Genomic DNA, 56621 nt, shown 5'->3' with positions numbered 1-56621 from the left:
ACAAGGGCGCCCGCTACGCCTCGGACAACTTCTGGCAGATGGCGGACACGGGCCCGTGCGGCCCCTGCTCGGAGATCTTCTACGATCATGGTCCCGAAGTCTGGGGCGGCCCGCCCGGATCGCCCGAGGAAGACGGCGACCGCTACATCGAGATATGGAACCTCGTGTTCATGCAGTTCAACCGCGACGCTCAGGGCAACATGACGCCGCTGCCCAAGCCCTGTGTCGACACGGGCATGGGCCTCGAACGCATTGCGGCGGTGCTGCAGCACGTCCACAGCAACTACGAGATCGACCTCTTCGAGGCGCTCATCAAGGCGGCCGCGCGCGAAACGGGCGTGGCGGATCTCGGCAACAATTCGCTGAAGGTTATCGCCGACCATATTCGCGCGTGTTCGTTCCTGATCGTCGACGGCGTGATTCCGGGCAACGAGGGCCGCGGCTACGTGCTGCGTCGGATCGTGCGCCGCGCCATCCGCCATGGCTACAAGCTCGGCTGCAAGCGGCCGTTCTTCCACAAGCTCGTAGCCGATCTCGTCAAAGAGATGGGAGCCGCCTATCCCGAGCTCGCCGATGCGCAAGCACGCGTGACGGACGTGCTGCGCCAGGAAGAAGAGCGCTTTTTCGAGACGATCGAGCACGGCATGTCGATCCTCGAATCGGCGCTGGCCGATCTCGCGTCCAAGGGCGGGAAGACGCTCGATGGCGAAGTCGCTTTCAAGCTCCACGATACCTATGGCTTTCCGCTCGATCTGACGGCCGATGTCTGCCGCGAGCGCGACGTGACGGTGGACGAACCCGCGTTCGACGAAGCGATGTCGCGCCAGCGCGAGCAGGCTCGCGCGGCCGGCAAGTTCAAGATGGCGCAAGGTCTCGAATACTCGGGCGCCAAGACGACGTTCCACGGCTACGAGGAACAGATCTTCGACGACGCCAAAGTCGTCGCGCTCTATGTCGACGGCTCGGCCGTCACGCAGGTCGCCCCTGGGCAGCAGGCCGTCGTCGTGCTCGATCACACGCCGTTTTATGCGGAATCGGGCGGTCAAGTGGGCGATACGGGCGTCATTGCCAACGCCAGCGTGCGCTTCGCAGTGCTCGATACGCTCAAGGTCCAGGCCGACGTGATCGGCCATCATGGCACGCTCGAGCAGGGCACGCTGAAGGTGGGCGACGTCGTCAAGGCCGAGATCGACGCGATCCGCCGCGCACGCACCGCGCGCAACCATTCGGCGACGCACCTGATGCACAAGGCGTTGCGTGAAGTGCTCGGCGCGCACGTGCAACAAAAAGGCTCCCTCGTCGATCCCGACAAAACGCGTTTCGACTTCGTTCATAACGCGCCGTTGACGGACGACCAAATCCGCCGTGTCGAAGACATCGTCAATGCGGAAATTCTCGCCAACGCGCCCGGCGTCGTACGCGTCATGCCATTCGACGAAGCGGTGAAGGGCGGCGCCATGGCGCTTTTCGGCGAAAAATACGGTGACGAGGTGCGGGTGCTCGATCTCGGTTTTTCGCGCGAGCTTTGCGGCGGCACGCACGTGCATCGCACAGGCGATATCGGTTTCTTCAAGATCGTCGCGGAGACCGGCGTCGCGGCCGGTGTACGCCGCGTCGAGGCGCTGACGGGCGATAACGCCGTGCGCTACACGCAGACGCTCGAGGCGCAGGTGGCGGCCGCGGCCGCGGCGCTCAAGGCGCAGCCTTCGGAGCTCACGCAGCGCATCGGGCAAGTGCAGGAGCAGGTCAAATCGCTCGAGAAGGAACTCGCGGCGCTGAAGTCCAAGCTCGCGTCGAGCCAGGGCGACGAACTGGTGGCGAAGGCCGTCGATGTCGCCGGCGTGCAGGTTCTCGCCGCGACGCTCGACGGCGCCGACGTCAAAACGCTTCGCGAGACCGTGGACAAGCTCAAGGACAAGCTCAAGCACGCGGCCGTCGTGCTTGCCGCCGTCGACGGCGGCAAGGTCAGCCTCATCGCAGGCGTGACGCCGGAGGCGAGCAAGAAGGTCAAGGCCGGCGAGCTCGTCAACTTCGTTGCCCAGCAAGTCGGCGGCAAGGGCGGCGGCCGCCCCGACATGGCGCAGGCCGGCGGTACCGAGCCCGCTGGGCTGCCCGCCGCACTGGCCGCCGTTACCGGGTGGGTGCGCGCTCAGCTTTGATCGCCGCGGCGCTCGATCGCGCGGCGAGCAGCAGCTCGCGCAGCGCCTTGAGCGCCGCCGAGCACTGCCCTCGGCGCCAGACGAGCAGCGTGTCGATCGCGTCCAGTTCGTCGAGCGCATGGACCGCCACGTCGTCCGCACCGCGCGGCAGCAGTTCGAGCACCGAGCGTGGGGCGACGGCCACACCCGCGCCCGCGGCCACGCAGGCCACGATCGCATGATATGAGCCGAGTTCGAGCACACGGGCCGGGCGAATGCCGTGACCGGCGTACCATCGCTCGATATATTCGCGATACGAGCAGCCGCGCTCGAACGCGACGAGTGTCGACAGCGCAATATCGGACGCTTGCCGAATCGGCCGATGGCCGCGCGGCGTCAGCATGACGAGCGACTCCTGAAAGACGGGGACGCTGTCGAGCGATTCGTCGAGCATGCCCGGCTCGGGTGGCCGCGCCATCAATGCCGCATCGATTTCGAATTTCACGAGCCGTTCGTGCAGACAGCCCGTCGTGGCCGTCGTCAGTTCGAGCGCTACGTCGGGCCACCGCTGGTGATAGCTCGCGAGCAAGCTCGGCAGCCGCGTTGCCGCGGTGCTTTCCATCGTACCCAGTGACAATCGCCCACGAGGCTTATCGTCGACGAGCGCCTGACGGGCTTCGTCGGCCAGCGCGAGCAACCGTTCGGCGTACGGCAGCAGCGTTTCGCCGGCCGGCGTCAGGACGAGCCTGCGCCCATCGCGCACGAACAGCGGTGTGCCGAGCTCCGCCTCCAATTGCTTGACCCGCGTCGTGACGTTCGACTGCACGCGGTTGAGCTTCATCGCGGCGCGCGTGACGCCGTTTTCCCGGACGACCGCGCGAAAGACGGTCAGCGCAGCGAGATCCATAGTTCTCTCTCGAAGATGATAGCGTTCGTAATTATTCATTTTTCGAGAACGAACGGTCAAGCTATGATTTTCCTGTCCGAACCGCCGCGCGCCACCCCTATCGCCATGAGCCATTCCGTGCCACGAACCTACACTCCGTCGGTTGCCGCTCAGCCCAGCCCCGCGCGGGTGGCGCTCGCCTGTATGGTCGTCCTGGCTGTCGCGTTGGGGGTGGGACGTTTCGCTTTCACGCCGCTTTTACCGCTGATGCTGCATGGCGGCGCGCTCGATCTGCGCGGAGGCGGCTGGTTGGCATCGGCGAATTACGCCGGCTATTTCGTCGGCGCGCTCACTTGCGCGGCGCTGCGCGTCGAGCCGGGGCGGGTGGTCCGCGCGGGGCTCGCGGCGACTGTCGTTCTCACGTGCGCGATGGGCCTCGTCGACGCGTTCTGGGTCTGGGCAGCGATTCGTTTCGCGGCCGGGGCGGTGAGCGCCTGGACGTTCGTGTTCGCCTCGCAGTGGGGGCTGGCGCGCCTGGCGCGGCGCGGTGCGCACGCGTGGGGCGGGCTGATCTATACGGGGCCGGGCATCGGCATTGTCGTCACGGGGCTTTTTGCGGGCCTGCTCGCCCGCTATGGGGCGGCGGCCGGGTGGATCGGTTTCGGGGTGCTCTGCGCCGTGTTCGCGGTTCCGATCTGGCGCACGTTTGCCGACGACGGCGCGGCCCACGCCTCCTCGGCGAAGGCAGGCGCCGCACCGGCTGCGAGGGGGGCGGCCGATGCGCATGTTCCATCCGAGCCGCGCGCCCGTGCGCAAGGCGCGTGGCTCGTGCTGCTCTATGGGTTGCCGGGCTTCGGCTACATCATCACCGCGACGTTTTTGCCCGTTATCGCCCGTCACGCGTTGCCCGGCTCGGCGTGGCCCGACCTGTTCTGGCCGATGTTCGGCGCCGCATTGATTCCGGGCGCGCTGCTCGCCGCGCGGGTGCCGCCCGCGTGGGACAACCGGAGCCTGCTCGCCGTCTGTTATCTGCTGCAAGCGGCCGGTATTGCGCTTGGCATCGTGTTTCCGAACGTCGCGGGCTTTGCGCTCGGCAGCATCCTGATCGGATTCCCGTTCACGGCCATCACGCTTTTTGCGATGCGCGAGGCGCGCCGGCTGAAGGGGGAGCGCGCCGCGGGACTGATGGGTTATGCGACGGCGGCCTACGGCCTTGGACAGATCGTCGGGCCGCTCGTGGCCGCGCCGATTGCGGCGCGCGTCGGCTCGTTCTCGCCGGCGCTTTGGCTGGCTGCCGGCCTGCTCGTTGCCGGCGCCGTGGGGCTCGCGGTATTGGCGATGTGGAGCACGGGCGCCGCGCGCGAAAAGCAAAGCCGTTAGAATGTGCGCGTTCCGGCCCTGGCCGGCAGTCACATTCCGCGCCATCCATGAACGTTTCCAGCGATTATCGATACTGCCCGCATTGCACGAAGCCGCTCGTCGAGCGCGACGATGCTGCCGAGGAGGGTGGCCGCACGCGCCGCGTCTGTCCCGATGGGGACTGCGGGTTCGTTCACTGGCACAACCCGGTGCCTGTCGTCGCGGCAATCGTCGAGTACGAAGGCAAAATTCTGCTCGCCCGCAATGCGGCCTGGGCGGAGGGCGTGTTTGCCTTGATCACTGGTTTTCTCGAAAACGGCGAGACGCCTGAAGCCGGAATTGCGCGGGAAGTGCGCGAAGAAACGTCGCTGCATGCCGAGACGACCGAGCTGATCGGCGTCTATGAATTCATTCGAAAGAACGAGCTCATCATCGCGTATCACGTGCAGGCCCACGGAACGATTTCGCTGTCGCCGGAGCTGCTCGAATATCGGCTCGTCGAGCCCGCGAAGCTGCGTCCATGGCGTGCGGGGACCGGTCAGGCCCTGGCCGAATGGATGCGCCGGCGGGGCCTGCCGTTCGAGTTCGTGGACAGGCCGGGGCAGTGACGTCCGCGGCATCATGAGCACATTCATCGTCGATGCCATGAACGGCATCAGCTACGGGCTGCTGCTTTTCATGCTTTCGTCGGGCTTGACGCTGATCTTCAGTTTTCTCGGCGTCCTCAACGTCGCGCATGCAAGCTTTTACATGCTCGGCGCGTATGTCGGCGCGGCAATCGGTGCCCATTGGAGCTTCTGGGTTGCGATCGTTGCGGCACCCGCCGTCGTGGGCGCGGCCGGTGCGCTCGTCGAGCGGCTATTGCTGCGTCACGTGCGCGCTCAAGGCGCGTTGCACGAATTGCTGCTGACGTTCGGGCTCGCCTATCTTCTTGGGGAAGCCGTCAAATTCATTTGGGGACCCGGCACGCTCGCGGCCCCGGTGCCCGCGGTACTCGATGCGCCGTTGTTCGTATTCGACTCGGCCGCTTTCCCTCGCTATCGCGCGTTCGTGATGGCGACGGCGCTCGTCATGCTCGCGCTGCTTTACGCCGTCCTGCATCTTTCGCGGACCGGCCTCGTCCTGCGCGCCGCGCTTGGCGCGCGGCAGGCCGTGGAAGCACTGGGCCACGATGTGCCGCGTATCGGCACGCTCGTTTTTGCACTGGGCACGGGCCTCGCCGCGCTGGCCGGCGTCGTCGGTGCACCGCTTTTCGTCGTCGAGCCGGGGATGGCCGAGTCGATGGGATCGATCGTCTTCGTCGTCGTCATCGTTGGGGGGCTCGGCTCGATCGGCGGCGCCCTCGCGGCCTCTGTCCTGATCGGTTGTCTTCAGACTTTCGCGGCTGCCAGCCCGTGGCGGCTCGCCGCGCTCGCCGATGCGGCCGGGCTCGCTTTGCCTTCACGGTGGGGGGCGCTGACGCTCGCCCAGCTTGCGCCGCTCGTGCCGTACCTGCTGCTCGTGGCGATGCTCGTATGCCGCCCGCGAGGGATCGCCGGAACGCGCGGCGATGCCGCATGAGCCGATGAGTGCCCCGCAGCGTCCCGCATCGCGCGCCCTACGCGCGCTCGCCCCGTGGGTCGTGCTTGTCGCCTTTCTCGCCGCGCCGCTGGCGCTCACGGCCGAGTATCGAGGGCTCCTTGCCTATCTCGCGCAAACCGCGGCGATGATCGTCCTCGCGCTGTCCTACAACCTGCTGCTCGGTGAGACGGGCTTGCTCTCGTTTGGTCACGCGGCCTATTCAGGGCTCGCGGCATTCGTGGCCGCGCAGGCCTTCAACCGTTACGGGATCGCCTTGCCCTACCTGCCGCTCGTCGGCGGCATGGCCGGTGCCGCACTGGCCGTGCCATTCGGCTTCATCGCGACACGCCGGGCCGGCACCGCGTTTGCCATGATCACGCTCGGGATCGGCGAGCTGGCGCTCGCTGTCGTCTGGGCGGCGCCGACCGGTTTCGGCGACGCCGCCGGCGTTGTCATCGATCGTGCGGCCGGACCGGCCTGGGGCCACTGGACGTTCGGACCGGCGCGCGAAGCCTACGCGGTGGTAGCGGCATGGTGCATGCTGGCCTGCGCAGCGATGGCGGCGCTGGTGCGCACACCGTTCGCGCGGCTGGCCAACGCGGTGCGGGACAACGAACGGCGCGTGTCCGCACTCGGTACCGACCCGCGCCGTGTTCGCTATGCAATGGTCGTCGTCTCCGCGTTTTTTGCGGGCGTGGCGGGAACGCTGACCCTCATCGACATCGAAGTCGCATCGTCCGAAGGCCTGAGTATGGCCCGCTCGGGCGACGTGCTGATCGCAACGGTGATGGGCGGCAGCGCGTCGTTTTTCGGACCGGTGCTCGGCGCGGCCGTGCTGACCGGCTTCAGCGTCGGGCTGGCGTCGGTGACGCGCGCATGGCCGCTCTATCTCGGGCTCATTTTCGTGGCGATCGTAATGCGCGCACCCAACGGTATCGTCGGTATCGTCGGCCATGGCTTCGCGGCGATCGGGCGGCTCCCCACGCTCGGCCGGTCCGAACGGCTCGCCATGGTGCGCGCGGCGCTCTCGAGTGCCGTGGCGTGGCTGGCTGCGCTCGCAGCTTGCGTGCTCGCTGTCGAGACGCTCTATGCGCGTCAATTCGCAGCCGATGCGGGAGGGCAATGGCACGTCGGCGCGTACCGGTTCGATGCGGCCTCGCCGATGACCTGGGCGGTCGTGGCCGCGCTCGCGTGCGTCGGTGCGATCGCGGCGCTTCATGCGCGGCGCGCGCGAACGAGCGGGCACGGCGGGGCGGCGCATCGAGGAGCGCGGTCATGATGCGCGCGGCGCTCGCGCTGACAGGCATCGAGCAGCGCTTCGGCGCGACCGAGGTGTTGCGCGGTATCGATCTTTCGATCGAGGCCGGGGAGCGCCACGCCCTGATCGGGCCGAACGGTGCGGGCAAGTCGACGCTATTCGACGTCATTGCCGGCATCCGTCGCCCGCACAGAGGGCGCGTCGTGCTCGACGGTACCGATATCACCGGGCGCGCGGCGCACGCGATCGCGCGACGGGGCCTTGCGCGGAGCTTCCAGACGACGAGTGTGTTCGAGCGGATGACCGTGCTCGAAAACCTGCGCTGCGCGGTGCGCTGCGGCAGCGCCTGCTCGCTGGGTTGGCGGCGCTATCTTGCCGGCTCGCGCGAGGTCGACCGGCGTGCGTGGGAAGTGCTCGAGGCGCTCGCGTTGAGCGGCCATGCCGATGCGCCTGCGGCGGCGCTCAGCTATGGCGACGCGCGCGCGCTCGATCTCGGCATTGCGCTGGCGAGCGGCGCGACGACACTGCTCGTCGACGAGCCGACTGCGGGCTTGAACCGCGAGGAAGCGCGCCGGGCCATTGCGCTGCTGCGCACGGCGAGCGCGGGCAAAACCCTCCTCATGATCGAGCACGATATGGAGGCCGTGTTCGGCCTGGCCGATCGCATCTCGGTACTCGTGCAGGGGCGCATCGTGGCGAGCGGCACGCCGGACGAGATTCGTGCCGATGCGCGCGTGCGTGCCGCTTATCTCGGCGACAGGCCACTCTCATGAGCACGCTGCTCACCGTGCGCGGGTTGCGCGCTTTTTACGGCGAAATGCAGGTGCTTCGCGACGTCGATCTGTCCATCGACGCCGGTGAAATCGTCGCGCTCGTCGGACGCAACGGCGCGGGCAGATCGACGTTCGCGAAAGCGCTGGTCGGGCTGGTCGCGCGTGAGGGATCGGTTTGCTTCGACGGTGACGAACTGATCGCGCAACCGACCTTCGAGATCGCCCGGCGCGGGATCGGTTATGTGGCCGAACGGCGCGATGTCTTTGCCGAACTCTCCGTCGATGAGAATCTGCAGCTCGGCGTCAAACCCGGCAAGCGGCGACAGGCCATACGCGCCGCGCTCGAGCGCGCCTATGACCGGTTTCCGATGCTCGCGGCCCGGCGCCGCACGCAAGCGGGCAGGCTCTCGGGCGGCGAGCAGCAGATGCTGGCGCTTGCGCGGGCATGGCTTGGCGAGCCGCGCCTCATGATCGTCGACGAACCTACCGAAGGCCTGGCGCCGCAGGCAGTGGCCGACGTGCTGCGCTGCCTGTGCGAACTTGGCGAGGAGGGCGGCGCGGTGCTGCTGATCGAGCAGCGCTTCACTATCGCGCGAGACATTGCCCGACGCGTTGCCGTCATGGGGCATGGGCGCCTCGTATTCGACGGCCCGATGCAAGCGCTGGGCTCGCATATCGTCGATGAATGGATCGCGGTTGGACAGTGAGTCGACGGCCGCTTTCCCTGCTTTTACTTCGAGATAGCCGGTCTCGATTGCGATGACGCGCCTCGTGCTTCCGAGCGTCCGATAGTCGGTGCGCGTCGAGCCCGGTCCGATACCGGCCCGGATAGGATCATCCCGCTTCTGCAGATGCGGCTTCAGCCCGGAGCACGCGTGCAGTGGCGTCAGTCCAGTCCAGTCTGAGGAGAGCACGCAATGGCTTATCCAATCAATACGGTCAGTAGTCCCGAGTTCCCCGAGCCGACGCTCGTTTATGAGTCGATCGCGCAAAGCGGTAGCAGATTCGTGGCAGGCGAACCTTATCCGCCACCGATGAACGGATTTGCACAGATGGCCAATCAATGCGCGCTGTTTCGTAGCGAAGCTCCGCCGTTCTCGTTTTGAGGTTCGGCGCTTTCAAAGGAGAGTCGAACCTTGAGCGATGCCATCGTACGAGTGAGCAACCAATCGAGCCGCGACATTTTCATTTCCGGCGACCCGAACTGGGACGACCAGGTTCTGATACTTGATGGTCGCCCGAAGGCGAAGCCCTACCGGTTGCCGCCGGGGCGCTCGGCCGAGCTTTTCGTGCCGGCCGAAGACAGCGGCGAGATCGACGCCCACGCAGTGGGACTGATCGTTGCCGACGGGCTCGACGTCGACTATGGCTCGGCCGGCGGCTACCAGACCACTATTGGGCGAGAGCAGGAAACGGGATGGCTCGGCGTAACGGACGAGAGCGTCCTCAACGCGCCCGCGGTCCGTTATTCGACCACGAGCGAAGGACCGCTCTCGATGAAGATGGAATTCGTCGATATCGAGCCGCAGGCATCCGCGGAAAATCGCTCGCGGGTCTTTTGAGCCTCCACCCGTCGCGCGTATCGCCGCGCCGTCACCTGTAGCGGCGCGGCGATCGTCTGGCGATGCATCAGCGGGTGCACTCGGCATTGAAACAATGCCGGACCTTCTCAAACGTCGCGCGTCATGATCCACTCGTGCGCGGGATCGTTCTTGAAGTGCCAGACGCGCTGCGGCCCGGCCATGACGTTGAGGTAGTAGGAGTCGTATCCGTACGGCACGACGACAGGATGATAGCCGCGCGGCACCATCACGACATCGTGATTTTCGACTGCCATCGATTCGTCGATATCGCGGCTGTCCGTATAGACGCGCTGGAACGCGAACCCTTGCGGCGGATCGAGCCGATGGTAATACGTCTCTTCGAGCGAACTTTCGAGCGGAATGTTGTCGGCATCATGCTTGTGCGGCGGATAGCTCGATGCGTGCCCGCCCGGCGTGCGCACTTCGACGACGAGCAGTGATTCGGCGGGCTCGGTTTGCGGCAGGATGTCGCAAACATAGCGCGTATTGAGTCCTTTGCCGCGAACGGAACGCTTCATCTGCGACGGCTCGATCAAACGCATGGGGTAGCGGCCCGTACCCGGCGCGCTTGCGACGCCGATTTCCGCGCTGCGTTCGGCGCGCACCGTCGCGCGCTTGCCGGGCGGGAGGTACAGCGCGTAGGGGGAGGCGTCCTCGAAAACACTGGCGCGCGTACCGATGCTCGAGAACCGCTGACCGTCGGCCTCGATCGTTACGGTGCCGGTCAGCACGACGATGCAGACTTCGCGCGCCGCTTCATGAACGTCGAGTGCCTCGCCCTCGCTCAATCTGTGGGCGGCAAAGCCGACATAACGCCAGCCGGCCGATTCGGGGGTTACGCGTGCGATCGTCGAGCCCTCGCGTTGGGCTTTCACGAGCAGGCTCATCAGGCGATCTCCCTGGTAGTGGGGGCGTTCGGTGCGATCGATGGCGCATCGACGAGCGCGCGCAGCGTCCGGTATCCTTTTTCGGCGTACGCATAGCTGGGCGCGATGACGGGATCCTGCTCGGCTTCGACGACGAGCCAGCCGCGATAGCCGATCTCCCTGAGCTTGCCGATCACCGACGCGAAATCGACCGCGCCATCTCCCGGCACCGTGAACGCGCCGTTGATGACCGCTTCGAGGAAGCTCCAGTCGCGATTGCGGGCGAGCTTGACGACGTCGGGGCGGACATCCTTGCAGTGCACGTGGCAAACGCGCGCGGCGTACCGTTCCAGCAGCGCGAGCGGGTCGCCTCCCGCGAACGTGATATGGCCCGTGTCGAGCAGCAAGCCGACGGCATCCGTCGTGCGCTTCATCAGTTCATCGACATCGGCCGGCGTTTCGACATAGGCCCCCATGTGATGGTGATAAGCGACGCGCACGCCTTGCGAAAGGGTGTAACGCGCGAAGCGCTCGAGCCGTTCGGCGTAGGTGCTCCATTGCGCCTCGGTGAAGAACCGCGGCCGCTGAAAAAGCGGTAGCGGCGAGCCTTGGATCGTGTCGGCGACTTCGCCGTAGACCATCACCGTCGCGCCGTTTTTCGCGAGCAGTTCGAGGTGCGGTCCGACGGCGGCAATTTCTTCTTCCGCGCTGCGTTGCGCGAGCCGGCCCGAATACCACCCCGAGACGAGCGAGAGGTCGTATTGCGCAAGCAGTGCCTTCAGGGCCTGCGGTTCGCGCGGAAATTTGTTGCCGAGTTCGAACCCCTCGTAGCCGATCTGCCGGCCTTCCGTCAGGGCGACTTCGAGCGGCGTTTCGCCCCCCAGCGAGGGGAGGTCGTCGTTCATCCACGACAGCGGATTGATGCCGATGCGGACTTCGAAAGCACTCATGCTGATCCTCGATGTGTAATCTGTCTTTGCGCCTGGCTGCCGCCAGTCGCAACTCAACTTTTAGCGCGTGCCGCGTGCCGCGAGCTGCGCTTCGTAGTCGGCGCGCGCTGCGCGTACCGCCTCGCGCTCGGATACGGCCGGCACGGCGACTTCCCACCACCAGCCCCCATCGTCGGTCGTGCGGGACGGATCGGTGTCGATGACGAGCACCGTCGTTCGATCGGCCGCACGTGCGCGCGCGAGCGCCGCTTCGAGGCCGGCCACGTCGGCCACGTGTTCGGCATGCGCGCCCAGTGACCGCGCGTGAGCGGCGAAGTCGATCGCAGGTGCGCCCAGCGGGCCTTGCAGGCAATCGTCGAATAGGTTGTTGAACGGCGCGCCGCCGCAGGCTTGCTGCAGCCGGTTGATGCAGCCGTAGCCACGATTGTCGAGCACGACGACGATGAGCTTGGCCCCCAGCATCACGGACGTGGCGATCTCGCTGTTCATCATCAGATAGCTGCCATCGCCCACGAGAACGATCACTTCGCGCTGCGGCCTGGCCAGCTTCACCCCGAGGCCACCGGCGATTTCGTAGCCCATGCACGAATAGCCATACTCGACGTGATAGCCGCCCGGGCGTGCGGCCCGCCAAAGCTTATGCAATTCGGCCGGCAGCGTTCCCGCCGCGCATACCGCGATATCCTCGGCTGCCGAGCGGGCGGACGAGCGCTGGACAGCGCCGATGACGTCGGCGTCGTACGGCAGTTTGCCCGCTACGGGCTCCGCATGGGTGCGCTGCGTAACCGTGTCTCGCCATTGGCCGGCCAGTTGGCGTGCGCGTTCGGTCCAGGCCGTGCTCGCCCGCCATGACCCGAGACAAGCCGCGAGCGCGTCGATTGCCGCGCAGGCGTCGGCGATGACAGGCGCCGCGCGATGCTTGATCCCATCGAACATATTCGCGTTGACACAGACCACTTCGGCTTGCGTGAAGAGCGTGTTCGAGCCCGTCGTGAAGTCCTGCAGGCGCGTGCCGATGGCCAGCACGCAATCGGCTTCGTGCGCGAGCGCGTTGGCGGCGCTCGAGCCCGTGACGCCGATCGCACCGACATTGAGCGGATGATCCCAAGGCAGCGTGCTTTTGCCGGCTTGCGTCTCCGCAACCGGGATGCCGTGCCGTTCGGCCAGCGCCGCGAGCGCGGCGGCGGCACCGCGGCTGTAGAGCACACCGCCGCCGGCGATGATCATCGGGTTCGTGGCGCGTTGCAAGGCTGCGAGCGCGGCATCCAGTTCCGCGGCGCTCGGGGCCGGCGAGTGGAACGTGACCAGCCGCGTCGCGAAGAAATCGACCGGGAAATCGTATGCCATAGCCTGGACGTCTTGCGGCATCGCGAGCGTGACGGGGCCGCACAGCGCGGCGTCGGTCAGCACGCGCAGCGCACGCGGCAGAGCGGTCAGCAGTTGCGCCGGATGGACGATGCGATCGAAGTATCGCGATACCGGTTTGAGCGTGTCATTGGCGGAGACGCCGCCGTCGTGGAAGTCCTCGACCTGCTGCAGCACCGGGTCCGGTGCGCGCGAGACGAAGATATCGCCGGGCAGCAGCAGGACGGGCAATCGATTGACATGAGCGAGCGCCGCCGCCGTGACGAGATTCGTCGCGCCCGGTCCGATCGAGGTCGTCACGGCCATCATGCGGCGGCGAAAATGCGCTTTCGCATAGGCGATGGCCGCATGCGCCATCGCTTGCTCGTTGTGTGCGCGATAGGTGGGCAGTACTTCGCGGTGCTGATAGAGCGCCTCACCGACGCCGGCTACATTGCCGTGGCCGAAGATGGCGAATACGCCGCCGAAAAGCGGCACGGTCTCGGTCTGGCCGTCGTCGGCGTCGATCGACACGCGCTGCGCAGCGAGAAACCTGACGAGTGCCTGCGCGGCGGTGAGACGGACGGTAGCACCCGTACCGGCGTGCCGAGCGAGGTTCGGGTCGGGAGCGTTTTCGGGTGCATTCATCACGCGGCCTCCGAGTTTGCGGTCGACGCATGCGGCGTGGCATTCGCACGCGCCGCGCGCCATGCGCCGATCAATGTTTCGAATCTTTCGCGTACGTTCGCGATCAAGGCGTCGTCGCCGATCTCCCCTGCGAGCCAGGCGCGACTCGGCTCGTGGAAAATCGTGCGCCCGACCGTGAAGCCTTTGCAGGCCGTCGACGCGGCAGCGGCGCGAAAGCCCTCCGCCAACTGCTCGACGCCAGCCGACAAGCCGAGCAGCACGACACCGCGGCAGTAAGGATCGCGCTCGGCGATGAGCGCGTCGATCGCTTGCCATTGCACGGCCGTCATGGGCGCGAGCTTCCACCATTCGGGTTGAATGCCTAGGTTGTAGAGACGCTTGAGCGCGCGGTAGACCGTGTCGGGCGCGTCGGGGAGCGCGGCGCGCTTCGGCGGGATGACTTCGAGCAATAGCTCGTGTCCGCTGGCCTGAGCCGCGTCATAAAGCGCGCGCAGCTGCGCTTCCTGCTCGATGCGTTCGTCCATCGGCGCGTCGGGGTGGTACTGGACGAGGCACTTGACGACGTGCTCGCGCGGCCAGCTTGCGAGCGTCGTGCCGATGGAACGGCCGTGCTCGAAGACAAGCGGGAGCGACCCCGGCAGCTCGACCGGACGACCGATCCACCAGCCGCGGCCCGTTGCCGCGTTCAGCGCATCCTGCCCGTAGCGATCGTCGATGAGCACGCCGATGCGTCCCTCGAGCGCGAGGCTTTTCTCGGTGAGCGCGACGGCTTGCACGAAAAGCTGCTTGAGCGCGGCGATGCGCGTCTCGTCGGCACCGGTTTGCTGCGCCAGCTCGAAGAACTGATTTCGATGATCGAAGGCAAAGCCCAGGACTTCATCGCGCGGCGTGCGCTTGACGCTGACGCGATGCAGCCGCGAGAGGGCGGCATCGCGATCGGGGCGGCGCATGCGGGCCGGGTCCTGCGCGGCGGCTTCGCGGAAGTAGGCGATCTCGGCTGGCGTGGGCATCGCCGGGGCGCACGCGTGGCGCGCCACCACGAGCGCACCGCAGATGTTGGCGGTCTGCGCGCAGCGCTCGAACGGCGCGTCGCGCAGCCATTCGGACAGAAAGCCCGAGGCGAACGCATCCCCCGCGCCGAGCACGTTGAGGACTTCCACTTCTACACCGCGATAAGTCGGCGCATCGTCGATCGATGCGGGCACGGCCCCATCGACGATCGTGCAGCCGAGCGGCCCGCGCTTGACGACCAGCGTGGCGCTCGTGACCGCGCGCACCATCGCCAGCGCATCGACGAGTTCATGCTTGCCCCCGGCGATGCGGAACTCCTCCTCCGTGCCGATGACGAGATCGAAAAGCGGCAGGATGCGCTGCAAGTGCGCGGTCACGCTCTCGTTCGCGATGAAGCGCGTTTCTCCGTCCGCTTTGCCCGTGAGGCCCCAAAGCACCGGCCGATAGTCGATATCGAGCACCGTGCGGACTTGATTGCGGCGCGCGTAATCGAGCGCGCGGCGGCTCGCGCGATTGACGCGCTCGGTCGAGAAATGCGTGCCCGTGATTAGGAGCGCCTTGCTGGAGGCGATGAATGCCTCGTCGAAGTCGCTTTCGTCGATCGCCATATCGGCGCAGTTTTCGCGATAAAAGATGAGCGGAAACGTATCGCGGTCCTTCAGACCGAGCAGCACGAGCGCGGTGAGCCGATCCGTGTCGACGCGCGTGTGGCTGACGTCGCAGCCTTCGAGCGCGAGCGTTTCGGTCAGAAAACGGCCCATATGGTCGTTGCCGACGCGTGCGAGCATCGCCGAGGCGAGGCCGAGCCGGGCGCAGCCGAAGGCAATGTTGGCCGAGGAGCCGCCGAGATATTTGGCGAAGCTCGACACGTCTTCCAGTCGCGCGCCGATCTGTTGAGCGTAGAGATCGACCGCGAGCCGGCCGAGGCAGATGATGTCGCGGGTGCGGCCCGGCGCGAAGCGACTCGGCGTGGCCGTGGCGAGGGTAGGTTGGTTCGCTGCCATGGAAAGTTCGGGATCGTTGTGAAAGGGCGTGTCAGATCGTGGCGCCATCGAGTTCGGCGATCATCTTTTGCATCTCGGCGCCGCCCGCCATCATGTCGAGAACGGCTTCCTTGCTGATCGTTTCCTTCGTGAACGTGCCCATCGAGCGGCCTCGATTGAGCAGCGTGAACGAGTCGCCGATCGGATAGGCGTGATGGACGTTGTGAGTGATGAAGATAACGGAAATGCCGCGCTCGCGTGCCTTGTGAATCAGCCTGAGGACATTGAAGCTTTGCTTGACGCCGAGCGCCGCGGTCGGCTCGTCGAGAATCAGGACTCGCGCGCCGAAGTGAATGGCGCGTGCGATGGCGAGGCACTGGCGCTCGCCGCCCGACATCGTGCCGATCGGCTGGTTCGCATCGCGCACGTGGATGCCCATTTCGGCCAGTTTGTCATGAGCCGTCTGCGCCGCCGTTTCGATATCCATGACGTTCACGAGCCCGAAAAGCTTTTTCTGCGGCTCGCGGCCCATGAAGAAATTGCGCGCAACGGACATGAGCGGCACGAGCGCGAGATCCTGATAGACGGTCGCGATGCCCAGGTCGAGCGCGTCTTTCGGCGAAGCGAAATGCACGGGTTTGCCGTCGACGCGATAAGTGCCTTCGCTCGGCGCATGCACGCCCGCGAGCGTCTTGATGAGCGTCGACTTGCCGGCGCCGTTGTCGCCGAGCAGGCAGTGGACCTCGCCGCGCCGCAGCTTGATCGTGACATCCTTGAGTGCAATGACATTGCCGAAGTAGCGGCTCACGTTTTCGAGCGCGAGGATGAAATCGTCGTCGTTCGTCGTGGGGTGTTCGAGGGTAGACATCGTTCAGTCTCCTGTCGTTCGGAGTTCGCGCTTAGCGCGACGTCGCGACGCGGCTGCGGACGTAGTGATTGAAGAGCACGGCGAAAAGCAGCATCAGGCCGAGGAATACGCGGAACCAGTCCGAATCGATATTCGTGTAGCTGATGCCGATCTGCACGACACCGAAGATGAGTGCGCCGAACGAGGCGCCGACGACGGAGCCATAGCCGCCCGTGAGCAGCGTGCCGCCGATCACCGCGGCGATGATGGCCTCGAACTCCTTTTGCAGGCCGCGGTCGGCCGCGGCCGAGCCGATGTCGCAGACTTGCAGCACAGCAAAGAGGCACGAGCAAAACGCGGTCAGCACGAAAAGCCGGATCTTGACGCGCCGAACGGGCACGCCGACATTCTTGGCCGCGCTGGCGTCGCCGCCGACGGCGAAGATCCAGTTGCCGAAGCGAGTCTTGGCAAGCGTGAAGGCGCCGACGGCGGCGAGCGCGATCCACCAGACGATTACCTTCGGCACGCCGGGCACGAGCGGCTCGCCGTTATCGAGCAGCCGCACGATGCCGATATGCGCGAGCCAGCGGAAAAAATCGTGGAACGCGACGCCCTGGAAGAGCGTATGCGCGATTGCGCTGTGGGTGGCCACGTCGCCGACGCCCGAGATGATCGTTCGATCCGCGAACATGACGGACAGCGCGAGCGTCAGGCCGCGCAGAATGAAGAGAAAAGCAAGCGTGACGATGAACGACGGCAGCCTCGTGCGCATGACGAGATAGCCATTGAGCGCGCCGAGCGCCATCGAGCCCACGAAGGCGAACAGAATCGAGAGTTCGATCGGCCAATGGAAGTACATCGTCGGCAGGGCGACCATCATGCCCGCGAACCCGATCATCGAACCGATCGATAGATCGAACTCGCCGGCGATCATGAGCAGACATGCGCCGACGGACAGGATGCCGAGATAGGCGGCAACCTGCGACCAGTTCATGATGCCGTCGAGGTTGAACATGCCCGAATCGCGCGCACCTAGCGCGAAGACGAGAAACACCATGACCGTGCCGGCGAGCGCGGCGAATTCGGGACGGTTGAGCAGATGTTTGAACCACGACTCGCGGCGCACGCGTTCGTCGGCGGCCGCCGCGGAAGCGGCGCTTGGGGAGGAACCCGGCTGCTCGGGGTGGCTCGGGTTGCCGTGGATTTGATCGGTGACGCTCATCGAATGTCTCCAAGCTGAATCGCGCGGGCGAACCGGACCGGGCATCCCCGGGCCAAGCCCGTTCGTGCCGCGCAAGAAAAGTGGAATCGGAGGTCGAGCCGCGCTTATGCGCCTGGGCTAAGCGCGGCTGCGTTCAGCGGTACTGGCCCGCGAACTTGACGACCTTATCGACGTTCTCCTTGGTGATGAAGCCGGGGCCGGAGCGGATCGTGGTCGCCTCATAGACGGGGTCCAGACCGTAGTCGGCCAGACGCTTCTTGAACTTCTCGTTGCTTTGCAGGATCTTCTCGATCTTGACCGGATCGGTCGTGTGGTCCTTCTTTACGATAGCCAGCACGGCAACCGGGATATAGCCTTGCAAGTAGGGCTGCTGGTCGATCGCGAACTGGATCGTGCCGTCCTTGATGCCGTTCGCGATATCTTGCGAGAAGTCGAACGTCGCGAACCAGATCTTCCCGGCCTTGCCCATTTGCTGCAGTGCCTTGATCGTCGGCTCAGCCGAATTGGGGCCGAGCGCGAGCACGCCGCCGGTGTCCGGATGGTTGCGCAGGTATGCCTGAACCTTCGTCTGAATGCCCGTCGGATCGGTGCCCGCATCGAGCGTCGAGGTCTTGAAATTGACGCCGAGCGCCTCGGCGAAACCGCGGCAGCGCTCGAACGAGGCAGGGTTCGTTGCGTAGTGATTGACGCAGAGGAACGACTTGACGCCCGCCGCCTTCGCCTTCAGGCCGGCGGCATGACCTGCCGCGTATTCGGGCTGGCCGATATGCATGATCGCGCCCAGTTCCTTGCTCTGCTGTTCCGTGCCCGAGTTGATCGTCACGAGCGGAATGTGCTTGTCCGTCACCTTCTTGATCGAACCCTTCAGCACGTCGTAATCGGCGATCGTCGCAATGACGCCGTCATAGTTGCGTGCCGCCGCCTGCTCGATGAGACGCGCCATGTCCGACAAGTCGCCGTTGGGCGGATTGCGGTAATCGGTCTGAACGTTGAAGTCCTCGTCGGCCTGCTTGATCGCATTCTTGATCGTGTTCCACCAGGAATCGGAATCGGGCGCGTGGCTGATCAGCACGAATTTCGCATCGGCCGCCTGGGCGGCCGGCGCGGCGAACGCCGTGAATGCGATGGCGAGCCCCGATGCGAGCGTTGCCGCGATCGTCTTCAAAGCGGCCTTGCGGTTGCCTTGTCTCATTTGTCTCCACCTGTTCGAAGTTATGTTGTGACGAGCGCGGCGCAGAACCCGCCATATCGCTCACGGAAAAGAGTAGGCGAACTCGCGTGAGATTGCAAAGAAAATTTCATCCATGTGAGAAATGGAAAATTCATTCCATTTCGACGGGCCAACGCCTATAATCCGCATCCATCGCCTGCTGCGCTAAGCGTTGTGCAGTGCGGGAGAACAGAGGGGACATCAGTCATGCAGGAAGACAGCACAGATCAGCTTCCGAGCGTCGAAGAGTTGATGCAGCGTGTCGCGGATGCGTACGACTCGCTGCCGCGGCAACTGAAAAGCGTGGCCACGTATCTCGAGCAGCACCGCTCGAGTGTCATGGTGGACCGCACGAGCGACATCGCGGCGAGTTGCGGCGTGCACCCGTCGGCCGTCGTCCGTTTCGCGCAGCGCTTCGGGTTTTCCGGGTTTTCCGATCTGCAGGAAGTGTTCAAGCAGGCCTACACGGGCCACAACCCTTCGGGGCAGACCTACAAGCAGCGTATCCGCAAGCTGATCGACGACAAGCCGGGACGCCTGTCGGGCCGGACGATGGCGCGCGAATTCATCACGGCCTGCCGCAACGGATTGGACGAGCTCGATGCCTCGCTCGACGACGAGCAGTTCGACGCGGCCGTGACGATGCTTGAACGCGCGGAAAACATCTACGTGGTGGGCGTGCGCCGCTCTTTCGCCGTGGCGAGCTACATCGTCTATGCGCTCCAGCACACAGCCAAGCGCGTGCATCTGGTTTCCGGCTTCGGCGGTATGTACCGGGAGCAGATCCGCAGCGTGAAAAAGGGCGACGTCGTCGTCGCCATCAGCTTCGAACCCTATGGCCGCGAAACGCAGTATTGCCTGCGCGTCGCGCATCACCACCAGGCACAAACGCTCGTCATTACCGATAGCCGCCTGTCTCCGCTCGCACGGTATGCGAGCGCGCAACTGTTTGTGAAGGAAGGCAGCGCGTTTGCATTTCGCGCGCTGACAAGCACGATCTGCCTGTGTCAGGCGCTTTTCGTCGCGCTGGCCTACAGGCTCGAACTCAAAGTTGAAGAATCCAAAGACACTGGAGGATACGATGACTGACAAGACCCACGGCACCATGAACGTCGCCGTGTTCGGGGCGGGCCGCATTGGCCGCATTCACGCAGGCAATCTCGCGCGGCAGCCGGGTGTTCGGCTCAAGTATGTGGTCGATGTGAACCGTGAAGCGGCCGAAGCATTGGCGCGCGAGCATGGTGCGGAAGTCGTCGAGGCCGATGTCGCGCTCGGCGACCGCTCGATCGGTGCGACGGTCATCTGCTCGAGCACGGACACGCACGCGGATCTGATCGAGCGCTCGGCCGCACAGGGCAAACATGTGTTTTGCGAAAAGCCCGTCGATCTCGCGCTCGAACGCGCGCGTGCCTGCGCGCAAGCGGTCGAGCGTGCCGGCGTGGTTTGCATGATCGGGTTTCAGCGCCGCTTCGATCCGACGTTCGCCGCCGTCAAGGCACGGCTCGATGCGGGGGAGATCGGTACGCCCGAGATGCTCGTCGTGACGAGCCGGGATCCGGGCGCACCGCCCGTCGAATACATCAAGCGCTCGGGCGGCATCTTCAAGGACATGCTCATTCACGACTTCGACATTTTCCGCTGGATACTCGGCGATGAAGCCGAGTCGCTGCATGCGACGGGCAGCTGCCTGACCGATCCGGCGATCGAACAGGCGGGGGATGCGGATTCGACCGCGGTCACGATCCGCACGAAGGGTGGGCGGCTTTGCCAGATCAATACGACACGGCGTGCCGCCTATGGCTACGATCAGCGTTTCGAAGTGCTCGGCAGCGGCGGCATGCTGCAGGCGGGCAATGTACGGCCGACGGAGGTGACGGCATTCAGCGCGCGGGCCGTATCGACCGACGTTCCCGAGGCGTTTTTTCTCGAGCGCTACCGTACCGCGTACGCGAATGAAATTGCCCATTTTTTCGATGCGGTGACGCGCGGCACAGCCGTACGCACGACCATTGCCGACGGCGTGAAGGCGCTCGAGCTGGCCGAGGCGGCGACGCGTTCGTGGCGCGAAGGGCGCGCGGTGCGCATCGACGAAACGGCGGCTTGATCGAACCGGGTGGAGTGTGGAGATGACGACTATTGCCAACCACGCGCCGATCAGGATCGGCGTAGCAGGGCTTGGCCGCCTCGGCGCCCGGCACGCCATGAATCTGGCCTACCGGGTTCCGGGAGCGGTACTGACAGCCGTTTGCAGTCCCGTCGAGGCGGAGCGCGCTTGGGCGCGCGAGGCGCTGCCCGGGCCGCGGCTTCATGCCGATTACGCAGCCCTCCTTGCCGACAGCGAAATCGATGCGGTGTGGCTCGTGACGCCTTCGTCGCTGCACGCCGAGCAGATCGTGGCCGCGCTGCGAGCGGGCAAGCATGTGTTTTGCGAGAAGCCGTTGTCGCTCGATGTGGCCGAGTGCGAGCGCGTGCTGGCCGTGGCGCGCGAGCATCCGTCGCTCATTGCGACGATCGGGTTCATGCGCCGCTTCGATCCCAGCTACCGCGATGCATACGACAAAGTGGCCGCGGGCCAGATAGGGCGGCCGTTCATGATCCGCTCGCAGACGACGGACAAGAACGATCCGGAAGGGTTCTTCGTCCGCTTCGCGCCGACATCGGGCGGCATTTTTCTAGACTGCACCGTGCACGATATCGATATCGCGCGTTGGTTCTTCGGCAACGCGCGCGCCACGCGTGCTTATGCGACGGGCACGATCGCGCTGCACGAGGGCTTGCGCGAGTGCGGCGATGTCGACAATGGCGTGGGGGTCGTCGAATTCGAGGGCGGCCGGCTTGCGGTTTTTTACGCTTCGCGAACGATGGCGCATGGAAACGATACGCACAGCGAGGTGATCGGTACGTCGGGTGCGCTCACCATCGGTCAGAATCCGCGCGCCAATCGCGTCGAGATCTACGATGAACGCGGTGTGCGAAACGAATGCACGCCGACGTTCTTCGATCGTTTCGAAGAGGCGTTTTTGTGCGAAGCGCAGGCTTTTGTCGCGTCGGTCGCATCGGCTGCGTCCGGTGGCCCGGGCGACGGTGTGGCGTCCGGAGCCTCGCTTGCCGACGCGCTCGAAGCGACGCGTATCGGACAGGCGCTGCGTCGGGCGCTCGAAAGCGGACAACCTGTCGCGCTATAGCTGTGGCGCAGTGGCATATCGCTCGCCACTGCGTGGAACCGATCCCTTGCGACGGGCCTGTTGAGCAGGCCCGTCTTGTTCTTTCGGGCGTTCGTCCGAGAAACCCGAGCATCGATTTCGCCGATCTTTTCCGTCGGTAGTTTATCGCTCAGTTCTGCCGCAGTTGTTTCCGCATCACACGTCATTTTCCATCTCGATAATTAGGAATGCTAATCGGCTTATGTCGAGGATGGGGCGCGCTCATTTTTTCGTGCGGCGAACATTCCACCGTATGGCGTGGCCTGTGGGTCGTGCCGCGGCTTATCGCCCTGCGAAATCCAGATAATCGGATAAGGGCATCTTTTTATAGACCGGAGGTTGCTGTGAATCGAGTGATCCTGGTGAATGGCAACAAGGTTGGTTGGGCGGCTGCATTGACGGTGCTCTCGTTCGGCATTTGTGTTTTTCCGCTCGTGAGAATGAGCGTCGTCGAGATAGGGTATTTGACGACGGACGACCTGATAAGGAGATTGCTGATTTTGCCGCTGACGGTGAGCTTCTACGTTTTCGTGGCTTGCTTCGCGCTGACGGGTTTCGATAGCGCTCGAGACGAGGTGCGCGACGAATCGAAACCGGCGTCCGCGGGGGAGGAGCGCGGGGCGTTGGACATGGCCCAGGTGGTCGGCGTTATTTGGCTCAATCCACTGTGTCGACGCGATTATCCGACCGAATGGCGAATTCTCTGGACACTTGGCTTGATCAAGCCGGATCAGGTTTGTGATTGGCCGGGAACGAGCGCGATGAAACCTGGCGCCATGCGGCCTGTGCTGACAGCCGCAGGTCAAAACGGCGATAGCGAAACGTTCCATCGAACCCATCAAAGCTATATCGATGAAATGTTCGGGCTGCTCGCCCGCGGGCGCTTTGACGGCTTTGGTCCCGGGGCGGATATCCGCGATATACGCGTGGAATACGCCATTCCAGCTTATCGGCTCGATCCCGCTGAAGTCCAAGAGTATGTGCGCGGGCGGCTCGTCCGTGAATTCGCTCGTGAGAGTGCGCCGCTGGACGGCCGCGGCGCTCAGGTGTGTCCGCGGGTGAATTTGACGCGTGGCGGCGCGAATGCCGGCTTCGCCTCTCTGAATGCGGCGATGGACTATCTGCAGGAGAATCCGGACAAGAGCGTGTGGGTGATGAACTGGGACGCACCGGATCGCCCGTCGAAAGGCAAACAGTCCAGCGAGAATATGGCGTTGCTGGTGCTTGCGGGGCCACGTTACGAGGTGCGGTGCGAGCCGCTTGCATGGATCGGCAGGGCGGTCACCGGGAGTATCAAGAACTACGTTCCGAGGCCAGGTGCGGTGCGGGCGCTCGAAGCATGGCGAGATACCGTTGCGATGGCGGCTGCCTATGCGCATAGCGAAGTAGCAAATATCGATTACGTGATCCATGACGCCGGAGCGGGTAGCGATCTCGCATCGGCGCGGCTTGGCACGCTTGGCCGTTCGTTGACCGAAACGCTTGTAGCCTTCGATTACCGCAAGCAAAGCTTCAACACGGCGGCGCGCCTGGGCGAGATGGGCGCAGGTAGCGCCCTCACCAACATCGCGATGGCGATCGGCCGGGCGCACCATGTCGGCAACAAGGTGCTCGTTGCGGGGACGACCGATTCCGATCGTCCGGTCGCCGTTGTCGTTGTGCCTCCCGAGCGGCCCGATGGCGCCGCTCTCGGCGCCGGACAGTTCTGTGCTCGCAGTTGGAGCAGCGGGGAGCTGCCATGGTGGGGAGAAGCTATCACGCAAGCGTCGCGCGGTGCGCTGCGGTAAAATTCCACGTTTACGTTGCTCGATTCAACTGGCCACGGCTGACGTGGCCGAGCCGTTCACGACGAAGGCCGATCACCGATGGAAATTCACAAGGAAGTCGACGCGCGCGGGCTCAATTGTCCGCTGCCGATTTTGCGCGCGAAAAAGGCGCTGGCTGACATGCAGAGCGGACAGATTCTGAAGGTGCTGGCAACCGATCCGGGCTCGCAGCGCGATTTTGCGGCGTTCGCCAAGCAAACGGGCAATGAGATCGTCGAAAGTTCGGCGCAGGATAAGACGTTCGTGTTTTTGATGCGTCGCCGGTGAGCGGCGCGGCTCGCGGACAACGTCGACGGATCGATAAGAATCCGTAATCTCGAGGAGTTTGAACATGACTCTCAGCGGCGCGGCGACACGCGAATCAATCCACGTGGGTCAATTGAAGATCCAATACCTGATAGATGGAACTGCGACAGGCGGGATGGGTGTTTTCGAGTTGACCGTGCCCCCTAACGCGCATGTTCCCCCGCCACACCGCCATACAGGTAACGAAGAATGCGTCTATGTGCTCGAGGGCATGCTTCGGTACTCGGTCGATGGGGTAGTCCGAGACCTGACACCAGGGGAATGGATGTTCACGGCACGCGGATCGGTCCATCACTTCAGCAATCCACATGATGGCATTGCCCGCGCGTTGATTGTTCTGACTCCCGACATTGGCGCTCAGTATTTTCGTGATGTCGGAGCAATCGTCAATGCCGGCGGCCCGCCCGACCGCGAGAAACTTATCGAGGTCATGTCCAGGTACGGGCTCGTGCCAGCGGCCCCACCGCACTGAACGACGATCGCTTTCAATCCAACCGCAGCACGCCCTCAACCAGTTGCGAACGGCGGCGAGTGCGTCACTCGCGCCGCCCGCACACCCAATCCTAGCTATCCATCACCGGCGAGCGCGTACGCAGGTAATGCTCGAACTCTTCGGCCACTTCGGGATGGCGCAGCGCGAACTCCACCGTTGCCTTGAGATACCCGAGCTTGCTGCCGCAATCGAAACGCGTGCCGTGATACTTGTACGCAAGCACCTGCTCGTCCGAGAGCAACGACTGAATCGCATCGGTGAGCTGAATCTCACCGCCGGTACCGGGCTTGATCGAACGCAAATGCTCGAAAATGCGGGGTTTCAGGACATACCGGCCAACCACGCCGAGATTCGACGGCGCAACATCAGGCGCCGGCTTCTCGACGATGCCCGACATCTTGATGATCGCGTCTTCCCATTCCTTGCCATCGACGATGCCGTAAGACTTCGTCTCTTGCGGCGGAATCTCCTCAACGCCGATGACCGAGCTGTGATAGTGGTCGAACACGTCGACCATCTGCTTCATGACACTCGGCACCCCGTAGAGCAGGTCGTCCGCGAGGATGACGGCGAACGGATTGTCGCCGACGAGCTTCTCGGCACACAGCACCGCGTGCCCCAACCCGAGCGCCTCCGGCTGCCGCACGTAGAAGCAGTCGACATGGCTCGGCTTGATGCTGCGCACGAGTTCGAGCAGCCGCTCCTTGCCGCGTGCCTCGAGCTCCGCTTCGATCTCATAGGACTTATCGAAGTGGTCTTCGATCGCGCGCTTGCTGCGTCCGGTCACGAAAATCATTTCGGTGATGCCTGCTGACATCGCTTCTTCCACCGCATACTGGATCAGTGGTTTGTCGACGATCGGCAGCATCTCCTTGGGGCTCGCCTTGGTGGCGGGAAGAAACCGTGTGCCGAGACCGGCCACGGGAAAGACTGCCTTGGTGACTTTTAGCATGGCATTACCCTGATTTTATCGATTGGCTTCGTCGAAACGACTCGTCCGGCACGCGTCATACAGGCAGCCGTGCCAGCTGCGCGCTCAGCTTGGCGACGGTGTCCCTGTATTGTGACAGCCTTTTTTGCTCCTGCTCCACGACCGCGGCCGGTGCTTTTGCGACAAAAGATTCGTTGCCAAGTTTCGCAGCGCACTTGGTAATTTCCGTGTCAAGCCGAGCAATTTCCTTGCCAAGGCGCTCCCGCTCTGCCCCGACGTCGATCTCGACCTTCAGCACGAGCCGGTCGCCCCCGGCGATTGCGGTGGGCGCGCCGTGCGCTTCGCGATCCAGCGTGGCCTCGTCCGGAATGATGCGCACCTCGGAAAGGCGCGCAAGCGCCTGGGCATAGGCCGCAAAGCTCGTCCAACGGGTGGCGTCGCCGTGCACGAGCAGCGGCACCTTCGTCGCGGGCGACAGGTTCATTTCCCCGCGCAGATTGCGGCAGGCGTCGACGGCGGCCTTCAGATCGGCTGCCCAGCGCTCGGCCGCCTCGTCGATCTTGCTCTCCCGCGCGCGCGGGTAGGGCTGCACCATGACGGACGCGGCACCGGGGGCTGCGTCCTGCGGGTAGCTGTCGGTGAGCGGCGCGACCTTTTGCCATAGCGCCTCGGTAATGAACGGGATGATCGGATGCGCGAGCCGCAGCACCGTTTCGAGCACACGCAACAGCGTGCGGCGCGTGGCGCGCTGCTGAGCCGGCGTGCCGTTTTGGATCTGCACCTTGGCCAGCTCGAGGTACCAGTCGCAATACTCGTCCCAGACGAACTTGTAAATCGTGTTCGCGACGTTGTCGAAGCGGTAATCCGTGAAACCCTTTTCCACCTCGGCTTCGGTTCGCTGCAGCAGCGAGACGATCCACCGGTCCGCCTGCGAGAAATCGGTGTAGCCGCCGGCCGCGCAGTCGCCAGGCGCGCAGGGCTTCGGTTTCGAAAATCCGCAATCGTGGCCTTCGCAGTTCATCAGGACGAAGCGCGTCGCGTTCCACAATTTGTTACAAAAATTGCGATAGCCCTCGCAGCGCGCGAGGTCGAAGTTGACGTTGCGCCCGAGCGTCGCCATGGAAGCCATCGTGAAGCGCAGCGCATCGGTGCCGAACGCGGCAATGCCGTTCGGAAACTCCTTGCGTGTCTTTTTCTCGATCGATTCGGCCTGTTTGGGGTTCATGAGGCCGGTCGTGCGCTTGGACACCAGGGTTTCCAGATCGATGCCGTCGACGATATCGATCGGATCGAGCGTGTTGCCCTTGCTCTTCGACATCTTCTGGCCTTCGTGGTCGCGCACGAGCCCGTGAACATAGACGGTCCCGAACGGAACGCGCCCGGTGAAGTGGGTCGTCATCATGATCATGCGCGCGACCCAGAAAAAGATGATGTCGAAGCCCGTGACGAGCACCGAGGAGGGCAGGAAGCACTGCAGCTCTTTCGTCTCGTTTGGCCAGCCCAGCGACGAGAACGGCACGAGCGCCGACGAAAACCAGGTGTCGAGCACGTCTTCATCGCGCTTCAACGCGCCCGTATAACCGCGTTCCGCGGCTTGCGCGCGCGCCGCGTCTTCGCTGTGCGCAACAAACACTTCACCGTTCTCGCCATACCAGGCCGGAATCTGGTGGCCCCACCAGAGCTGGCGCGAAATGCACCAGTCCTGAATGTTCTCGAGCCACTGATAGTAGGTGGAAGTCCAGTTTTCGGGCACGAACCGGATATCGCCGCGACGCACGACATCGAGCGCCGTTTCGGCGATCGACTTGCCGGGGTTGAACGTGCCGGCGGGCGCCGGCTTGCTCATCGCGACGAACCATTGATCGGTCAGCATCGGCTCCAGCACGACACCGGTACGGTCCCCGCGCGGCACCATCAGCTTGTGGGGCTTGACCGCTTCGAGCAGGCCCGCCTGATCCAGATCGGCCACGATGCGCTTTCGGGCTTCGAAACGATCGAGACCGCGATAGGCCGCGGGTGCGTTGTCGTTGATCTTCGCGTCGAGCGTGAGGATTTCGACTTGCGGCAGCCCATGACGCTGGCCGACCTGATAGTCGTTGAAATCGTGCGCGGGCGTCACTTTCACGACACCCGTACCGAACTCGCGGTCCACGTAATCGTCGGCGATGATCGGAATTTCCCGATCGGTGAGCGGCAGCTTTGCCTTCTTGCCGATCAGCGCCGCATAGCGTTCATCCTCAGGATGGACCATCAGGGCAACGTCGCCGAGCATCGTTTCGGGGCGCGTCGTGGCCACGGTGAGGTGTCCGCTACCGTCGACGAGCGGATAGCGGATATGCCAGAGATGGCCGTTTTCCTCCTCGCTCGCCACTTCGAGATCGGATACCGCGGTCATCAGCACCGGGTCCCAGTTCACGAGCCGCTTGCCGCGGTAAATGAGACCTTGCTCGTAAAGCCGGACGAAGACGTCGGAGACCACTTTCGACATCTTCTCGTCCATCGTGAAATATTCGCGCGACCAATCGATCGATGCGCCGAGGCGCCGCACCTGCTGGGTGATCGTGGAGCCCGATTGCGTCTTCCAGGCCCAGACACGTTCGACGAACTGCTCGCGCCCGAGATCGTGACGCGACACGCCTTGCTGATCGAGCTGGCGTTCGACGACGATCTGCGTGGCGATGCCCGCGTGGTCCGTGCCGGGCAGCCAGAGCGTGTTGTCGCCGAGCATGCGGTGATAGCGCGTCAAACCGTCCATGATCGTCTGGTTGAACGCGTGCCCCATATGCAGGGTGCCCGTGACGTTCGGCGGCGGCAGCTGAATCGAGAAATTGGGCCGGCCCGGCTCGAAAGACGGGGCGGCGTAGCCGCGTCTTTCCCATTCGGGCCCCCATTGGGCCTCGATCGTCTGGGGCTCGAAACTCTTCGCCAGCGTGGTGTCGCTCATGGTTGGAAATCCGCGGAAAGATGCATGAAAAGACCGTACGAAACGTTGAATTATAAAGGGTCGCACGTTCGGGCGGCCGCGTCGGCGGGCCGAGCGCCTTGGCCCGATGCGCCGGTAGGCGAGCGCCGGCGCACTCCCGCTGGCTATAATGGGCGCCGTGCCTCGTCTATCGCCCCCTCCATGCCCGATCTGCTTGCCAATCTGAACCCCGAACAACTCGCGGCCGTCACGCTGCCGAACGAACCGGCGCTGATTCTGGCCGGTGCCGGTAGCGGCAAAACGCGCGTGCTCATTACACGGATCGCATGGCTGATCCAGCAGGGGCTCGCGTCGCCTGCGACGGTGCTCGCGGTCACGTTCACGAACAAGGCGGCGCGTGAAATGATGGCGCGGTTGTCGGCGCTGTTGCCGATCGACACGCGCGGCATGTGGATCGGCACGTTTCACGGTCTGTGCAATCGGATGCTGCGCGCCCATCATCGCGATGCGGCGCTGCCCGCCACGTTCCAGATTCTCGATACGGCCGATCAGCTTTCGGCGATCAAGCGGCTGATGAAGGGCTTGAACGTCGACGACGAAAAATATCCTCCGAAGAATCTGCAGTACTTCATCAACAATGCGAAGGAGCAGGGGCTGCGGCCCGATCAGGTGGATGCCACCGACAACTTCAACCTGAAGTTCGTCGAGCTCTACCGCGCCTACGAGCAACAATGCCAGCGCGAAGGCGTCGTCGACTTCCCCGAACTGCTCCTGCGCTGCTACGAGTTGCTCGCGCACAATGCGCCGCTGCGCGCGCACTATCAGGCGCGCTTTCGCCACATCCTCGTCGACGAATTCCAGGATACGAACAAGCTCCAGTACGCATGGCTCAAGATGCTGGCCGGACAGTCGAATGCCATCTTCGCTGTCGGCGACGACGATCAGTCCATCTACGCGTTTCGCGGGGCGAACGTGGGCAACATGCGCGATTTCGAGCGCGAGTTCAACGTGCGGCATCTGATCAAACTCGAACAGAACTACCGCTCGCACGGGCACATTCTCGACGCCGCCAACGAACTGATCGCGAACAATGCGCGCCGGCTCGGCAAGAACCTGCGCACCGATGCGGGCCACGGCGAGCCCGTACGGGTCTACGAGGCGGCCACGGACACGCAGGAGGCCGCCTGGATCGTCGAGGAAATCCGCGCGCTCATGAACAACGGGCTCGCGCGCAGCGAGATGGCCATCCTTTATCGCAGCAACGCGCAATCGCGCGCGATCGAGCATACGCTCGTCAACGCCGGCGTTGCATACCGCGTCTACGGTGGGCTGCGCTTCTTCGAGCGGCAGGAGGTCAAGCATGCCTTGGCGTATCTGCGGCTCATCGACAATCCAAACGACGATACGGCCTTCACACGCGTCGTGAATTTTCCGACACGCGGTATCGGCGCGCGCTCGATCGAGCAGCTAGCCGACGCGGCGCGGCTTTACAACTGTTCCATGGCGGCCGCCATTCCCTACGTGACCGGAAAAGCCGGTTCGAGCCTTGCCGCGTTCGCGAATCTCATTGCGAAGATGCGCGCCGAAACCGAGCGCATGAGCCTGCCGGAGACGGTCGAGCATGTCGTGCGCGGGAGCGGTCTCGCGGCTTTCTATGAGGGCGAGCGCGAGGGGCAGGACAGGCTCGAGAACTTGCAGGAGCTCGTCAACGCGGCTGCCGCGTTCGTGAGCGAGGAGGGCTACGGTCTCGATACCCCCGCACGTTCGATACCGCTCGCACCGGGCGCTACCGCCGCACCGGCTCTTGCGCCCGATCCGGACGACGCGGGCGTGACCGTACTCGACGCGCCGGGGCTGGGCGACCCCGCGCAAAACCCGGACACGATGACGCCGCTTGCGGGCTTTCTTTCGCACGCGTCGCTCGAAGCGGGCGATTCCCAGGCGCAGGCGGGCCAGGACGCCGTGCAACTGATGACGGTGCACGCGGCGAAGGGACTCGAATTCACGGCTGTCTTCATTTCGGGGCTCGAGGAAGGGCTTTTCCCGCATGAAAACAGTGCGATCGACCCGGACGGGCTCGAGGAGGAGCGCCGCCTCATGTACGTGGCGATCACACGCGCTAAGGAGCGTCTGTACCTCTCTTTTGCGCAAAGCCGCATGTTGCACGGCCAGACGCGCTACAACGTGCGTTCGCGGTTTTTCGATGAGTTGCCGCAGGCCACGCTGAAGTGGCTGACGCCGAAAGCCGAAGCGGGCGCGCGCTGGGGCGGCCGATCCGACAATGCCGCTTGGGGGCGCGATTGGTTCGCGCGGCCCGGCCGCGAGCAACAACGCTACGGCGGTTACGCCGCCGCCGAGGCGCCCGCGGCGCCGCTGCCCGCATTTGCGAACGAACAGCGCGCGGCCGATACGGGTTTCCGGGTCGGCCAGCAGGTGTTTCACACGAAGTTCGGCGAAGGCGCTATCACCGCGCTCGAAGGCAGCGGTGCGGATGCGCGCGCGCATGTCCGATTCAAGCGGCACGGGGAGAAGTGGCTCGCACTCGCCGTCGCCAAACTGCAAGTGGTCGAGTGAGGGTGCGGATGGGCACGTACAACGATAGCGGCAGGGGCGCCGCACACCGCGGCGAGCAGGCCGTGCGCCGCCTGGGCGTGCTGGCGGCGCTGCCGCAAGAGCTGGGCGATCTCGTCGAAGCGATGCGCGCTGAGGGCGAGACGCGCACGGTGACGCTCGGCCGGCGCGACTATCACGTAGGCACCGCCTACGGCGTGCCCTGCGTGACCACGCTTGCGCGGGTCGGCAAAGTCGCGGCGGCCGCCAGCGCGAGCGCGCTGATTCACGTCTTCGGTGTCCATTCGATGATCTTTACGGGCGTCGCGGGTGGCGTTGGCCCCGGCGTGCGAGTGGGCGATATCGTGGTCGCCGATTCCTCGCTGCAGCACGATCTCGACGCTTCGCCGCTTTTCCCGCGCTATGAGGTGCCGCTGCTCGAGCGCGCGCACTTTCCCACTGATGCGCTGCTGGCCGACCTGCTTGCAACCGCCTGTCAGCGGTTTCTTGCCGACGAAGGCGCAATGCTGGCCGAACGCTTTGGGTTTGCGGCGCCGCACGTGCACCGTGGCTTGATCATCAGCGGTGACAGGTTCGTCTCGAGCACGACTGAAGTACGCGCGCTGGCGCATGCATTGCCCGAGGCGATGGCCGTCGAGATGGAAGGTGCGGCCATAGCGCAGGTCTGCTATGAGCATGACGTACCGCACGCGATCGTGCGGACGATTTCGGACACGGCCGACGATCATGCCACCGCCTTGTTCACCACATTCTTGAGCGATATCGCCGGCGCTTATTCTTCGGGCGTGCTGCAACGCTTCTTGCGCGCTTATGCGGACGCTGCCGCGCCGGCGGGCGCCTAGCGCCAATTCCACGAGCGATTCGTCGCGTGACTACTGCCGGTCGATGTCGATCATCCAATTCGGCTGCGCATGGCGCACGAGCTTGCTCTCATAGAGTGCATTTGCCACGTTGAGTGCCTGTACGCCCGCGACGTTGTCGATCTTGTATGCGGCGCCGTCTGCAATGGGCTTGGCGCGCAATCCGCGTTCAGCGAGCCAAGCCTCGGCGCGTTTCGCGCGCTGGCCGTCCGCGACCGTGAACACGACGCCCGGTGCCTGGACCATGAGTTTTCCGCGGCGCCAATCGGCGCGGGTCGAATATACGGTGAGTGCGGACGGGCTGCCGGCCGACTCCTGCGGTGCGCGTTCGTAGATGGGGGGCAAATTCCGTCCGGCCGCGATACGCGCTGCGCCGCGCGGCGCTGTCTCTCGATGGCCCCGGGCATGCAATTGCGGTTGGCGGTAGAGCGGCACTTTGATATCGCCGTTGTACCAGTAAGTGGGCGCCGGCGCCTCGGAGGCGACGGCGGGAGCTTGTCCCGTGGCGCAAAGCAGTGTGATAACGCCCATGGCGAAGAGAGCGGGTCGTAACATGATGGTCCTCGTTCAGTAGATGCCAAGCGTGGCGCTGCGCAGGTGGATCGGTTCGCCCGTGTTCAGGGCATCCTCGATCCGCAGCGTCCAGTCGCCGCTCACCGGTTCGTCGAGGGCCGTGACGGCGTGAGTCCGGAAGCGGTGGTCGAACATTTCGGAACTGCATGCCTCGGCGGGCAGGCCGTAGTTCTCGTATGAAGCCACGCAGCGGGAGTACTCGGGGCTCAGCAGCAGCTTGGTACCGCGAGGGGATTCCAGCGTTACGCGCAACGCGCGGAAATTCGGATGCTCGAGCGCAATGTCGGCTTCGAGGAATTCAACCGTGCGGTTGCCGCAGGACATTTTGAACGTTCGCTCGACGGAACCCGTTGCCTCTGCCGCATGATCGTCGTCACTGACGGAGCCCCCGCATGGCTGCGCCCAGAACGCCTGATGCGAGCCGCCGACCGATTTGATGCGCTGCGCGTACGAGACCGCGGCTTGGGCATCGACGAGGCCGAAGCCGTATCGGGTGCTGTAGCGATACGGATTGCCCGTGTACGGATTCGTCGCGCCAGTGGTAATCCAATTGGCACCGGGGTCGTTTTCCATCGACGGCAGGATGCGAGCTGTGCGCGCGAGAACAAGTCGCACGTCGCGCCACGTCAGTTCCGGGTTCGCCTGCAGCATCAGTGCGACCACGCCCGAGACCATCGGCGCCGCGGACGAGGTGCCGCCCGATTCATGCGTGTATTTGCCGTAGGGCTTTGTCGTCGTTATGGCGGGGCCCTGCGGTACGCCGCGCGCGTCGGGCATGTCGTCGCTCGGCGCGCAGACGAGAAGGTTCGTACCGTTCGACGAATACTCGGACGCAACGCCGTTTGCGTTGACGGCACATACCGCTAGCGCTTGCGTCGGTACATAGCGGTCGAAGTTGCTCCATCCGTAGTGAGGCAGGCGGGGCTGCGTCGACTCATTGAAATCCTTGTTGCCGTTGCCAGCGGCGAAAACGTAGACGATCCCTTTACCGTTGCGGCCTTCGTCGACGCCTTTGCGGACGATCTCCTCTTCGATCACATCGCGCATGCCGGGCATGGCAACGTTGGCGGAGCCCCAACTGTTGTTGGAGACGGCGATGCGGCCATCGGCGATGCCCAGACCCAGCGCGTCGGCGAGGTCGGACTCGTTTCTGCTCAACAGTAAGTTGAGGCCCGCGAGTTTGGCGCCGGGCGCAACGCCGACGCCTCCGAGGCTGTTGCGCGCGGCGGCGATGATGCCCGCCACGGACGTGCCGTGAGCCCTCTCCTCGATGGAAGGAGTGGGGTCCCCACCGTCCGTCACATAGTTGCGGCTCAGTCCGCTGGCAATGTTGGCACGCAAGTCCTCGTGCCCGATCTCGATGCCGTCGTCCACCACCGCAACGGTGACGCCGTGACCCTCGAAGCCCTGGTTCCACACGGGCGCGACGTTGATATCGACACCCGGCGTCCCCCGCCACCAGCGGTCGGGACGGACGAGCTGGCCGGTATTGACGAGATGCCATTGGTAGTGGAAGAGCGGATCGGCGGGCGGCCGTGCGTCGACGGGGGCGGGACTGGCAGTGGCCGCGGGCGCGTCGTCGCCGCCACTGCATGCGGCTAGCATGCTCGACAGGAGGGTGGCGAGCAGGGCACGCGATGCGGGGACAGGCGGCAACGCCAGGGGGCGAGTGCTTCTGCCTCGCTGGAAAACGGTCATTCACGACTCCTTGCGGTAACGGTGGACCCGATGGCGCAAGGTAGTCGTTTTCAGTTCTCGCCCCCGCCGCGGGGGGGAGAATTCGGACGAATTGAGCCCCGCGATGTGCGGGGCAAGGTGCTTGGACTAGGCGGCGCGAGCTTGCCGCTTTTGTTCGACGTCGGGCAGCAAGACGGTGAGAATGCCGATCAGCGGCAGGAACGAACAGACCTTGTAGACGTAGTCGATGCTCGTCACGTCCGCCAGCTTGCCGAGCACGGCTGCGCCGATCCCGCCGAGGCCGAACGCGAACCCGAAGAACAAGCCGGCCACCATCCCGACGTTGCCCGGGATCAGCTCCTGCGCGTAGACCAGAATGGCCGAGAACGCCGAGGCGAGCACGAGACCGATGAGCACGGTCAGCACGCTGGTCCAGAACAAATTCGCGTACGGCAGCAGCAGCGTGAACGGAGCGACGCCAAGGATCGACACCCAGATCACATACTTGCGCCCGACGCGATCGCCGATCGGGCCGCCCACGATCGTCCCCGCCGCGACGGACGCCAGGAAGACGAACAGATGGATCTGCGCGGCCTGCACGCTCAGATGGAACTTGTCGATCAGATAAAAGGTGAAGTAGCTGTTGATGCTCGCGAGGTAGAAGTACTTCGAGAACACGAGCAGCACCAGCACGCCGATAGCGAGCGCGACGCGTTGCCTGGAAAGTGACGGGTGGCCTGCGCGGACCCGCGCCTTTTTCTTCGTGGCCGGATGCCGGTTGTACCAGCGGCCGACTTGCGCGAGCACGACGATGGCGACCAGCGCCGCAACCGAAAACCAGGCGATGCTGCGTTGGCCGTGAGGAATGATGACGAGCGCGGCGAGCAGCGGGCCCAGTGAGGTACCGGCGTTGCCGCCCACCTGAAACAGCGACTGCGCGAGCCCGTAGCGGCCTCCCGAGGCCATGCGCGCCACGCGCGACGACTCGGGGTGGAACACGGACGAACCGCATCCGACGAGCGCCGCCGCGACGAGCAGTACACCGAAGCTCGGGGCAACGGACATCAAGAGCAGCCCGCTCAACGTGAACCCCATGCCGACCGGCAGCGAGTACGGCTGCGGACGCTTGTCGGTATAGATCCCGACGAGCGGTTGCAGCAGCGATGCCGTGATCTGATAGGTCAGCGTGATGAGGCCGACTTGCGCGAACGACAGCGAAAAGTTCGCTTTGAGCATCGGATAAATCGCCAGCACGAGCGACTGAATCATGTCGTTCAGCAGGTGCGAGAAGCTGATTGCCCCCAGAACGGAATAAACGGTGCGCTGTATACCGCCGGCGGCAGCCGTGGGGGCGGGCATGTTAGGCGCGGCATTCGCCGCGAGAGCGTTTTTTTGCATGCCAGGCATCCTGAAATGAGTGAGCATCCGTCGCTTCGTCGAGCGACGCGGGCGCGAGCAAGACCCGGACGAAGGCCGAGCGGTGCCGGTCCGATTTCGTAAGTGTAGGTTGTCTTAAAAAGACAACTCGGACATTGTTTGTCGCCAACGAGACATCATCGTCGGATGCGCCGGTATATCGATGATCCGCCGCGGTAGCGCTCGGCTTACCCGCAAAGCATGCCGGGTTTCCTGTTCCGGCGCTTTTTGACACGTTATAACCCCACCGGCATGCGGGAAAGGCATGCAAAAAATGCGTGCGGAATGCGGGTTTTCACTCGTGCTCCGCGCCTCAAGAAGGCCGCCGAATATGCCGTTGACCAACGGTAGCGGCCGCATGTGCCGTCCAACCCGCCCACAAGGTGGGGCATTATCCAGAAGAAGGGGGTTGCATGAAGGTGGTTTCGCGGGGATTGCGTGCGGGCGCGAAGTTCGTGCCCGATGATGCGGTGGCGGACGGCAGATCGCGCGGCGTCGGCGTAAAGGGGCGTCTGAGCGGACTGTCGGTCAAGATGTCGTTGCGACTGGCATTCGCGGTATTGCTCGCCGGTACGCTGGCGATCGGCATATTCGCCCTCGCGCAGATCAGCCGCCTGAACGACTCCTCCCGGTCGATCTACGAACAGGGACATGTGGCCAGCCGGGCCGCGGAAGAGGTGCGGGGCAACATGCTGCGCTCGAGCCGCGCGCAAAAGATGCTGCTTACGGCGACGACGGCCAAGGAACGCGACGAACTCGGAGCCGAAATCGACAGGGGTCTTGTCGCGATCAACGGCGAGCTCGGCACGCTCAAGCAATACACCGATGTCGGTGACAAGGCCGCGCTCGAGCAGCAAACGAAGCTGTCAGCGGCGGTATCGGCCTGGGCCGGGCATCTACGCGATTTCGTCACGCTCATGAAGGCGCAGCCGCTCGACCTGTCGCAAATGAATTGGCAAGTCGGCATGCAGGATGTCTCGCTGCTCGTGGAAACGGGCAAGCTCGAAAAGCTCGTCGATGCACTCGTCGCCGCGCGCGGCGCCCAGGCGAAAGCGACGATCGACGCATCGGCATTCATCTTCAAATCGTCCTTCGTCATGATGGCCGCGATGACGGCCGCGTTGATCGGGGTCGCCATCGTCGTCAGCGAGTGGGTCGTGCGGCGCCTGACGCGCCAGCTGGGCGGTGAGCCGGTCTATGCCAAGGACATCGCGAGCCAGATCGCATCGGGCGATCTTTCGCACCCGATCGCGCTCGGCAAGAAGGACACGTCGAGCATGCTCTACGCGCTCTCGGAAATGCGCACCGGGCTTGCTGGGACGGTGGGCGAGATTGCGGCGAGTGCCGAGGCTATTTCGTCGGCGGCAGGCGAGATTTCGATGGGTAATCTCGATCTGTCGCAGCGCACCGAGCAACAGGCCGTCTCGCTCGAGCGCACCGCATCGAGCATGGAGCAGTTGACTTCAACCGTGCGCCAAAACGCCGATAACGCGAAGCAGGCGAGCTCGCTGGCGAATAACGCTTCGGAGATTGCGTCGACGTGCGGTTCGGTGGTCTCGCGCGTCGTCACGACGATGGGCGAAATCAACGAGAGCGCGAAGAATATCGGCGACATCATCGGCGTCATCGACGGCATTGCGTTTCAGACCAATATTCTGGCGCTCAACGCGGCCGTGGAAGCGGCACGCGCGGGCGAGCAGGGGCGCGGATTCGCCGTTGTCGCGGGGGAGGTGCGATCGCTTGCGCAGCGCAGTGCCGCCGCGGCCAAGGAAATCAAGACGCTGATCAACACCTCGCTCGAACGCGTCGAAAACGGCTCGACGCTGGCCGAGGACGCGGGTCGCACGATGGATGAGGTGGTGAAGGCGGTCAAGCGTGTCACCGACATCATGGGCGAGATTTCCGCGGCATCGACGGAGCAGAGTTCGGGTATCGAGGAAATCAACCGCGCGGTCACGCAGATGGATGCGGGGACGCAGCAGAACGCGGCGCTTGTGGAAGAGGCGACCGCGGCGGCACGTTCGCTCGACGATCAGGCCAAGGCGCTCAAGCGGCTCGTTGGGAAGTTCAAGCTGCACGGGTGAGTTGGCGAGGAAGGCGAGCGGCGCGCTGGTTCCGGCGAAGGTAACCCGCTGCAACGACTGCCGACCGCCACCGCGTGCACATCCTCCAATCTCGCGTTAGAATGCGCGGCGGGCGCGGCAGGGCGCCCGTTCTCGCGAAAGCCGCCGCACCTGCCTAGCAGTCGAACGATCCTCTCGGACGCAATCGCAACCTCGACCTTCAAGCCGCAGCGAGAACGGCGCAATGAAAGGAGAGCGTTCATGTGGTCCACCGCCAATCCCACCCGTTCCGATGTTTCCCACGTCGAGTTTCTGCGCCACCATGCGCGCCGGTTGCTGCGCGCCGCGCACGCCGACGCAAGCCGCGCTTTGCCCGTGCTGAGGCGAATCAAGGCGGCCAGTGTGGTTCCGGCGCATACGCTCGCCGAACTCTTCGCTGCGCGCGAAGGGATTCGGCTCAAGCACGTACTCAACATGCTCGCGGCCGAGCTTGGCTACCCCGATTGGGCCGCTTGCAAGCGCGGCGTAGATACGCGTCCGCGTGCCGAGCTCGATGCATTGCGCTTCGATGCGGGATGCTTCGCCGATTTCGCGACCAACTGGTTTCCTGACCACGCAACGGCCCGCGCCTGGCAGGCCGAGCATGGCGGTTACCTCGTACGCTATGGCGTGCAGACGGTAGCGATCCTGCACGGCACGCCATAGGTGCAAGCAAGCCGATGAGCGATGCGTAACAGCATTCGCTCCACGGTACGTCGTTTCGCTCGTTCCCTGCGAGCGACCGGAATGCGCGCGTTATCTTCATGTCCGGCTCGTCAAGGAGATCGGATGTTGCCGATGCGCTTATCGGTATTGGCGGGAAGTACGGCGTGCGCGTTGTGGTTTGCATCGGCAAACGCGCTGGCGCAGGCTTTTCCCGGGCCTGGCGACCCGTCGTGCTCGGCGTCGGCGCCAGGGCAGGCGTGCGCCGGGTCTGCCCGGGCGGGACGTTGCGAAGAGGCCCGGCTACCCGGGGCGAGGCCGGATCGCGAATGCGTGCGCGAACTCCGGTTACGGGAGGAGCGGTTGCATGATGAACGCGTTCATGAGCAACGGTTGCGCGACGAGCGCATCCACGAACAACGGTTGCACGACGAACGAGTTCATGAGCAACGAGTGCACGACGAGCGCATCCACGAACAGCGAGTGCACGACGAGCGCGTCAGAGAAGACCGGTTGCGCGCCAGGCACCGGTGAGGTTCGGGACCGCGCATATTCAAGCGCCGATCCCGATCAACTCGGCGAAACAACCACCGTACACGTCGTGCCGGCGGCAAGCATGACGCCCGCCGGCACCTCGTCGATATGGATGCGCACCGGCACGCGCTGAGCCAAACGTACCCAGTTGAACGTCGGATTCACATCGGCGACGAGTTGCCGGCTTTGCGGATTGTCGCGGTCGTAAATGCCGCGCGAAATGCTTTCGACATGGCCTTTCAGCGTGCCGCCGCTCATGAGGCGAATCTCGGCCTTGTCGCCGATCTTCACGCGCGGCAGCTTCGTTTCCTCGAAATACCCATAGACCCAGAACGAGCGGCTGTCGATGATCGCAAGCTTCGGCGCGCCCGCCGTCGCATAGTCGCCGCGGTAAAGCGACAGGTTGGTGACATACCCGTCCACAGGCGAGACGACGGTCGTGCGCGCAAGATTGAGCTTCGCCGCGTCGAGCGCCGCGAGTGCCTGCCGATACTGCGCTTCGGCCGACGCCGCCGATTGCGAAGCGTTCTCGCGGCTTTCCTTCGAGACGACGAGACTGTCCATATCGGCGCGCCGTTGGGCATCGGCACGGCGCATCTGCCATTCGGCCCGGCGCGCCGCGACGGCCGCTTCGGCCTGCTCGACGGCAACCTGATAGTGCGATGGGTCGATGCGCATCAGCACCTGGCCTTTCTTGACGAACCCGTTATCGACGACAGGCAGATCGACGACAGCACCGGATACATCGGGCGCAACATTGACGATCTCGGCGCGCACGCGCCCATCGCGTGTCCAGGGCTCGTCCATGTAGTGAATCCAGAGTGTGCGGCCGATCGCCAGCGCGGCGACGAACACCAGGGCCGTCGCAATGAAGCTGATGACGTAACGCCATGCCGGATGGTGAGCTGCGGAAGTGTTCATGATGGGCTCGAACGATGATTCAACGATAGACGGCCAGGCCGAGCGCGCCGCATACGGTCACGAGCAGGCTCGCGCGCAGCAGCGACGGATGCCAGACGAGGCGATACAGCCCCACGGCCGCAAGCAGGCGATCGAGCAGCCAGGTGAGCGCGGCACCGCCGACGCAAAGCGGTACGATGGCCGGTACGTAGGCGCCGAAAATGGCGAGATCACGTGGCATGGCGAGCTCCATGGTGGGGCGGCACATCGCCGCCTTCGTTCGCGCGCCGCCCGTGCGAGGCGAACGCCGCGAGCGGCGATTGCGGATCCATCAGCGCGGTGCGCAGGAAGTGCAAGTGGCTCAGGATGCGCTGCAGGCGATGACGCTCTTCGCGTGGCGGCGCAAAAGCGACGAGCACCTGCCGGGTGGCGGCGATGGCGTCGACACTCGCCGCGAGCGCCGCGTCGAGACGCCTGCCGCGCGGGCGTTCGAACAGCGCCGCAAGCTCGCGCTCCGCGGCTGCGATGCTGCGCCGCCAGGGCATCGTCGGCGCATAACGCGCGTCGCGCGGCAGCCCGACGAGCTCGCCGCGCAGGTCGATCACGGCGTGGCCGACTTCGAGCACGGCGACGAGCCAGGCCAGCGCATCGCGCTGCGCGGCCGGCGTGCGTTCGGCCACCGCGTAAGCCTGAAATGCGATATCGCGGGCGCGGCTTTCGAAGCGGGCCCGTACGCTGGCGAGCGGCGCGCGGCAGGCGAGCGCCACCTGGCGCCGCAAGTCCGCGACGAGATGGCCGATGAGCCAGGGCGTGGAGGGCGGCAGCAGCACAGCGAACGCGGCGGCACAGGCAACCATCGACAAAATCAGCGCGAGCGTGTTGTCGGCAAATCCGGCCGGATCGTACTGCATGACGTTGTCGGGCCCCGCCAGCACACAAAAGAAAATGCAGAAGCCCGCGCCGATGCCGGCCAGCTTGGGGCGCGTGGCAAGAAACACACCGAACGCGAGCGGCGGCGCCAGCACCGCGCACAGGAGGGTAAGCCCATCGATACGAGGGTAGACGCCGAACACGACGATCGCGCCCGCCGCTGCCGCCAGCAATGTTCCGATGCTCATTTGCAGCGCCATGCGGGTCGGGCGCGGCGACGATGACGCGAGCGCGCAAACCGCCGCTGCGTTCAGAACGAGCGTGGCGCCGCTCGGCCAGGCGGTGGCGAGCCAGAACGCGCTCAGCGCGGCCATGACGATGGCGCCCCGCACGCCGGCGATTGCGGTGACGACGGCGCTCGTTTTCGGCTCGTAGCGCTCCGGCGAACGTTCGCGCGCATGGCTGGCCGTTGCGAGCGACGCATAGGTTTGCGCATAAGCGTGCATGTCGTCGACGAAACGATAGAGCAGCTCGGAAGCGGTATCGAAGTCGAGCAGCGCCGACTCGGATAGCGCGCTCAACTGCCCGCGCGTTGCGCGCATGCGGCTTGGCAGCTCGCGCTTGAAGTGCTGAAGCCGGTCGGCGGAGCGTGTCGCATCGGCTGCCCTGAGCACCGGCTCGCCCGGCGTATAGAGCATCGGTGCAAGTTCGGCGAAATACGGTTCGAGCGCGTTGATGATCTCGCGCGCGCCCGCAGTGCGCAGGCGGTTCATCAACTGATGCAGACTGTGAAAGCGAGTAGAGGCCGTCATGAACTCGCGGTTCAAACGAGCGAGGCGCCCGCTACGCAAGCGGGCATCATGGCTTTCGAAGACGGCGATGCTGCGCATGGCCTCGAAGCCGACGATCTCGGCCAGAAAGCGCGCGTTGGTACGCTCGATCTGCTCGCGTGCCATGTTCCCGGCGAGCGCGGATGCCACGTACTCGACGAACTTCGAAAAGCGCGCGCGCACGGTGCTGCGCATCTGGTCGCTGGCATGCTGCGGCAACACGAGTGCGCTCACGAAGCCGGCACACACGACGCCGAGCGAAACCTCGGCCGCGCGCGTGAGCGCGGCGAGAAACGCGCCGTCGGGATGCTGCGCGGCGGGAATGCCGATCAGCGCGGCCGTATAACCCGCGAGCAGAAACCCGTACGAGCGGAAATTGCGGTTGCGCGCCGCGCCGGCCGTGCAGATGCCGGTCCAAAGTGCGAGCGCGCCAAGAAACAACTCGGGCTGCTGCGAGAACAGCGCAACGAGCGCAAGTGTGGCGACGAGGCCGACGAGCGTACCGCCGATCCGGTAGAAGCTCTTCGCGAGCACGGCGCCGCTTTGCGGCTGCATGACGATGAAGACCGTGGTCATGGCCGTGCGGGGTTGCGGCAGATCGAGCCGCAGCGCAATGGCAAGCGCGGCGAATGCTGCCAGCAGCGCCTTGGCCACGTGTATCCAGGTGCGCCCCTCGGTGTCCCACCAGTCGCTCAGCGCGGCGCGCCCAGCCGTGGTACTGGAGACGATAGCGTTCGCGTTGTCGGACATCATCGCTCGCCCCATCATCGTGTCGACCGGAGGCCGGCACGCGCGGCCTGCACGCTATGCGCCGGCATCAGGTGCTCGTCGGCCGGCCCGTCGGCGGGCGTCGCCAATCCACCGCCCAGCGCGGTCATCAGCGTCGCATAGGCCGCGAGCCGCGCGGCACGGATCTCGGCGACGCGTTCTTTGGCGCCGAGCCAGCGCGTCTCTTCGACGATGACATTGACGTAATCGGTGAGCCCGCGCTGGAAGCCGCGATTGGCGAGGCGATAGCTGCGCTCGGCGGCATCGGCGGCGCGCTCCGCATCGTGCTGCTGCATGTCCAGCGAGCGCAGGCGCACCGTTGCATCGGCGATCTCCTTGAGCGCGCCGACGATCGATTGATCGTAGCGGGCAACCGCCACGTCATAGCTCGCGGCGGCTGCGCCAAGGCGCGCGCGCAGGGCGCCGCTGTCGAAGACCGGCAACGACAGCGCCGGTCCACCGGTCCAGCCGCCGCTCGCAGCGCGCAGGAAACCGAATAGCGGACCGGCCGCCGCGTAGCCGCCGAGCGTTGCCACCAAGTCGACGTTCGGATAGAACGCCGCGTGCGCCACGTCGATGCCGCGTGCCTCGCCGGCCACGGTCCAGCGCGCGGCGACGACGTCGGGCCGATGACCGATCAGCTCGGCCGGCAGGTGGGTAGGAAGCTCCGCACGTGCATTCAGTGCAAGTGCCGGGCGCACGAGGGTGGCGCCGGCACCGGGACCTTTGCCGAGCAGTGCGGCAAGCTGGTTCCGATCGAGTTCGATGGCCTCCCGGCGCGCCTCGACGGTCCGTTCATACTCGGGCAGCGGCGCCTCGGCCTGGCTGAGCTCGAGCTGCGTGCCGATGCCACCGGCGAGGCGCCGCCGCGCCAGGTCGGCCAATTGCCGCTGGCGCGCGAGCACATCGGTCGCGATATCCAGCAAGGCGTAATGCTGAGCGAAATCGATATAAGCGCGTACGACGTTGGCCTCGATTTCGAGCTGGGCGGCACGCGCATCGGCCGCGCGTGCGTGTGCGACATCGAGCGCTTGCTCGGTCGCGTTCTTTTCGTGCCCCCACAAGTCGAGGCGGTAAGACAGGCGCAAGGCGCCCGTATTGTTCCAGGTGGTGCGTCCCGCGAGCGGTCCGGGACCGTAATAGACGTTCTCCGGCCAGTGCTGTCGCGTGATGTCGAGGCTGCCGGCGACCTGCGGACCTTCGGCTGCCTCGGCCACGCCTGCTATCGACGCCGCTTCGCGCACGCGGGCCGAAGCCGCCGCGAGTGTCGGGTTCGACGCGATTGCGGTATGCACGAGCGTATCGAGCTGCGGGTCGCCGAACGCTTGCCACCAGTCGGTCTTCGGCCACTGCGCGCTCGCGTTCGCCGCGTCGATGGCGGGACCGACATCGAGCGTCGCGGCGTCCGGCAGTTGCGCCTGCGGTGTAATGCCGTGCGTGCTTGCGCAGCCGGTCATTATCATCAGTAGTGCAAGAAACGAGAACACCATGCCTCGTTTCCCGATCCGCAGTAGCACGATTCTCTCCTCGACAGCGGTAATAGACCGAATCGATTATATTTTTTGCCTCATTGTGGAATAAGCGGTAAGGATGTAAGAGATCTTTGCGGATTTTGAGATAATCGACGTTGCGGGCCGTGCAACAATCGAGCCGCATCGTTGAAGGGAAAACCGGCTATGGACACGCTTCAGAACATGCGCGTTTTCGCGCGCGTCGTTGAATCGGGCAGCTTCACCGCGGCCGCGCAGCATTTGAATACGACGACCGCTTATGCTTCGCGCGCGGTATCCGATCTGGAGGCGCATCTGCACACGCGTCTTTTGAATCGCACGACGCGGCGCATTGCGCTCACCGAGGCGGGCGAGCGTTACTTGCGCCGCTGCCAGCAGATCCTTGCCTACGTGGAAGAGGCCGAGGCCGAAGCAAGCGATGCGCACGCGCGACCGTCGGGGAAACTGCGCATGCACGCGATGGCCAGCTTCGGCGGACATTACGTCGTGCCCGCGATCGGCCGCTACCGGCAGCGCTACCCGGACGTGTCGGTCGAACTCACGTTGGCGCAGCGCACCCCCGATCTGCTCGACGAAGGCTTCGACGTCTCGCTGGTACTCGGCTACCACCTGCCCGATTCGGGGTTGATATCGCAGCGGCTCGGCACCGCGTTCAGCATCGCGTGCGCATCGCCCGCCTATCTCGAAACGCACGGTGTGCCCAAAACGCCGGGCGAACTGGCCGATCACGTCTGTCTGCGGCTCGTGACGCCGGGTTCGACGTTCGACAAATGGGATTTCGACGGCCCCAACGGCGCCGAAACGTTCGTGCTGCCTCCCGCACCGTTTCAGGTCAACGGCGCGGAGGCAATGGCAATGGCCGTGCGCGAGGGCATGGGCATCGCCGTCTTGCCGACTTATACGGTCATGCGAGGTTTGAAAAGCGGCGACCTGCGTTGGGTCCTGCCCGACTATACGTCGCAGCCGATGAACATCCACGCGCTCTATTCGTCACGCGAATATCTCGATGCGAAGATCAGGACGTGGGTGGATTTCATGCGCGCAGAACTGCCCGCGACGCTGGCTGCGGAGCAAGCCGCGCTTCGGCAATTCGCATCGACCTGACAGGCGTCACGCAGGCGTCACGCGGGGTGCGCGCGACGCTCGACGCCATCAGTGTTTCCGGCGCCAGTCGAGCATGTGATGGGCCGAGAGCCAGTGGTGAAGGATGCCTTCGCCATGTTCGCGCTTGTACGAGCGCGATTCGAAGATTGTCAGCCCGACCAGCACCAGCAGGCCCACTCCGAGTCCGACCAGGCCGGCGATCGATTCAGCGTCCATGGATGCCTCCTTTCGCCATGAAGCGACGAGTACATATTAGGACACTTCTTGGCGAATCGGAGGAATAGCGCAGCGCTAAGCGGGGGGCGTCAGCCGCGCGCCTGCACGCAGACCCACGGTGAGACGACGACAGCCCAGAGTTCGGGGTCGCGCTCGGCGAATTCGGCCGCCGTTTCCGCTTGCAGCCGCTCGACGAGCCCGGCCGACAGCCATTGCGCCACTTGTTGCGAATCGTCTGCGGCAACGGCTTCGGCCACGCTCACGAGGTCGAGATCGCGTGCGACGAGCAGCAGCATGCCCCGCGCAAAAAAGCGCTCGAGCTCGCTCCAGCCGATCTTGGCCGTTTCGCCGAGCAGTTTCAGATAGAGCGGGCTGTGTTGGCCGTTGCCGGCGTCGGGATGTTCGGAACTCATGATGGGAATATGCGGTTCAAGGCGGGCGTCACTATAACTGATTGCCGGTTTTCGATGCTCGGTTGTATCGGGTAACGGGCGGTAATGTTGCGGACTGTCCGGCACGCTAAAATCCGTCGTCGCTCAAATGGCTACCCGATCTTTCACTTCAAAGGACATCCGCTCATGGCAGCGATTTCGACTTCGCGCTACGACCCATTTGCCCGCGCTTTGCATTGGCTCATCGTCGCACTGATCGTCGTGCAGTATGCGCTCGCATGGACGATGCCCGCGATTCATAGAGGGACCCGGCCGGTCGGCCTCATTACGTGGCATCTCGAGATCGGCACCGTCATCATCGCGGTCATGCTCGTACGAATCGTTTGGCGCCTGCTGCGACGCGAACCCGACGTCGTCGAAACGACACCCTCGATGCGCCTCGTCGCGCGCCTCACGCATGGCCTTCTTTATGCGCTTCTCATCGTGCAGCCGGTGATGGGCTGGATCAACGCTTCCTCGCGCGGCTGGCACGTCACGCTATTCGGCGTCATTCCGTTGCCGGCGCTTTCCCCCACCGGCTCGCCGCTCGGCCATGAAATGGGCGACCTTCATCAGGTGCTCGCCTGGGGGTTGCTGGGTCTCATCGGCCTGCATCTCGCCGGTGCGCTTTATCATCACTTCATTTTGCGCGACGGCGTGCTTCGGCGCATGGCCTGACGCCCGCCATCGCGGGTCGCGCCTAAACCGAGTCGGGCGGGCTCTCGCGCAGCGCACGGCGAATGATTTTGCCGGTCGCCGTCATCGGCAGGTTCGTCACGAAAGCGACGGCCCGAGGATATTCGTGCGCGGCAAGGCGCGTCTTCACGTGCTCCTGAATTTCGCGCTCCAGTGCGGGCGACGGGGCAAAGCCCGGGTTCAGTACGATGAACGCCTTGACGATCTCGGTTCGCGTCGGGTCGGGTACGCCGACGACGGCCGCGAGCCGCACGGCGGGGTGGCCGAGCAGGCAATCTTCGATGGGCCCCGGGCCGATCCGGTAGCCGGCGCTCGTGATGACATCGTCGTTTCGGCCGACGAAGCGGAAAAAGCCGTCCTCGTCCAGCACGCCGAGATCGCCCGTCAGCAGATACTCGCCGGCGAACTTCTCGCGGGTCGCTTCCTCATTGCGCCAATAGCCGAGGAACATCACCGGATCGGGCGAACGGATGCCGATGTTGCCTTCGGTGCCCGGCGGCAGTTCGCGTCCTTCGTCGTCGACGATGGCGACGCGATGGCCCGGCACGGCTTTGCCGATCGAGCCGATGCGCGGCTCGAACAGCGTGCTGCACGAACTGAGTACGACGTTGCACTCGGTTTGCCCGTAGAACTCGTTGAGCGTGACGCCAAGCGCCGCCCGGCCCCATTCGATCAACTCTTCGCCGAGCGATTCGCCCCCGCTCGAAACCGCGACGAGCGAAAGCGCGTAGCGCTCGCGCGGCGAGCCGACCGTACGCAGCATCTTGAGCGCCGTGGGCGGCAAGAACGCATGCGTGACGCCATGGCGGGCCATCAGATCGAACGCGGCTTCGGGCTCGAACTTCTCGAAGCGGCGCGCAAGCACCGGCACGCCGTGGTGCCAGGCGGGCAGCAGAACGTCGAGCAGTCCGCCGATCCAGGCCCAATCCGCCGGCGTCCATATCATCCGCGCATGGTCGGGGAAGAATGACAGCGGCATCTCGACACCGGGCAGGTGGCCGAGCAGGACGCGGTGGCCATGCAACGCACCTTTCGGTTTGCCGGTCGTGCCCGAGGTATAGATGATGACCGCGGGGTCGTCGGCGTGCGTATCGGCTGGCGTGAACTCGGGCGAGTGGGATTCGAGCTCGGGCCAGAAGGCGAGCGCCTCGGGTAGCGCCGCGAACGGAGCGTCGCCATCGATGCAGTACACCGCTTTCAACTCGGGCAGCGCGGCGCGGATCGGTGCGATTTTCGCGAGGCCTGCCGCGTTCGTGACGAGTGCCGCGGCACCGCTGTTGGCGAGGCGATATTCGAGCGCTTCCTGACCGAACAGCGCGAACAGCGGCACGGCAACCGCCCCCAGCTTGTAGGCCGCCAGATGGGCAAGCGCCGTTTCGGGCGCCTGCGGCAGGAAGATGCCGATGCGCTCGCCGCGGGTAATGCCGCGAGCCGCGAAGCTCGATGCAAGCCGGTTCGAGAGCGCCTTCAAGTCGTCGAAGCTGTAGCGCGCGATCGTGCCGTCGCTGCTTTCGTATACGAGGGCAAGGCGGCCGCTTCCATCGGCCCATTTGTCGCACGCATCGACGCCAATGTTGTAGCGTGCGGGAATGTGCCACGCGAAAGAACGCGCGAGGGTTTCGTAGGTATCGGTCTTCGTCAGCATATCTGTCTCGCTCCAGCAATTCGTCCGACGCTTGATTGAACTGATTGGAAATGACCGCAATTACATAATAATTTCTGAAGAAAGATTTCGCCGTTAAATCAGCTTAATCCTCATTGAATCATCGTTTCCCTGACATTACCTCGGCTTTGCCGGACATTCAGATCACTTGCGGCCCCCCGGCGATTGTGGGCGTTGCACCGAACGACTAGATTGCTACTCGGCGCACGGCGAACCGGTCCTTTGCCTCAATGCGCCGAACCCCCGTTGGCCCGGCACTGCCGGGCCTTTTTTTTGGCGAGCGGCGGGCGTCGTGCGAGAGGCGCAATAATCATCAGGACTACTGACCGTTGCGCTTTCAACGTGTCGGGAGATAGCGCGCGGGATCGATCGACTGTCCTTTGTACCGCAATTCGAAGTGCAGCGCGACCCGATCGTTGTCGCTGTCGCCCATGGCGGCGATTTGCTGGCCTTGCGAGACCGTCTGGCCTTCCTGTACCAGCAATTTGCTGTTATGAGCATAGGCGGTGAGATAGTCCGCGTTATGTTTGACGATGAGCAGATTACCGTAGCCGCGCAGGCCGTTGCCCGCGTAGACGACGGTTCCGCCAGCCGCGGCGACGACGGGCGTCCCCACCGCATTGGCGATATCGATGCCCTTCGAGCTGGCGCCATCGAAGGTGCGCACGGTCGTACCTTGGGCGGGCCATACGAGCGCGATGCGCGAGGAGGGCACGGGCGTGGCCTCCGTCGCGGAACCCGCGCGGGGCGTGACGCCCGCGGAGGCGGTGCCGGGTGTCGTGCGGACGTCGCCAGGTGCGGTACGCGTCGAGCCCGCACCGGGCGGGGCCACGCGCAGCACTTGTCCGACCTCGATGGCATCGGGGTTCGTGAGATTGTTCCAGCGCACGATGCTCGGTATCGATTGGCGGTGTGCACGCGCAATCTTCGATATCGTGTCCCCGCGTTCCACGCGGTAGTACCCCGGCGCGACACCGGGCGTGCCGCATGCGGCCAGCGTCGCCGCCATCGCGGCGGCGGCCAGCCGCCTCATCGTTGTTCTCGACATTGATCCTCGCTTGAACGACACGAGCGAGCCGCGGCAGCCCCGGCGGGCGGCGCGGCGCGCTCCAAACGTCGGATTTTAACGGCTTGCGAGCGCGCGGCGGCGATGTCGGCCCACAGTCAGCCGGCAGTCAGCCCACGGTCAGTCGGCAGTCAGCCGATATTCGAGACCGAAATGCGCAGGATGGCCGTGTGGCTCTCCCCCCGGGCGATCCAGCGCAAGCCGAAGCCGTTATGGATCGCGTCGGGCAGCCCGAGCCAGGGTTCCACGCAGTAGAAGTCGGAAGTGTCTTTCTCCGTCCACGTCGTCACCGCATACCAGGGCACCGAACCCGGCCGGTCGAGATCGATCTCGATCCGCTTGCGAAGCGGTGGGCAGACGATGCTGATCGGCGCGGACGGAATCGCACGCAGACAATGGAAGCGGTCGTGGATGCGTGCCTCGTCGAGCGTGTAGCTCGGCTCGCCCGGGACCGGCGCGGTGATGGCGCCGTCGTCGAGCTGGTGCCGCCGGTCCGTCGCGGGCAGCTCGAGCGTGGTGTGCGCGCGCATCTCATGCGGCAGTGCGAAATAAAAATGGTGGCCGGGGTAGGACGGCAGCGGCTGGGTGCCGGTATTGGCCGTGGTCAGCGACACCTCGAGCGTCTGGTCATCGACGAGCCGGTAGCAGGCTTCGAAACGGAAGGCGAACGGGTAGGCTTCGCGGGTCTCCTCCGTATCGGTCAGCGTCATGCGGATGCCGCGCCCGTCGGCATCGACCGTGGCCGCGAACGGCAAATCGCGCGCAAAGCCGTGCATCGGCATGTGCCGCACGACGTCCGCGCTATCGCGCCATTCTCCGAGCCGGCCGTCCACGCGATGGCGGCCGAGAAACGGGAAAAGCAGCGGATTGCCGCCGCGCACACGGGCGAGCTGACTCCAATCCGCCTGATCGGGCCAGTAGATGACCGGTTCGGCGCCGATGTCCCAGGAGAGCAGGCGGCCGCCGAATTGAGGTGCGACGCGAATGAGCGAGTCGCCGTGGCGCAGTTCTACGATGTCGTGATCTTGAAAGCGGGTCATCATGGTCCGTGGGTAGCGGGGAAGAGGCGGCGCAGGCCACCGGGCCGGTGTGCGCCGAAGCCGGTATTGTGCGCCAGCTGCGGCTTGGGAAAAACCCTTGCTCGGGAAATCTCGACTTTGTCCGGCATGGGGGGATGCCCATAATGCGACTTTCGTGCCGCCCGAAACGGTTGCCGGTGCCGCCCCTCCCGTCCCTCTGGAGAACGCATGGATCTCGCAATGGCAATGGCGCTCACGCTGTTCGGCATGTTTGCCGGCAGCACGGCGCTGTTCTTTTATCGCATCGCCCGCTGATCGTTCGCGGCGAATGTCTCGATCCGCCCCGCAACGTCTGCGCGGGCGGCCCCTCTGTCCTTTCGGTGACAGTCTGTCCCGGCGTGCCGTGACAGACAGCGTTGCTTGCGCGGCAAGCGTCCGTCCTTCGACGGCCAGGCACGCCCGGCGCGACGCGCGCATTCGTCCCCTCGCTTCGGCATGAACTCTGCTTAGACCCGGGGCCGGCCGAAGCGGCCTTGCGCGAGGAGCGCGCGTTTCGCGCGCGGCGCTCGGCTATGCGGCGGGTGGGGGATCGATCGATGGCATTGGGGGAAGAGCTTCAAGACTGGCGTAGCGACGCCTTGCGCCTCGAAGACGAGGTGGGCAAGGTCGTCATCGGCCAGCAGCAGACCATTCGCTTGATCACCGTCGCGCTGTTCGCGCGCGGCCACGTCCTGCTCGAAGGCGGGGTGGGCGTCGGCAAGACCACGGTGTTGCGCGCGTTCGCGCGTGCCGTCGGCGGAGCGTTCGAGCGCATCGAAGGCACGATCGACCTGATGCCCGGGGATCTCGTCTATCACACCTATGTCGATGCGCAAGGTAAGCCTCGCATCGATCCGGGGCCGCTCCTGCGGCGCGGCGAGCAGCTCACCACGTTCTTTTTCAACGAGATCAACCGCGCCCGTCCGCAGGTTCAATCGCTGTTGCTGAGGGCGATGGCCGAGCGCTCGGTCGCGGCGTTCGATCGCGAATATCGCTTCCCGCACATGACGGTGTTCGCCGATCGCAACAAGGTCGAGAAAGAGGAGACTTTCGAGCTCGCCTCGGCGGCGCGCGACCGGTTTCTCTTCGAGCTCAATATGCCGACCCCCGAGGACGCCGAGGTGCGGCGCGCGCTCGTCTTCGATACGGCGTTTCACGATGCGGATGCGCTCGTCGAGCAGGTGCGCCCGGGCGTCGTGGCCTGGGAACGGCTCAACGCGATGGGGGCGGCGATCCAGCGGGGCATTCACGCGAGCGCGGCGATCGAGCGCTATCTGCTCGAGATCTGGCAGGCGACCGAAGCGCCGCAACGCTTCGGCGTGGCGCTCGAAGGCGTCGAGATGGATCGGCTGATTCTGGCCGGGGCAAGCCCGCGCGGCATGAGTGCGCTCGTGCGCGCCGCACGCGTGAACGCGTGGCTGGGCGGCCGCTCGCATGTGAGCCCCGACGACATTCAAGCGGTGCTGCCCGCCGCGCTCGGCCATCGCGTCTTCTTTACGCCGATCTACGAGTTGCGCCGGCACGAGTTGGCGCAGGCGCTCATCGACGCCATCGTCGCGCGGCTGGCGGTGCCCTGACCCGACAGCATGAACGGACCGACCGAATTCCACTATCGCCTGCCGGGGCGCGCAAGCGGCTCGCGTCCTGGCTCGCATCCGGGCACGAGCCTGGGGGCGGGCCAGGAGTTCGCCATGCATGCGCGGCTCGTCGACTTTCCCGACCCGAGGCGCCTCGACTTGCGTGCCAGCGTGCAATCGGTGCGGCGCGAATGGCTCGTGCGCCTGAGCTTGCAACGTGTCGCCGTGCCCGTACACGCGGTGGTGGATGTGTCGTCCTCGATGCGCTTCGGTGCCCGTCGCACGAAGCTCGACATCGTCGCCGATTTCGTCGAGGCACTCGGCTTCAGCGCGTTTCGCTCCGGCGACCGGGTGGGCATGAGCGCGTTCGATGCGATGGAGCGCGACGATCTCTTCATGCCGCCGCGCCATGGCCGCGGCGCCGGCGAGGTCATGGCCGGCATGCTGCGCGCCGCGCGCACGGGCCACGACGGTCATGGCGCGGCGGGCCTTGCGCGCGCGTTGATGCCGCTCGCGGGGCGCCCAGGGCTCGTCTTCATCGCCTCGGACTTCCACTGGCCGCTCGATGCGCTGCCGGCTGTGCTCGATACGCTCGCGCATGCCTGTGTCGTGCCGATCGTCGTTTGGGACCCCGCTGAGCTCGCGCCACCCGACGATGGTCGGCTGCTCGCGGTCCACGACGTCGAGTCGGGCGCGCGCAGGACCGTGTGGCTCTCGCCGCGCGTGCGCACCGCGTGGCGCGAGGCGGTGGCGCGCCGCCGCGGCCAGATCGACGCGTTGTTCGCGAAGCGCAGCGTGCGTCCGTTCTACATCGAGGGCGGGTTCGATGGCGAAGCGCTCTCGCAATACTTCATGGAGCAAAGCGCATGAGTCGCGTCATACGCTTGCTTCGCGCAAGGACGGGACGGGTTGCGGCACGACGCTCGCTCGCGGCCCGGGCTGCATGTGCGATTTGCGCTGCGCTCGCGCTGGGGGGCGGGGCGCCGACGATGGGCGTTGCTGCGACCGATGCAATTGCCCACGTCGATGAGCCGCGCGCGTTCGGTCATACGATCGGCGATGTCCTCGTGCAGCGCGTGCGGCTTGCCGGGGCCGGGCGCTCCGGTGGCGGCGAGGAACCGGTGCTGCCCTCGGGCGGCCGCGTCGATGTCTGGCTCGAGCGGCTTCCGGCTCGCATCGAAACGGCGGCCGACGGCAGTCGCTGGCTCCTGCTCGCGTATCAGGTGACGAACGCGCCGAGCGCGCTTACGCAAGCCGAACTGCCGGCGCTTGCGTTGCGCACACGCGCCGGCGACGTGTTGCGCATTCCGGCCTGGCCGATCAGCATCGGTCCGCTCGCACCGGATGCCGCATTCGACACCGGCGGGCTGACCGCGATGCAGCCCGATCGCGGCCCGGCGCCGCTCGCAGTTGCGCCGATCGAGCGGCGCATCGCGATCGGCCTCGGCGCCCTGGCCGCCACGCTCCTCGCGTGGCTGGCGTGGTGGGTCGCGCGAAACCGCCGTGACGCCGCTCGCTTGCCGTTCGCGCGCGCTTGGCGCGAGCTTCGTCGGCAAGGGATGGCCAATGACGGCGGCGAGTATTCGGATGCAGCATGGCGGATCGTCCATCAAGCGGTGAACGAAACGGCGGGCTTCGTCGTGCAACGGAGCTCGTTGCCCCGGCTTCTCGCCCGCGCGCCCTGGCTGCAGCCGTTGCGGCCGCAGTTGGAGCAGTTCTATCTGCGCTCGGACGTCCGCTTCTTCTCGTTGACGCCCGACGAGCTGCCGGGCGGGCTTGCCGTAGAGCCATCGCCGCCCGTGCTCGCGGCGCTGACGCGTTCGCTTTATCGCGCGGAAAAGGACCGGCATCGATGAGCGCGTCTCTCGACTTCACGTCGCCCGCGATGCTGCTATGGCTGCCGCTCGCGCTGCTGCCGCTCTTGCCGCGGCGCGGCGAGACGTTGCCGTTTTCGTGGGCGGCCTGGATGCCGCGGGACCGGCTCGGACGCTGGCTCGGATTCGTCGCGCGTGTGGCGGCGGCGCTCGCCATCGCGGCCATCGTGGTGGGCCTCGCCGGTCCTGGCCGGTCTCATCTCGAAGCGCGGCGCACCGGCCGCGGCGCGGAAATTCTGATCCTGATGGATCGCAGCGGCAGCATGAACGGCGTCATGGCGAGCAAAGGCGTCAATACGTCGGGGGTCTCGAAGAACGCGGTCGCACGCGCCGCGCTGACGGATTTCGTCGACGGTCGCCCGAACGATCGCCTGGCCTTCATGATGTTCGGCATCAGCCCCGTGCTCGCGATGCCGTTCACCTACGATCACGCAATCATCCGCGATGCGATCGACGGGACGAAGATCGGGCGCGGCCAGCCGGACACCCAGCTTGGCCGCGGTCTCATCGCCGCGATCGCTCAGTTCGACGAACGGCCCTGGACGGGCCATCGCGCGATCGTGCTCGTGTCCGACGGCGGCGCGCTGCTCGATGCCGCGGCCCGTGCGCGAATCGCTGAAGGGCTCGAGCGCAACCGGATCGCCCTTTACTTCATCTATTTGCGCAGCAGTGTGTTCAGCCCCGAGCTCGATCGCGCCGCGCGAGCGGAAGGCGACTCGCCGGAGGCCCAGCTGCATCGGTTCTTTCTGACGCTCAAAACGCCTTATCGATTGTTTCAGGCGGGCGATGCAGGCGCAATGACGGCCGCGATGAATGAGATCAATCGCCAGCAGAACTTTCCCGTCTCCTTTGTCGAACGTCTACCGCGGCAGGATCGCAGCCCTTGGTGCTTTGCGCTCGCCCTCGTGTGCTGCGCGCTCGTGATCGCCTCGCGCGCGATTCAGGTCAGGAGCTGGGCATGAGACGCAGGTCGGTTCATCTCGCGTTCGCCGCCGTGAGCCTCGTGTGTGCGGTGTACGCGGGCGCTCAGGCACTGAAGCTCGCGCACGCTGCGCATGTCAACGGCGAGGTGGCCGCTATTGCCGACGCCGCGAAGGGGCAGGGACAGGCACCGGTGCAATCGCAGGCGCAGGTCTCTTCCGGAAGCGAGCGCGTGGCTGCAACCGTTGCGCGAAGGCCTGGAGGGGAAGCGCAGAAACACGGCGCGTCGCGTGAGGCGAGACTCGCATGGGCGATCGCCTTGTCGTCCGCCAAGCGCTATGGCGAGGCCGGCAGCGTTTTCGAAGCGCTCGCCGAAGACGGGCCGCACGACGCCATCGGCCGCGCGGCGCTGTTCGATTTGGCCAATATGTATCTTCGCCAGGGCGCGGGCGACGCAGCCCAGTCATTACGCTCGCTGCCGCTCGTCGAACAGGCCAAGGCGCGCTATCGCGCGCTGCTTCGCGTCGCGCCTGACGATTGGGATGCGCGGTACAACCTCGAGCGCGCCTTGCGCGTCGCACCCGAGACCGTCGCCGATACGGATGCCGCCAACGGGACGAGCAAGCGCGACATCAAGCTGCGCGGCGCAAAGAGCGAGGATTTGCCGTGACACTGCGCGAACGCGTGCGCGTCATGGCGCAATCGCGCGATGTGGCAATCGTCGCGGCGGCGGTGTTGCTCGCCATCGCGCTCTTCTTTCCGCGTATCGAGTTGCCGCGCGATACCTTCACCTACATGGTCACGTTCGACATCACGCAAAGCATGCAGACCGAAGACATGACCGCGGCAGGCGCGCCGGTGAGCCGGCTCGCGTTCGCGAAGGCGACCATGCGGGAGGCGCTCACGCGCTTGCCCTGCGGTTCGAAGATCGGCTGGAGCATCTTCACGGGGCAAGCCACGCTGCCGCTCATGCCGCCGATCGAGGTTTGCCGCAACTTCGACGCGCTGCTCGCATCGCTCGAAGGCATCGATGGCCGCATGCGCTGGACGAACTGGAGCCGCATTGCCGAGGGCGGCGTTTATTCGGCGGTGCGTGTGGCGCGAGAGCTTGGGCGCGGCGTCGAAGTCGTCTTCTTCACCGACGGGCAGGAGGCGCCGCCCATCTTGCCGTCGAACTCCCCCGAGGTCGATATCGCCTTGCCGGGGGTAGGCGGTTGGCTGATCGGCGTCGGCGGCGACCAACCTGCGCCGGTTCCGAAGATCGATGCCGACGGCAATCGCATCGGGTTCTGGGGGGCGTCGGAGGTGGTCCAGGTCCCGCCGTCGCTGCGCGCTTCGCCGACGGCCGAAAGCCATGAAGAGCTTTCGGCGTTGCAAGGCGAGTATCTCGCGAAGGTCGCCGCGCGCATCGGCTTCTCGTACCGGCGCTTGAGCAGTGCCGACTCGCTCGCGCGAGCGCTGCGCGACGTACGTTTCGCCCATCGCGAACGCGTGCCGACGGACGTGCGCCGCATTCCCGCCATGCTTGCGCTCATCGTGCTCGTCGGGCGCTACCTCGCCTCGCTTCGATTCCGACCGTGGCGCCCGCGGGGCGCGATTCGCGACGCGCGCCCGGACGGGGGCGTTGTCACCGCTGCCGATAATGGGATACCTTGACGGCGGGCGTCATCCGCCGCTCGAGCTTGCACTCGATTCATCACGGAGAACGAACAATATGCTGGAGACACGATATCAACGCGCATGCGCGGCAAGGCCTCTCGCGATTGCCGCTGCCGCACTCGTCATGGCAAGTGCCGCGCACGCGGCGGCGCCGGTGGCTTACGTCACGAGCGAGAAGGCGGGGGTCGGGGTCATCGACCTCGACAGCATGACGCTCGAGAAGACGTTTTCGATCGGCGCGAGCGGCCCGCGCGGGCTGGGCCTCAACGACGACGGCACGCGCCTCCTGGTGGCCGACAAGAACACGGGCGAGCTGGCCGCCATCGACACGGCATCGGGTAAAGTCGTCGAGCACGTGAAGATCGGCAAGAACCCCGAGTATGTGCGCGTACACGGGGGACGGGCCTATGTCACCTATGAGCCGGGCGATACGGGCAAGCCCGAGCCGTCCGCGGCGGGCGGCAAGGGCGGTGGCGATGACGACGATGCGAACAAGCCGCCCGCCGAGATCGCAGTGGTCGATCTGAAGACGTGGCGGGTGATCCGCTCGGTGAAGAGCGGGCATGAGACGGAGGGTGTCGAGTTCTCGCGCGACGGCAGCCTGATGCTCGTGACGAACGAAGGCGACGATACCGTCTCGGTCTATCGCACCGATACGGCCGAGCCGGTCACCACCATCAAGCTGGCCGCGGGCGGGCGGCCCCGCGGGATCAAGGCGTCGCCCGACGGCAAGACCTATGTCGTCACGCTCGAATCGCTGA

51 protein-coding genes (2 of these 51 cut by a window edge) are annotated in these 56621 nt (G+C 65.2%); 28 read left to right on the top strand and 23 right to left on the bottom strand.

Annotated features, from left to right (window positions below):
• A protein-coding gene (gene alaS, locus VGL01_RS00800; RefSeq protein ID WP_331566086.1) for an alanine--tRNA ligase crosses the window boundary here: on the top strand, window positions 1-2159 show its 3' portion. Its footprint begins 466 nt before the window's first position; only the last 2159 of its 2625 coding nucleotides appear in the window; the start codon falls outside the window, past its left edge; its stop codon occupies window positions 2157-2159.
• Here alaS and VGL01_RS00795 read toward each other — a convergent pair.
• Window positions 2131-3045, bottom strand: coding sequence for a LysR family transcriptional regulator (locus VGL01_RS00795; protein ID WP_331566084.1), 915 nt, complete (start codon window positions 3043-3045; stop codon window positions 2131-2133). The genes alaS and VGL01_RS00795 overlap by 29 nt on opposite strands.
• A gap of 105 nt (window positions 3046-3150) precedes the next feature.
• Here VGL01_RS00795 and VGL01_RS00790 point away from each other — a divergent pair, with 105 nt between their 5' ends.
• From VGL01_RS00790 to VGL01_RS00755, 8 genes are all read left to right on the top strand, one after another.
• The gene (locus VGL01_RS00790; protein WP_331566110.1) at window positions 3151-4404 is read left to right on the top strand and encodes a YbfB/YjiJ family MFS transporter; all 1254 of its coding nucleotides are present in this window, start codon (window positions 3151-3153) and stop codon (window positions 4402-4404) included.
• A gap of 47 nt (window positions 4405-4451) precedes the next feature.
• A complete protein-coding gene (locus VGL01_RS00785; RefSeq protein ID WP_173254774.1) occupies window positions 4452-4991 on the top strand; it encodes an NUDIX domain-containing protein in 540 nt (179 codons plus the stop codon).
• A 13-nt stretch (window positions 4992-5004) separates the two neighbouring features.
• Entirely contained in the window at window positions 5005-5943 is a 939-nt protein-coding gene (locus VGL01_RS00780) for a branched-chain amino acid ABC transporter permease (RefSeq protein ID WP_331566082.1), read from the top strand.
• A gap of 4 nt (window positions 5944-5947) precedes the next feature.
• The gene (locus tag VGL01_RS00775) at window positions 5948-7222 is read left to right on the top strand and encodes a branched-chain amino acid ABC transporter permease (RefSeq protein ID WP_331566080.1); all 1275 of its coding nucleotides are present in this window, start codon (window positions 5948-5950) and stop codon (window positions 7220-7222) included.
• Window positions 7222-7974 (top strand): ABC transporter ATP-binding protein, encoded by a 753-nt coding sequence (locus VGL01_RS00770; RefSeq protein WP_331566108.1) that lies wholly within the window; start codon window positions 7222-7224, stop codon window positions 7972-7974. Before VGL01_RS00775 ends, VGL01_RS00770 begins: the two co-directional genes overlap by 1 nt.
• Window positions 7971-8681 carry an ABC transporter ATP-binding protein gene (locus VGL01_RS00765; RefSeq protein WP_331566078.1) on the top strand — a complete coding sequence of 237 codons (711 nt, stop codon included), beginning with the start codon at window positions 7971-7973 and terminating at the stop codon, window positions 8679-8681. Before VGL01_RS00770 ends, VGL01_RS00765 begins: the two co-directional genes overlap by 4 nt.
• A gap of 210 nt (window positions 8682-8891) precedes the next feature.
• Window positions 8892-9080, top strand: a complete 189-nt coding sequence (locus tag VGL01_RS00760; protein WP_331566076.1) for a hypothetical protein — start codon at window positions 8892-8894, stop codon at window positions 9078-9080.
• Between the two features lie 30 nt (window positions 9081-9110).
• A complete protein-coding gene (locus tag VGL01_RS00755) occupies window positions 9111-9536 on the top strand; it encodes a hypothetical protein (protein WP_331566074.1) in 426 nt (141 codons plus the stop codon).
• A gap of 107 nt (window positions 9537-9643) precedes the next feature.
• Here VGL01_RS00755 and iolB read toward each other — a convergent pair whose 3' ends face one another.
• The 7 genes from iolB to VGL01_RS00720 form a co-directional block, all read right to left on the bottom strand.
• Window positions 9644-10444, bottom strand: a complete 801-nt coding sequence (gene iolB, locus VGL01_RS00750) for a 5-deoxy-glucuronate isomerase (RefSeq protein ID WP_331566072.1) — start codon at window positions 10442-10444, stop codon at window positions 9644-9646.
• The gene (iolE, locus tag VGL01_RS00745) at window positions 10444-11373 is read right to left on the bottom strand and encodes a myo-inosose-2 dehydratase (RefSeq protein WP_331566070.1); all 930 of its coding nucleotides are present in this window, start codon (window positions 11371-11373) and stop codon (window positions 10444-10446) included. Before iolE ends, iolB begins: the two co-directional genes overlap by 1 nt.
• A gap of 60 nt (window positions 11374-11433) precedes the next feature.
• On the bottom strand, window positions 11434-13365 hold the full coding sequence (gene iolD, locus VGL01_RS00740; protein WP_331566068.1) for a 3D-(3,5/4)-trihydroxycyclohexane-1,2-dione acylhydrolase (decyclizing): 1932 nt from the start codon (window positions 13363-13365) through the stop codon (window positions 11434-11436).
• Complete coding sequence (locus VGL01_RS00735) at window positions 13365-15380, bottom strand: bifunctional 5-dehydro-2-deoxygluconokinase/5-dehydro-2-deoxyphosphogluconate aldolase (protein WP_331566066.1); 2016 nt, start codon at window positions 15378-15380, stop codon at window positions 13365-13367. Before VGL01_RS00735 ends, iolD begins: the two co-directional genes overlap by 1 nt.
• Before the next feature lie 31 nt (window positions 15381-15411).
• Window positions 15412-16227, bottom strand: a complete 816-nt coding sequence (locus tag VGL01_RS00730; RefSeq protein ID WP_331566064.1) for an ATP-binding cassette domain-containing protein — start codon at window positions 16225-16227, stop codon at window positions 15412-15414.
• Window positions 16228-16258: 31 nt separating this feature from the next.
• The gene (locus tag VGL01_RS00725) at window positions 16259-17428 is read right to left on the bottom strand and encodes an ABC transporter permease (RefSeq protein WP_331566062.1); all 1170 of its coding nucleotides are present in this window, start codon (window positions 17426-17428) and stop codon (window positions 16259-16261) included.
• A 133-nt stretch (window positions 17429-17561) separates the two neighbouring features.
• Window positions 17562-18620: a sugar ABC transporter substrate-binding protein gene (locus VGL01_RS00720; protein ID WP_331566060.1), complete on the bottom strand. Its 1059-nt coding sequence runs from the start codon at window positions 18618-18620 to the stop codon at window positions 17562-17564.
• A 225-nt stretch (window positions 18621-18845) separates the two neighbouring features.
• Here VGL01_RS00720 and VGL01_RS00715 point away from each other — a divergent pair, with 225 nt between their 5' ends.
• The 6 genes from VGL01_RS00715 to VGL01_RS00690 all read left to right on the top strand — a co-directional run bounded on the left by VGL01_RS00715 (window position 18846) and on the right by VGL01_RS00690 (window position 24445).
• A complete protein-coding gene (locus VGL01_RS00715) occupies window positions 18846-19727 on the top strand; it encodes a MurR/RpiR family transcriptional regulator (protein WP_331566058.1) in 882 nt (293 codons plus the stop codon).
• Window positions 19720-20742 (top strand): inositol 2-dehydrogenase, encoded by a 1023-nt coding sequence (iolG, locus tag VGL01_RS00710; RefSeq protein WP_331566056.1) that lies wholly within the window; start codon window positions 19720-19722, stop codon window positions 20740-20742. The genes VGL01_RS00715 and iolG overlap by 8 nt, the downstream gene beginning before the upstream one ends.
• A 22-nt stretch (window positions 20743-20764) precedes the next feature.
• Window positions 20765-21823, top strand: a complete 1059-nt coding sequence (locus VGL01_RS00705; protein ID WP_331566054.1) for a Gfo/Idh/MocA family oxidoreductase — start codon at window positions 20765-20767, stop codon at window positions 21821-21823.
• Between the two features lie 362 nt (window positions 21824-22185).
• Complete coding sequence (locus tag VGL01_RS00700) at window positions 22186-23628, top strand: virulence factor (protein WP_331566052.1); 1443 nt, start codon at window positions 22186-22188, stop codon at window positions 23626-23628.
• Window positions 23629-23706: 78 nt separating this feature from the next.
• Complete coding sequence (locus tag VGL01_RS00695; RefSeq protein ID WP_173254743.1) at window positions 23707-23934, top strand: sulfurtransferase TusA family protein; 228 nt, start codon at window positions 23707-23709, stop codon at window positions 23932-23934.
• A 64-nt stretch (window positions 23935-23998) separates the two neighbouring features.
• On the top strand, window positions 23999-24445 hold the full coding sequence (locus VGL01_RS00690; protein WP_331566050.1) for a cupin domain-containing protein: 447 nt from the start codon (window positions 23999-24001) through the stop codon (window positions 24443-24445).
• 91 nt (window positions 24446-24536) lie between these two features.
• On the opposite strand, the gene galU is transcribed toward VGL01_RS00690, so the two are convergent.
• Both galU and VGL01_RS00680 read right to left on the bottom strand, forming a co-directional pair.
• The gene (gene galU, locus VGL01_RS00685) at window positions 24537-25418 is read right to left on the bottom strand and encodes a UTP--glucose-1-phosphate uridylyltransferase GalU (protein ID WP_331566048.1); all 882 of its coding nucleotides are present in this window, start codon (window positions 25416-25418) and stop codon (window positions 24537-24539) included.
• 55 nt (window positions 25419-25473) lie between these two features.
• Window positions 25474-28341 carry a valine--tRNA ligase gene (locus VGL01_RS00680; protein WP_331566046.1) on the bottom strand — a complete coding sequence of 956 codons (2868 nt, stop codon included), beginning with the start codon at window positions 28339-28341 and terminating at the stop codon, window positions 25474-25476.
• Window positions 28342-28521: 180 nt separating this feature from the next.
• Here VGL01_RS00680 and VGL01_RS00675 point away from each other — a divergent pair, with 180 nt between their 5' ends.
• Window positions 28522-30894, top strand: a complete 2373-nt coding sequence (locus VGL01_RS00675; protein ID WP_331566044.1) for a UvrD-helicase domain-containing protein — start codon at window positions 28522-28524, stop codon at window positions 30892-30894.
• An 8-nt stretch (window positions 30895-30902) separates the two neighbouring features.
• The gene (locus tag VGL01_RS00670; protein WP_331566042.1) at window positions 30903-31733 is read left to right on the top strand and encodes a 5'-methylthioadenosine/adenosylhomocysteine nucleosidase; all 831 of its coding nucleotides are present in this window, start codon (window positions 30903-30905) and stop codon (window positions 31731-31733) included.
• Window positions 31734-31763: 30 nt separating this feature from the next.
• Here VGL01_RS00670 and VGL01_RS00665 read toward each other — a convergent pair whose 3' ends face one another.
• The 3 genes from VGL01_RS00665 to VGL01_RS00655 form a co-directional block, all read right to left on the bottom strand.
• Window positions 31764-32306 (bottom strand): hypothetical protein, encoded by a 543-nt coding sequence (locus tag VGL01_RS00665; RefSeq protein WP_331566040.1) that lies wholly within the window; start codon window positions 32304-32306, stop codon window positions 31764-31766.
• 12 nt (window positions 32307-32318) lie between these two features.
• On the bottom strand, window positions 32319-34022 hold the full coding sequence (locus tag VGL01_RS00660; protein ID WP_331566038.1) for a S8 family serine peptidase: 1704 nt from the start codon (window positions 34020-34022) through the stop codon (window positions 32319-32321).
• 126 nt (window positions 34023-34148) lie between these two features.
• On the bottom strand, window positions 34149-35399 hold the full coding sequence (locus tag VGL01_RS00655) for an MFS transporter (RefSeq protein WP_414720134.1): 1251 nt from the start codon (window positions 35397-35399) through the stop codon (window positions 34149-34151).
• Window positions 35400-35830: 431 nt separating this feature from the next.
• On the opposite strand from VGL01_RS00655, the gene VGL01_RS00650 reads away from it, so the two are divergent.
• Both VGL01_RS00650 and VGL01_RS00645 read left to right on the top strand, forming a co-directional pair.
• On the top strand, window positions 35831-37501 hold the full coding sequence (locus tag VGL01_RS00650) for a methyl-accepting chemotaxis protein (RefSeq protein WP_331566036.1): 1671 nt from the start codon (window positions 35831-35833) through the stop codon (window positions 37499-37501).
• A gap of 240 nt (window positions 37502-37741) precedes the next feature.
• Entirely contained in the window at window positions 37742-38185 is a 444-nt protein-coding gene (locus tag VGL01_RS00645) for a hypothetical protein (RefSeq protein WP_331566034.1), read from the top strand.
• 345 nt (window positions 38186-38530) lie between these two features.
• Here the strand turns inward: VGL01_RS00645 and VGL01_RS00640 are convergent, their stop codons facing one another.
• The 5 genes from VGL01_RS00640 to VGL01_RS00620 are packed head-to-tail and all read right to left on the bottom strand — an operon-like array spanning window position 38531 to window position 43574.
• Window positions 38531-38710: a hypothetical protein gene (locus tag VGL01_RS00640; RefSeq protein ID WP_331566033.1), complete on the bottom strand. Its 180-nt coding sequence runs from the start codon at window positions 38708-38710 to the stop codon at window positions 38531-38533.
• Window positions 38711-38752: 42 nt separating this feature from the next.
• A complete protein-coding gene (locus VGL01_RS00635) occupies window positions 38753-39637 on the bottom strand; it encodes an HlyD family secretion protein (protein ID WP_331566031.1) in 885 nt (294 codons plus the stop codon).
• 19 nt (window positions 39638-39656) lie between these two features.
• A complete protein-coding gene (locus tag VGL01_RS00630; protein WP_331566029.1) occupies window positions 39657-39857 on the bottom strand; it encodes a DUF1656 domain-containing protein in 201 nt (66 codons plus the stop codon).
• Window positions 39847-42066, bottom strand: coding sequence for an FUSC family protein (locus VGL01_RS00625; protein WP_414720135.1), 2220 nt, complete (start codon window positions 42064-42066; stop codon window positions 39847-39849). Before VGL01_RS00625 ends, VGL01_RS00630 begins: the two co-directional genes overlap by 11 nt.
• A 14-nt stretch (window positions 42067-42080) precedes the next feature.
• On the bottom strand, window positions 42081-43574 hold the full coding sequence (locus VGL01_RS00620; RefSeq protein ID WP_331566104.1) for an efflux transporter outer membrane subunit: 1494 nt from the start codon (window positions 43572-43574) through the stop codon (window positions 42081-42083).
• A gap of 186 nt (window positions 43575-43760) precedes the next feature.
• Between VGL01_RS00620 and VGL01_RS00615 the strand changes: the two genes are divergently transcribed.
• Window positions 43761-44699 (top strand): LysR family transcriptional regulator, encoded by a 939-nt coding sequence (locus VGL01_RS00615; RefSeq protein ID WP_331566025.1) that lies wholly within the window; start codon window positions 43761-43763, stop codon window positions 44697-44699.
• A gap of 48 nt (window positions 44700-44747) precedes the next feature.
• Here the strand turns inward: VGL01_RS00615 and VGL01_RS00610 are convergent, their stop codons facing one another.
• Window positions 44748-44915 (bottom strand): hypothetical protein, encoded by a 168-nt coding sequence (locus VGL01_RS00610; RefSeq protein WP_331566023.1) that lies wholly within the window; start codon window positions 44913-44915, stop codon window positions 44748-44750.
• An 89-nt stretch (window positions 44916-45004) separates the two neighbouring features.
• Window positions 45005-45328 (bottom strand): DUF2288 domain-containing protein, encoded by a 324-nt coding sequence (locus VGL01_RS00605; protein WP_331566021.1) that lies wholly within the window; start codon window positions 45326-45328, stop codon window positions 45005-45007.
• Between the two features lie 165 nt (window positions 45329-45493).
• On the opposite strand from VGL01_RS00605, the gene VGL01_RS00600 reads away from it, so the two are divergent.
• Window positions 45494-46024 carry a cytochrome b gene (locus tag VGL01_RS00600; RefSeq protein ID WP_331566019.1) on the top strand — a complete coding sequence of 177 codons (531 nt, stop codon included), beginning with the start codon at window positions 45494-45496 and terminating at the stop codon, window positions 46022-46024.
• A gap of 22 nt (window positions 46025-46046) precedes the next feature.
• On the opposite strand, the gene VGL01_RS00595 is transcribed toward VGL01_RS00600, so the two are convergent.
• The 3 genes from VGL01_RS00595 to VGL01_RS00585 all read right to left on the bottom strand — a co-directional run bounded on the left by VGL01_RS00595 (window position 46047) and on the right by VGL01_RS00585 (window position 49811).
• Window positions 46047-47687 (bottom strand): acyl-CoA synthetase, encoded by a 1641-nt coding sequence (locus tag VGL01_RS00595; RefSeq protein ID WP_331566017.1) that lies wholly within the window; start codon window positions 47685-47687, stop codon window positions 46047-46049.
• A gap of 355 nt (window positions 47688-48042) precedes the next feature.
• On the bottom strand, window positions 48043-48753 hold the full coding sequence (locus tag VGL01_RS00590; protein ID WP_331566015.1) for a peptidoglycan DD-metalloendopeptidase family protein: 711 nt from the start codon (window positions 48751-48753) through the stop codon (window positions 48043-48045).
• 149 nt (window positions 48754-48902) lie between these two features.
• Entirely contained in the window at window positions 48903-49811 is a 909-nt protein-coding gene (locus tag VGL01_RS00585) for an aldose epimerase (RefSeq protein ID WP_331566102.1), read from the bottom strand.
• Window positions 49812-50386: 575 nt separating this feature from the next.
• Here VGL01_RS00585 and VGL01_RS00580 point away from each other — a divergent pair.
• The 7 genes in view from VGL01_RS00580 to VGL01_RS00550 are tightly spaced (at most 58 nt apart) and all read left to right on the top strand, a layout consistent with a single transcriptional unit that may run on beyond the window.
• Window positions 50387-51406 carry a MoxR family ATPase gene (locus VGL01_RS00580; protein WP_331566013.1) on the top strand — a complete coding sequence of 340 codons (1020 nt, stop codon included), beginning with the start codon at window positions 50387-50389 and terminating at the stop codon, window positions 51404-51406.
• A gap of 9 nt (window positions 51407-51415) precedes the next feature.
• Window positions 51416-52276 carry an MxaS protein gene (locus VGL01_RS00575; protein WP_331566011.1) on the top strand — a complete coding sequence of 287 codons (861 nt, stop codon included), beginning with the start codon at window positions 51416-51418 and terminating at the stop codon, window positions 52274-52276.
• Window positions 52273-53262 carry a calcium incorporation protein MxaA gene (locus tag VGL01_RS00570; protein WP_331566009.1) on the top strand — a complete coding sequence of 330 codons (990 nt, stop codon included), beginning with the start codon at window positions 52273-52275 and terminating at the stop codon, window positions 53260-53262. The genes VGL01_RS00575 and VGL01_RS00570 overlap by 4 nt, the downstream gene beginning before the upstream one ends.
• Window positions 53259-54242 carry a vWA domain-containing protein gene (locus VGL01_RS00565; RefSeq protein ID WP_331566007.1) on the top strand — a complete coding sequence of 328 codons (984 nt, stop codon included), beginning with the start codon at window positions 53259-53261 and terminating at the stop codon, window positions 54240-54242. The genes VGL01_RS00570 and VGL01_RS00565 overlap by 4 nt, the downstream gene beginning before the upstream one ends.
• Complete coding sequence (locus VGL01_RS00560) at window positions 54239-54871, top strand: hypothetical protein (protein ID WP_331566005.1); 633 nt, start codon at window positions 54239-54241, stop codon at window positions 54869-54871. Before VGL01_RS00565 ends, VGL01_RS00560 begins: the two co-directional genes overlap by 4 nt.
• Window positions 54868-55857, top strand: a complete 990-nt coding sequence (locus tag VGL01_RS00555) for an MxaL protein (protein ID WP_414720133.1) — start codon at window positions 54868-54870, stop codon at window positions 55855-55857. Before VGL01_RS00560 ends, VGL01_RS00555 begins: the two co-directional genes overlap by 4 nt.
• Before the next feature lie 58 nt (window positions 55858-55915).
• A protein-coding gene (locus VGL01_RS00550) for a beta-propeller fold lactonase family protein (RefSeq protein ID WP_331566003.1) crosses the window boundary here: on the top strand, window positions 55916-56621 show its 5' portion. The gene runs 371 nt beyond the window's last position; only the first 706 of its 1077 coding nucleotides appear in the window; it begins with the start codon at window positions 55916-55918; its stop codon lies off the right edge, out of view.

It is taken from the genome of Trinickia sp., assembly GCF_036503415.1.
Taxonomy (GTDB): Bacteria; Pseudomonadota; Gammaproteobacteria; order Burkholderiales; family Burkholderiaceae; genus Trinickia.
This window is presented reverse-complemented; position numbering and strand designations above follow the sequence as displayed.

What these genes read in the sequence shown, in the direction of transcription:
- VGL01_RS00625 (WP_414720135.1), bottom strand. Translation starts at nt 42,066, where the DNA reads ATGTCCGACAACGCGAACGCTATCGTCTCCAGTACCACGGCTGGGCGC.
- VGL01_RS00635 (WP_331566031.1), bottom strand. Translation starts at nt 39,637, where the DNA reads ATGAACACTTCCGCAGCTCACCATCCGGCATGGCGTTACGTCATCAGC.
- VGL01_RS00790 (WP_331566110.1), top strand. Translation starts at nt 3,151, where the DNA reads ATGAGCCATTCCGTGCCACGAACCTACACTCCGTCGGTTGCCGCTCAG.
- VGL01_RS00660 (WP_331566038.1), bottom strand. Translation starts at nt 34,022, where the DNA reads ATGACCGTTTTCCAGCGAGGCAGAAGCACTCGCCCCCTGGCGTTGCCG.
- VGL01_RS00735 (WP_331566066.1), bottom strand. Translation starts at nt 15,380, where the DNA reads ATGGCAGCGAACCAACCTACCCTCGCCACGGCCACGCCGAGTCGCTTC.
- VGL01_RS00690 (WP_331566050.1), top strand. Translation starts at nt 23,999, where the DNA reads ATGACTCTCAGCGGCGCGGCGACACGCGAATCAATCCACGTGGGTCAA.
- iolD (WP_331566068.1), bottom strand. Translation starts at nt 13,365, where the DNA reads ATGAATGCACCCGAAAACGCTCCCGACCCGAACCTCGCTCGGCACGCC.
- VGL01_RS00675 (WP_331566044.1), top strand. Translation starts at nt 28,522, where the DNA reads ATGCCCGATCTGCTTGCCAATCTGAACCCCGAACAACTCGCGGCCGTC.
- VGL01_RS00765 (WP_331566078.1), top strand. Translation starts at nt 7,971, where the DNA reads ATGAGCACGCTGCTCACCGTGCGCGGGTTGCGCGCTTTTTACGGCGAA.
- VGL01_RS00695 (WP_173254743.1), top strand. Translation starts at nt 23,707, where the DNA reads ATGGAAATTCACAAGGAAGTCGACGCGCGCGGGCTCAATTGTCCGCTG.
- VGL01_RS00760 (WP_331566076.1), top strand. Translation starts at nt 8,892, where the DNA reads ATGGCTTATCCAATCAATACGGTCAGTAGTCCCGAGTTCCCCGAGCCG.
- VGL01_RS00600 (WP_331566019.1), top strand. Translation starts at nt 45,494, where the DNA reads ATGGCAGCGATTTCGACTTCGCGCTACGACCCATTTGCCCGCGCTTTG.
- VGL01_RS00560 (WP_331566005.1), top strand. Translation starts at nt 54,239, where the DNA reads ATGAGACGCAGGTCGGTTCATCTCGCGTTCGCCGCCGTGAGCCTCGTG.
- VGL01_RS00575 (WP_331566011.1), top strand. Translation starts at nt 51,416, where the DNA reads ATGAACGGACCGACCGAATTCCACTATCGCCTGCCGGGGCGCGCAAGC.
- VGL01_RS00665 (WP_331566040.1), bottom strand. Translation starts at nt 32,306, where the DNA reads ATGTTACGACCCGCTCTCTTCGCCATGGGCGTTATCACACTGCTTTGC.
- iolB (WP_331566072.1), bottom strand. Translation starts at nt 10,444, where the DNA reads ATGAGCCTGCTCGTGAAAGCCCAACGCGAGGGCTCGACGATCGCACGC.
- VGL01_RS00620 (WP_331566104.1), bottom strand. Translation starts at nt 43,574, where the DNA reads ATGGTGTTCTCGTTTCTTGCACTACTGATGATAATGACCGGCTGCGCA.
- VGL01_RS00705 (WP_331566054.1), top strand. Translation starts at nt 20,765, where the DNA reads ATGACGACTATTGCCAACCACGCGCCGATCAGGATCGGCGTAGCAGGG.
- VGL01_RS00725 (WP_331566062.1), bottom strand. Translation starts at nt 17,428, where the DNA reads ATGAGCGTCACCGATCAAATCCACGGCAACCCGAGCCACCCCGAGCAG.
- VGL01_RS00730 (WP_331566064.1), bottom strand. Translation starts at nt 16,227, where the DNA reads ATGTCTACCCTCGAACACCCCACGACGAACGACGACGATTTCATCCTC.
- VGL01_RS00680 (WP_331566046.1), bottom strand. Translation starts at nt 28,341, where the DNA reads ATGAGCGACACCACGCTGGCGAAGAGTTTCGAGCCCCAGACGATCGAG.
- VGL01_RS00605 (WP_331566021.1), bottom strand. Translation starts at nt 45,328, where the DNA reads ATGAGTTCCGAACATCCCGACGCCGGCAACGGCCAACACAGCCCGCTC.
- galU (WP_331566048.1), bottom strand. Translation starts at nt 25,418, where the DNA reads ATGCTAAAAGTCACCAAGGCAGTCTTTCCCGTGGCCGGTCTCGGCACA.
- VGL01_RS00580 (WP_331566013.1), top strand. Translation starts at nt 50,387, where the DNA reads ATGGCATTGGGGGAAGAGCTTCAAGACTGGCGTAGCGACGCCTTGCGC.
- VGL01_RS00720 (WP_331566060.1), bottom strand. Translation starts at nt 18,620, where the DNA reads ATGAGACAAGGCAACCGCAAGGCCGCTTTGAAGACGATCGCGGCAACG.
- VGL01_RS00785 (WP_173254774.1), top strand. Translation starts at nt 4,452, where the DNA reads ATGAACGTTTCCAGCGATTATCGATACTGCCCGCATTGCACGAAGCCG.
- VGL01_RS00655 (WP_414720134.1), bottom strand. Translation starts at nt 35,399, where the DNA reads ATGCAAAAAAACGCTCTCGCGGCGAATGCCGCGCCTAACATGCCCGCC.
- VGL01_RS00595 (WP_331566017.1), bottom strand. Translation starts at nt 47,687, where the DNA reads ATGCTGACGAAGACCGATACCTACGAAACCCTCGCGCGTTCTTTCGCG.
- VGL01_RS00615 (WP_331566025.1), top strand. Translation starts at nt 43,761, where the DNA reads ATGGACACGCTTCAGAACATGCGCGTTTTCGCGCGCGTCGTTGAATCG.
- VGL01_RS00780 (WP_331566082.1), top strand. Translation starts at nt 5,005, where the DNA reads ATGAGCACATTCATCGTCGATGCCATGAACGGCATCAGCTACGGGCTG.
- VGL01_RS00590 (WP_331566015.1), bottom strand. Translation starts at nt 48,753, where the DNA reads ATGTCGAGAACAACGATGAGGCGGCTGGCCGCCGCCGCGATGGCGGCG.
- VGL01_RS00795 (WP_331566084.1), bottom strand. Translation starts at nt 3,045, where the DNA reads ATGGATCTCGCTGCGCTGACCGTCTTTCGCGCGGTCGTCCGGGAAAAC.
- VGL01_RS00645 (WP_331566034.1), top strand. Translation starts at nt 37,742, where the DNA reads ATGTGGTCCACCGCCAATCCCACCCGTTCCGATGTTTCCCACGTCGAG.
- VGL01_RS00585 (WP_331566102.1), bottom strand. Translation starts at nt 49,811, where the DNA reads ATGACCCGCTTTCAAGATCACGACATCGTAGAACTGCGCCACGGCGAC.
- VGL01_RS00630 (WP_331566029.1), bottom strand. Translation starts at nt 39,857, where the DNA reads ATGCCACGTGATCTCGCCATTTTCGGCGCCTACGTACCGGCCATCGTA.
- VGL01_RS00565 (WP_331566007.1), top strand. Translation starts at nt 53,259, where the DNA reads ATGAGCGCGTCTCTCGACTTCACGTCGCCCGCGATGCTGCTATGGCTG.
- VGL01_RS00715 (WP_331566058.1), top strand. Translation starts at nt 18,846, where the DNA reads ATGCAGGAAGACAGCACAGATCAGCTTCCGAGCGTCGAAGAGTTGATG.
- VGL01_RS00610 (WP_331566023.1), bottom strand. Translation starts at nt 44,915, where the DNA reads ATGGACGCTGAATCGATCGCCGGCCTGGTCGGACTCGGAGTGGGCCTG.
- iolG (WP_331566056.1), top strand. Translation starts at nt 19,720, where the DNA reads ATGACTGACAAGACCCACGGCACCATGAACGTCGCCGTGTTCGGGGCG.
- VGL01_RS00670 (WP_331566042.1), top strand. Translation starts at nt 30,903, where the DNA reads ATGGGCACGTACAACGATAGCGGCAGGGGCGCCGCACACCGCGGCGAG.
- VGL01_RS00570 (WP_331566009.1), top strand. Translation starts at nt 52,273, where the DNA reads ATGAGTCGCGTCATACGCTTGCTTCGCGCAAGGACGGGACGGGTTGCG.
- VGL01_RS00775 (WP_331566080.1), top strand. Translation starts at nt 5,948, where the DNA reads ATGAGTGCCCCGCAGCGTCCCGCATCGCGCGCCCTACGCGCGCTCGCC.
- iolE (WP_331566070.1), bottom strand. Translation starts at nt 11,373, where the DNA reads ATGAGTGCTTTCGAAGTCCGCATCGGCATCAATCCGCTGTCGTGGATG.
- VGL01_RS00770 (WP_331566108.1), top strand. Translation starts at nt 7,222, where the DNA reads ATGCGCGCGGCGCTCGCGCTGACAGGCATCGAGCAGCGCTTCGGCGCG.
- VGL01_RS00650 (WP_331566036.1), top strand. Translation starts at nt 35,831, where the DNA reads ATGAAGGTGGTTTCGCGGGGATTGCGTGCGGGCGCGAAGTTCGTGCCC.